Genomic DNA, 57,453 nt, shown 5'->3' with positions numbered 1-57,453 from the left:
AGAGTGAGCGGGTTACGGCTGTTGCCCGGTAGGGCGTTTCCGGGTGCTCGGCTTTCCGGGTGCTCGGCTTTCCGGGTGCTCGGCGTTGGGGCTAGGGCGGGGCGTTGTGCGGCCCGGCGTTGCGGGGTGCCGCTGCGCCCACCCTCCCCCAAGCTCTCGGCTTCGCTCGAGCAGGGGGGACCCCCATCGCCCCAGCGGCACGACTGCCCGCAGCTTGGGCGGCACGACTGCCCGCGGCTTGGGCGGCACGACTGCCCGCGGCTTGGGCGGCACGACTGCTCTCGGCTTGGGCGGCGCGACTGCCCGCAGCTATGTAGCGTCACCCGTTCGGTTCATCACCGCCCCTCCCCCGCCCCCCATTCACGCCACAGTCGTAGGAGAAGTGCGCGCGGCGCGTCCTACGTGAGGTGGCTGGAGGGGTCCTGTCTTGGCCGGCACCAGTGGTGGGTCCTTCCGGAGGCCGGGGGCAGGCGCGGGTGCCTCGGCCAGCGGGCGGGGGCTGGTGCGGCGGCGCCGGCGGCGGTGGGTGCGGTGGACGGCGTTCGGGGTCGCCACCCTCGTCGTGGCGGCCGGGGGCGCCGGGTGGGTGATGTACGCGAAGCTCAGTGGGAACATCACGCCCGACGAGGCGGCCGCGGCCGAGCTGGCGCGGTACGACAAGGAGCGGCCCACCTCGCTGGTCAAGGACGCCCGGAACATCCTGCTGATCGGGTCGGACTCACGCGAGGGCGGCGACAACGCCCGCTACGGGCGTGACTCCGGGACCGAGCGGTCGGACACCACGATCCTGCTGCACCTGTCCGCCGGCCGGCGCAGCGCCACCGCCGTCTCCCTGCCCCGGGACCTGATGGTCAACCTGCCGGGCTGCCGCCGCCCCGACGGGTCGCGCAGCGCCCCGAGGTTCGCCATGTTCAACCAGGCCTTCCAGCTGGGCGGTTCGGCCTGCACCATCCGGACCGTCGAGAAGCTCACCGACATCCGCGTCGACCACCACGTCGTCGTCGACTTCCACGGCTTCAAGGAGATGGTCGACGCGGTCGACGGCGTCGAGGTGTGCCTGAAGGAGCCGATCGACGACCGGGCGGCGAAGCTGAGACTGCCGGCCGGGCGGGTGAGACTCGACGGCGAGCAGGCACTGGGCTACGTCCGCGCCCGCAAGTCGCTCGGCGACGGCAGCGACACGGAAAGAATGGAGCGTCAGCAGCGCTTCCTCGGGGCACTCACCAACAAGGTGCGCAGCAATGGCGTACTGCTGAATCCGGTGAAGCTGTATCCGGTGCTGGACGCCGCCACATCTTCGCTCACAACCGACCCGGATCTGGCGAGCCTTCGCGGTTTGTACGAACTCGTGCGGGGCCTGCGCGACATCCCCATGGAACAAGTGCAATTCCTGACCGTGCCTCGGCAGTCGTACGCGTACGACGCCAATCGCGACCAACTCGTGGAGCCCCAGGCGGAGAGGCTGTTCGAGCGGCTGCGTACGGACACGCCGGTGGTCGTGGCGGGGAACACGCCGCACGGCTCGGGCTCGCGGAGGTCCGCCGATTCGCGGGACGGGGCGCACGGGGATTCGTATGCGGTGCCATTCGCGGGACCCGCCGTCACCGTTTCTCCTCCACCGACGTTCCGCGGGAACACGGCAGCCGAGGACACCTGCGGGTAAAGCGGACGCCAAGGAACTCCAGGGTAATGAACTCTTCACCTGAGAAATGGGCGAATTGCCCGGGTGTAGGGACGTGCGTTGTGTCACCGTCGTCGCTCGACGCTGAACTGGGCGGTTAGTGTGAGCGATCCGGTGCGCCCGGCTCTGAGGACGGTCCTGAGGTCGCGCACTGTGTGACCGAGACCCGGGCGCCTTGGAGGGGGTAGGCGCCGCGCCCCGACGGAGGAAACAGACGACCGTGGACGCGCAAGGCCGTGGGCGGGCGGACGACATCGATCCCGCCGACCAGTGGGTACTCAATCCGGCTACCGGTGAATACGAACTGCGATCGCCCGGTTCCCCACTGCAGTCAGGTGTTCCCAGCCCCCGCAGGCCGCCCTCCTCAGGCACGGGCACACCGCCGCGCGGCCGTACGGAGACACCCGGCCGCGCGGCACCACCGCCGGGCAGGCGCCGCCGGGCGCCGGAGGAGCCACTGCCCGGGCGGCGCGGGCGCCGGCCGGCCAAGAAGGCCGCCAAGGGGAAGAAGGTCCTGCTGTGGACCGGCGGCGCGATGGCGTTCGTGCTGGTCGCCGGGGCGGGTGCCGCGTACTTCTACATCGAGCACCTGAACAGCAACATCGCGTCCTTCTCCGACGACGGCGCCAGCACCGGTGGCTTCGAGAAGGACAAGGCCATCAACATCCTGCTGATCGGCACCGACAAGCGCACCGGAGCGGGCAACGAGAACTACGGCGACGCGGGCAGCGTCGGGCACGCGGACACCACGATCCTGCTGCACGTCTCCAAGGACCGCTCGAACGCGACGGCCCTGAGCATCCCCCGTGACCTGGTCGTCGACATCCCCGACTGCCCGACCACGCAGGGGGACGGGTCGCAGAAGGTCATCCCGGGCACTCCGCAGGCCCGCTTCAACACCAGCCTCGGCCAGGACGGCCGTACGCCCAGCTGCACCATGCGGACCGTGACCGAGCTGACCGGGGTCAAGCCGGACAACTTCATGGTCGCCGACTTCAACGCGGTCAAGACGCTGTCCAGCGCGGTCGGCGGGGTCGAGGTCTGCCTCGGGAAGGACATCGACGACCCGGACTCGCACCTCAAGCTGTCCAAGGGCACACACACCATCGAGGGCGAGCAGGCGCTGGCGTTCGTGCGCACCCGGCACTCGGTGGGCTTCGGCGGCGACCTGAGCCGGATCGGGCTCCAGCAGCAGTTCCTGAGCGCGCTGATGCGCAAGCTGAAGTCCAACGACACGCTCACCAGCCCCTCGAAGATGCTGGACCTGGCCGAGGCGGGCACCAAGGCGCTGACCGTCGACTCGCAGCTGGACAGCATCAGCAAGCTGAAGGACCTCGGTCTGGAGCTGGGCAAGCTCAACACCAAGAACCTGACGTTCACCACGGTCCCGGTGATCGACAACCCGGCGGAGAAGGTCAAGACCACGGTCGTCCTCAACGAGTCGACGGCCCCGCAGGTCTTTCAGATGATCAGGGACGACGTCTCCTTCACGGCCGTCAAGCAGCAGAAGAAGAAGGAGGCGGCCGCGGTGGCCGCCCGGCTGAAGGGCGCCAAGGCCCCGGCCTCCGAGGTCCGGGTGCGGATCCTCAACGGCGGTGCCGTCGCGGGCAGCGCCCAGGAGACGCTCAGCTGGCTGCAGAACGAGGAGGGCGTGACCAAGTCGGAGAACGGCGGCAACGCCCCCTCCGAACTGGCGAAGACCACGCTCGAGTACGCCCCCGACCAGGCCGACCAGGCCCGTCGCCTCGCCGGCATCATGGGCCTGCCCGGGTCGGCCATGAAGCCGGGCGAGAGCGTGGAGAACGGCCAGGGACTGCCCGCGATGACCCTCACCCTCGGCAAGGACTTCGAGGGCGCGGGGGTTTCCCTCACCGCTCCGGCGAAGGCGCCGGCGGGCGTCGACAAGTCCACGGCGGACAAGGTCGAGTGCGCCGAGTGACCTGAGGGGCCTGCCGTACGTCTCACAAGGCGTACGTCTCACCAGGCGTACGACAGGCCTTGTCCGGTGACATGGGGTGGGGGAAGCAGATGGGGCAGAGCAGCAGGGTCCACGGGGAGGGGACGGAACCGGGTGCCGTGCCGGGGGTGCCGGGCCCGGGCGGCCCCTCCGAGCCGGGCGGCGCGGACGGCCGGGAAGGGCAGGAAGGCCGGAGACCCGGCCGCGGGCGCCGCACCCTGCGCTGGTCGGCGACGACCCTCTCCGTGCTGATCCTGGGGACGGCCGGCGCCGGCTACCTCTACTACGAGCACCTGAACGGCAACATCCACAAGGGCGCGCGCAGCAGCGGCGACTCCAAGGCCCGGAAGGCCGCCCCGAACGCGGCCGGGCAGACGCCCCTGAACATCCTGCTGATCGGCTCCGACAGCCGTAACTCCGACGAGAACGTGGAGCTGGGCGGCGCCCGTAAGGACCGCGGCACCCCGCCGCGGGGTGACGTGCAGATGCTCATCCACCTCGCCGCGGACCGCAAGAGCGCCTCCGTGGTGAGCATTCCGCGCGACACCCGGGTCGACATACCCCGGTGCACCGACCCGGAGACCGGGAGGACGTACCCTCCGGTCAACACGATCATCAACGCCTCGCTGGCCCGTGGCGGAGCGGGCTGCACGCTGGCGACCTGGCAGAACCTCACCGGCGTCTACATCGACCACTGGATGACGATCGACTTCGCGGGCGTGGTGAAGATGGCGGACGCCATCGGCGGGGTCGAGGTGTGCGTCGAGCAGAACGTGTGGGACCGCCCGCTGCCCGGCGTGCCGGGCGGCTCGGGCCTGAAGATGAGGGCCGGCCACCACAAGGTCCAGGGGGTGCAGGCGCTCCAGTGGCTGCGCACCCGCCACGCCTGGGGCAGCGACCCGCTGCGGGCCAGGGCGCAGCACATGTACATGAACTCGATGATCCGCACCCTCAAGGCGCAGAACGTCTTCACCGACACCGGCCGTCTGACGGACCTGGCGGAGGCGGCCACCAGATCGCTGCACGTGTCCGAGGAGATCGGCACGGTGAAGAAGCTGTACGACCTGGGCACACAGCTGAAGACGGTGCCGACGGACCGCATCACCATGACGACCCTGCCCACGGTCGCGGATCCGGAGGATCCCAACCATCTGATCGCGGCGGGCGCCGACGCCGACCGGGTGTGGGACATGCTCCGCGACGACGTGCCCTTCGACGGCAAGGGCGGGAAGCCGGGCGCCGGGAAGCCGTCCGAGGCCGCGGGCAAGGCGTCCGGTGATCCCGCCGCGGCGGACGGCGCGATCGGCGTCCTGGTGCGCAACGCCACGCGCTCCAGCACGCTCGGGCCGGTCGGCGGGCGCGCGGCCGCCCTCGCACGGCACCTCGTGGACGAGGGGTTCACCAAGGCCGCCGCGGACACCTCCCCCGCGACGTCCGAGGAGCGGACCGTGGTGCGCTATCCGAGCGCCGAACTGGCGGGCGACGCACAGCGCGTCGCCAAGTCGCTGGGCATTCCCGCGGGTTCGGTGAAGCGGTCGGCCGATGTCTCCGGCGTGACGGTCGTCGTGGGCGCCGACTGGCGTACGGGCACGGCCTATCCGAAGCAGCCGTCGCCGAAGGCCGGGGACCTGCCCGGCGACGCGGACGCGCTCAACGGTTCCGACGCCGGAAAATGCATGGACGTGTACGCGCCATACCGCTGGTAGAGATTCACAGCGTGGATTGGGCCGGATTGCCCGAATGTGTGGATGTTGAATTTGTCAATCAGCGCACACCAACGTTCAACTGGGCGGATAGTGTGAGCGATCCAGTGCTTCTGTGATGACCAAGTACCCGTGCGCCTTCCGGGGGGAGAAGGCGCCGCGTGCCCCGACGGAGGAAACAAGACCGTGGACGCGCAACGCCGTGGGCGGGGGGATCAGATCGACCCCGCGGACCAGTGGGTACTCAATCCGAACACCGGTGAATACGAACTGCGACTGGCCCCATCCGCAGCGCAGTCGCCGGACTCCGGGGGAGGCCCGGCCACAGGCGGTCGCCGTACGGCGACCCGCACCGATGTCCCGCCGCAGCGCAGGCGGCGCGGCGCTCCCGAGGAGCCGCCGCCGGGGCGGCGCGCCGGGCGGCGGCCGGTGCAGCAGAAGCCGAAGAAGGCGAAAAAGGCGCTGGTGTGGACCGGCGGCACGATGGCCTTCGTGCTGGTCGGGGTCGGCGCGGCCGGCTACTTCTACCTCCGGCACCTGGAGGGCAACGTCAGCACCACCGACGTCGGCAGCGCGGGTGCGAGCAACTTCAGCAAGTCCGAGGCCTTCAACATCCTCATCATCGGCACGGACAAGCGCACCGGCGAGGGCAACGGGGGTTACGGCGACAAGGGCAGCTCCGGGCACGCCGACACCACGATCCTGCTGCACGTCGCCGAGGACCGCTCCAACGCGACCGCGCTCAGCATCCCCCGGGACCTGATCGTGAACATCCCCGACTGCCCGACGAAGCTGGAGGACGGCTCGGAGAAGATCGTCCCGGGCCAGCAGGGCGTCCGCTTCAACCGGAGCCTCGGCGAGAGCGGCCGGGACCCCGGCTGCACGATGCGCACGGTGAAGGAGAACACCGGCATCCAGGTCGACCACTTCATGATGGCCGACTTCAACGCGGTGAAGACGCTGACCACGGCGGTGGACGGGGTCGAGGTGTGCGTGGAGAAGCCGGTGAACGACAAGCAGTCCAAACTCGTCCTGCCCGCGGGCGAGTCGACGGTCGAGGGCGAGCAGGCCCTGGCGTTCGTCCGCACCCGCAAGAGCTTCGGCAACAGCGGCGACCTCGACCGGATCAAGGTGCAGCAGCAGTTCCTGGGCTCACTCATGCGCAAGATGTCCTCCAGCGACACCCTCACCAGCCCCTCCAAGCTGCTGAAGCTGGCCGAGGCCGCCACCAAGGCGCTCACCGTCGACGAGGCCATCGGCAGCGTCGGCACGCTCAAGGACGTCGCGCTGGAGCTGAAGAAGGTGCCGACGAAGAACATCAGCTTCACGACGGTGCCGGTGGTGGACAACCCGGCGGAGCGGGTGAAGGCGACGGTCGTCCTCGACGAGTCGAAGGCCCCGCAGGTGTTCGACATGATCGCGAACGACGTCTCGTTCACCAAGGTCAAGGACCGGAAGAAGAAGGAGAAGGACGCCGAGGCCGCGCGGCTGAAGGGCCCCAAGGCCCCGGCCTCCGAGGTCCGGGTGCGGATCCTCAACGGCGGTGCCGTTGCCGGCAGCGCGCAGAAGACGCTCCAGTACCTCCAGGTCGAGGAGGGTGTGACCAAGTCCGACAACGCCGGCAACGCACCCTCCGAACTGGCCAGGACCACGCTCGAGTACGCCCCCGACCAGGCAGACCAGGCCCGCCGCCTCGCCGACATCATGGGCCTGCCCGGGTCGGCGCTGAAGCCCGGCGAGAGCGTGATCAACTCGCAGGGTGTGCCGGCCATGACCCTCACCCTCGGCAAGGACTACAAGGGCGCCGGTGTGAAGATCAACGCCCCGGTCGACGCGTCGGACGTGGAGAAGTCCACGGCCGACAAGGTGAAGTGCGCGAGTTGACCCACTGAGGGCAACTGACAGGCCCGTCGTGCGTCTAACAGGAGGCAGGGCGGGCCTGTTGCATGCGCCGTCGGCGGGAAGGACCGGAAAGTGACGCAGATCGGTGTGCGGGAGAACGAAACGCGGCAGGGCGTCCGCCATGAACCGGGCCCGGAGGAGACGGAGTCGGCGAGCCAGTCGCCTGACGGTGAGAGCGGGTCGCCGGGGACCGCGCAGGCCGACGCGCCGGCTCCGGACGCCGAGAAGCCCGGGTCCGCCGCCGTCCAGGAGAAGGCCGCCGGGCCGGCCGACCCGGCGAGCGCACAACCCCCCGGCGGCGGCGACGGCGACGTCGACGGCCGGCGCGGTACCGACCGGCCCCGGCGCCCGCGACGGCTGCTGAGATGGTCCGCAGCCGTGCTCGCCCTGCTCATACTCGGGACGGCCGGAGCCGGATACGTCTACTACCGGCACCTCAACGGCAACATCAAGAAGGACGCCCTGAACCTCGGCGACCACAAGGTCGCAGCTCCCACGCCGAACGCGTTCGGTCAGACCCCGCTGAACATCCTGCTCATCGGCTCCGACGCACGGGACACCAAGGAGAACCAGAAACTCGGCGGCGCCCGCGAGACGTTCGGCGCCACCCCCCTCGCGGACGTCCAGATGCTGCTGCACGTGTCCGCCGACCGCACCAACATGTCGGTCATCAGCATGCCCCGCGACACCCTGGTGAAGATCCCCAAGTGCACCGACCCGGACGACGGGAAGGTGTACGCGGCGACCCAGGGCCGGACGATGACCAACCAGAGCCTCGGCCACGGCGGCCCGGGCTGCACCGTGGCCACCTGGCAGGAGCTCACCGGCATCCACATCGACCACTTCATCATGGTCGACTTCGCCGGCGTGGTGTCGATGGCCGACGCCGTCGGCGGTGTCCCGGTGTGCGTCGACGCCAACATCCACTCCCGCACCTCCGACGGCAAGGGCTCGGGCCTGAAACTGGAGAAGGGCACCTCGTACATCCAGGGCGAGCAGGCCCTGCAGTGGCTGCGCACCCGCTACGGCTTCGAGGACGGCAGCGACCTCGCCCGCTCCAAGGCCCAGCACATGTACATGAACGCGATGGTCCGCCAACTGCGCGACAACGCCACCCTGAGCAGCCCGAACAAGCTGCGCAGGCTGGCCGAGGAGGCCACCCGGGCCCTGACGGTCGACCCCGGCCTCGACACCGTCAAGAAGCTCTACGACCTCAGCGGCGAGCTGCGCGAGGTGGAGCCGAAGCGCATCACCATGACCACCATGCCCAACCGGTACGTCGGCGCCCGGGTGGAACCCACCGAGGACGCCGAGCAACTGTTCCGGCTGGTGCGGGAGGACATCGCCCTGGACGGCAAGGACAAGGCGAAGAAGGCCACCGGGGAGAAGCCCTCCGACGACCCGGCCGCGGCCGACGACGAGATCCCCGTCCAGGTCCGCAACGGCACCCGCACCGACACCCTGGCCGCGGCACCCGGACGCACGAGCACGGTGACCGGCCTGCTGACGGAGAAGGGCTTCGCCCAGGCCGTCGCCGACACCGACGGTTCGTGGAGCGAGGACCGCACCGTCGTCCGCTACCCGAGCGCCGACCTGGAGGGCGACGCCCAGCGGGTCGCCGAGGCCCTGGGGATCCCCTTCAGCTCGGTCAAGCGGTCGACGGACGTCTCCGGCGTCACACTCGTCGTGGGCGCCGACTGGCGTACGGGCTCGGACTACCAAGCGCCGAAGCGGGACGACAAGACCCCGAAGTCGGCCAACGCTCTCAACGGCGCGGACGACAAGGCCTGCATGAAGGTGAACCCGGCGTTCACCTGGTGACGCGAACGGGCCCCACCCACAGGGCGGGGCCCGGAGACGAGACCTTTCGGTTTCTCAGTCTCAGCGACACGCCGTGGAAGCGGTACGCCGCTGAGACTGGCGAGCCACTCGGCGGGCCCGCCAGGAGGGCGGGGCCCAAGGACGAGTGCGGGCGTCAGCCGGTGGTGGCGTCCGCGCGGACCGCCGGGCGCCGGGACGCGATGACCTTCCTCGCCAGCGACCGCGGGCTGGTCAGGAAGCCCCAGCCCCACGACATGTGCATCGTGGCCAGCGCCACGGGAATCCGCAGCCGTGCCTTCAGCGGCAGCCCCTTGCCCGCCGGCACCGAGCCGAGGGCGATCGCCGCGAGATAGCCGCCTGGCACCACGAAGCCCCACGGCGTCAGCAGCGCGCCCACCAGGGTCCCGGCCGCGATCGCGCACACAGCCGTCGGCGGGGCGAGGTAGCGCAGGTTGATCGAGCCCTCGTGGTAGCGGGCGACGACGTGCCGCCAGCGGCCGTAGTCCTTGTACTGCTTGGCGAGCGCCTTCACGCTCGGCCTCGGCCGGTACGACACCCTGAGCTCGGGCGAGAACCAGATCAGACCGCCGGCCTCACGGATACGGAAGTTCAGCTCCCAGTCCTGGGCGCGGATGAACTCCACGTTGTAGCCGCCCTGCTGCTCCAGCGCCTCGCGCCGGAACACCCCCAGATAGACCGTCTCGGCCGGGCCCGCCTGTCCACCGGTGTGGAAGGCGGCGTTGCCGACACCTATCTTCGAGGTCATCGCGGCGGCGACGGCGTGCTCCCAGTCGGTCTCGCCCTCGGCGTGCATGATGCCGCCGACGTTCTGCGCGCCGGTCTCCTCCAGGAGCCTCACGGCGGTGGCGATGTAGTTCGGGGAGAGCATGCCGTGCCCGTCGACGCGGACGACGATCGGGTGGCGTGAGGCGTTGATCGCCGCGTTCAGGGCGGCGGGCGTACGGCCGGTCGGGTTCGGCACGGTGTGCACGCGCGGGTCTTCTGCCACGAGTTCGGCGGCGATCTCGTCCGTGCGGTCCGTGGACGGACCGAGGGCGATCACGACCTCCATCTCGCCGGCGTACTCCTGCGCGAGGATCGCTTGGACTGCTCCCCGCAGGTGCCGCTCCTCGTTGAGGACGGGCATGATCACGGAAACGGCGGGGAGCCGCACGTCGGGATTGGCGTTCATAGGGGGCTCACGTTACCGCGAACGGGGGACACGGGTGCGCGCCGCCGGGGCGGTACCGCGGGCCGCAGATCCTATCGGCCTACGGTGTCACGGATCCCACGTACGGCCGCCGTCCGGAGGTATCCCCTTGCCCACGCCGCCGCGGTCCCCCCGGACCACCGCCGCCCCGCAGCGCCGCCCGCAGCCCTCCCCCGGCCGCGCCCCGCGCAGGGCCGTGCCACCGGTGCGGCGCCGGAAACCGCGCTGGGGCCTGCGGGTGGTCACCACCCTGTCCGTGGTGGTCCTGGCGTCCGCCGGCATCGGGCACGCGGTGATGAGCAGCCTGGAGGCGGACATCGTCCGGGTCGACGCCTTCAAGGACATGAAGAACCGGCCCCGGGCGGGCCACGGCATGAACGTCCTGCTGGTCGGTACCGACGGCCGCGAGAAGATCAGCCCCCAGGAGCGGCGGAAGTACCGGCTCGGCGGCGCGCCCTGCCACTGCACCGACACGATCATGATCGTGCACATCTCGGAGGACCGGGAGCGGGCGAGCGTGGTGAGCCTGCCGCGCGACTCGTACGCGGTGACGCCCGCGCACGTCGACCGTACGACCGGCAGGCGGCACGGGGGGCACCCGGTCAAGCTGAACGCGGCGTACGCGGAGGGCGGGCCGCAGCTGACCGTGCGGACGGTCGAGAGCATGACCAAGGTGAAGATCGACCACTATCTGGAGGTCGACTTCACCAGCTTCATGAGGACCGTGGACGTGGTCGGGGGCGTGCGGATCTGCACCGCCGCTCCCCTGAAGGACACCTACACCGGCCTGGACCTGCCGGCCGGGCGGCACACGCTGGCGGGCGGGCAGGCGCTGCAGTACGTACGCGCCCGGCACGTCGACGGGGCCTCCGACCTGGGCCGGATGCAACGCCAGCAGCGCTTCATGGCGGCGCTCGTGGACCGGGTCACCTCCTCCGGGATCCTCCTCAACCCGATGAAGTTCCGGGACGTGACCCGGGCGGTGCTCGGCTCGGTGCGCGCCGACAAGGGCTTCGGCACGGACCAGATGCTGGACCTGGGCCGGGCCATGCGCAACTTCTCCCCCTCCTCCTCGGAGTTCACGACCGTCCCGATCGGGCGGATGGGGTTCGCCGTGCAGGGGGTCGGCTCGACGCTGAAGTGGGATCCCGTGAAGGCGGAGCGCCTCTTCCGCTCCCTGCGCGAGGACCAGCCGCTGTCCGTGCCCCGCCCGCACAACACGGCCCGGATCGTCCCGGTCGCCCCGCAGCAGATCCGCGTCCAGGTGGAGAACGGCACGAGCACGCCCGGCCTCGGCCGCCGGGTGGACGCGGCGCTCGCGTCGACGGGCTTCCGCACGACCCGCACCCCGGTGAACTCCGCGAAGAAGGACGTGAAACGCACCGTGGTCGCCTTCGACCCCCGCTGGGACCGCTCGGCCAAGTCCCTGGCGGCGGCCCTGCCGGGCAGCGAACTCCGGCCGGTCAAGGGCCTGGGGGCGACCCTGAAGGTGATCGCGGGCTCGGACTTCGAGCGGGTGCAGCGGGTGCGGGCCGAGGGCCCGGGGCAGGGCGGGTACGGGGTGGTGCGGGGGGACGAGGTGGGGTGCGGGTAGTGGGCCCACACACTTGCGGGTAGCGGGAGCACACATGCGGATTGGTTTCTTCCGCCCCATGGCGGACCGGGCCCGACAGGCGTAGGACGGAAGACACGGAGGCCGGTCCCCGGCCCTCCTCGTCTCCCCCGGGAGGAAGTCATGACCCAGCAGCCCGCCACCACCGCCCCGCTCAGCAAGGAGATGCAGGACTGCGTCCGGGCCTGCATGACCTGCCACAGCGTGTGCGAGGAGACCATGAGCTCCTGCCTGCAGATGGGCGGCCCGGCCCAGATGCAGATCATGCGCGCCGTCATGGACTGCGCCGAGATGACGCGGATGTGCGCCGACATGATGATGCGCCGCTCGCCGCTGTCGGCCGAGATGTGCGCGATGTGCGCCCGGGCCTGTGACATGTGCGCCGAGGCGTGTATGTCCATGCCGGACGACGCCCAGATGATGCGCTGCGCCGAGGCGTGTCGCAGCTGTTCGCAGACGTGCCGCTCGATGTCGGCCGCCATGATGTGAGGACCGCCACCTCACAGGTGCGGGGCACCCTTGTGGGTGCCCCGCCGCGCGCCCGGGCTCACTTGCTCACTTGCTCACTTGCCCGAGACGGTGACCTTGTCGTCGTTCTTCAACTCGTTCACCAGGGTCTTCACCTTCGCGGTGTCCCACTGGAGGTTGCCGTTCGCGGAGTTGCCCGCGATCGGCATGTTCATGGACTTGCCCTCGCCGCCGCTGACGCCCTTCATCGCCCAGAACATGTCGGCCAGGTCGAACAGGCCCATGTCCTTGTCGACCACGAGGGAGTCGAGTCCCGCGCCCATGGTCGGGTAGAGCTTGAACGGGTTGAGGATCGTGCCCGGGGTGGCGACCTGGTTGGCGAGCGCCGACAGGAACTTCTGCTGGTTCTTCGTCCGGTCCAGGTCGGAGCCGGCGAGCGCGTAGCGGGTGCGGACGAAGGCGAGGGCCTGCTCGCCGTTCAGCGTCTGCTTGCCCTTCTTCAGGTCGGCGCCCGACTTGGTGTCCTTGATGTCCTGCGGGATGTCCATCTCGACCCCGCCGACCGCGTCCACGATGTTCGCGAAGCCGCCGAAGCCGATCTCCACGTAATGGTCGATGTGCAGGCCCGTGTTGGCCTCGACGGTACGGACCAGCAGTTCCGGGCCGTCCTCCGCGTACGCCGCGTTCAGTTTCGTCTGGCGGCCCCTGGCCGGGTAGAGCTTGCCGGAGTCGGAGCCCTTGTAGGAGGGGATCGTGACGTTCGAGTCACGGGGCAGCGAGATCAGCGTCGGGCCGTTGCCGCCGGTGTGCAGGATCATCATCGAGTCCGTGCGCTTGCCCTTGGCGGAGCCGGTGCGCAGCCTCTTCTTGTCCTCGGCCGTCATGCCCTCGCGGCTGTCGGAGCCGACGATCAGGTAGTTGGTGCCCTCGCCCGCCTCGGGTCTGTCGATCACCTTCGACAGGTCGACGTCCCGGTTGAGCTTGGAGTCGGCCCAGAAGTATGTACCGACGCTCGTCACGACCAGCAGCGTCACGAGCGTGAGAGTCGTCACCTTGAAACGGCGGCGCCAGTTCGGGGCCGGGCGCGGGTCGTACATTCCGTCGCCCGGTCCGCCCGGGCCTCTGCCCCCGGCGGAGCCGTAGACCTGGCCGGTGTTGTAGCCGCTGTCGTAGCCGCCGGGCGGCTCCGCGTAACCACCGTCGACGTACGAAGGCTGCTGCGGTACCCCGCCGGCGTACTGCGGAGCACCGCCGTACTGCGGAGCACCGCCGTAGGCGCCCTGCCCGGGCGACGGCGCCGGGCCGCGGCGGACCTGCCGCATGACACGGGCGCTTTCGGGCTGTGCGCTCCCGCTTCCGCGTCCGTAGCGGCTGCCGCGGTTGTCGTCGGACCATCCCTCGGGCCAATTGTTCATGCGCCCCAGTGTGCCGGTCCCGGTAGTAGGCCATACAAGGGTCGTCGGAAAATCAGAGCACGGCTGTGGCGAAGCTGACACAAAACCCCCTCATACCGCCTCGGCATAAGGTAGGGGCCATGACAGACCAGGCCCCAGGCGCGGATTCCGGCACCCCGGATATCCCGGGCAAGCCGACCTCGGCCTCCCGGACCACCCTCAGCCACATCATGACCCACAACGACACGAACCTTCTGGGCACGGTGCACGGCGGGGTGATCATGAAGCTGGTCGACGACGCCGCGGGGGCCGTGGCCGGACGGCACTCGGGCGGGCCGGCCGTCACCGCGTCCATGGACGAGATGGCCTTCCTGGAGCCGGTCCGCGTCGGCGACCTGGTCCACGTCAAGGCCCAGGTCAACTGGACCGGCCGCACCTCCATGGAGGTCGGCGTCCGTGTCCTGGCCGAACGCTGGAACGAGTCCGCCCCGCCCACGCAGGTCGGCTCGGCCTACCTCGTCTTCGCGGCGGTCGACGCCGACGGCAAGCCGCGCCGGGTTCCCCCGGTCCTCCCCGAGACCGAACGCGACAAGCGCCGCTACCAGGAGGCCCAGATCCGGCGTACCCACCGCCTGGCCCGCCGCCGGGCGATCATGGAGCTCAGGGAGAAGCGGGCGGCGGAGGGGTACGAGGACTGATCCGCAGGGCTCTCGCCCCGGCCGCCGCGCCCGAACCGTAGCCACCCGGCGACCGTCTGCGACAATCGGCCGTCCTCGCAGGCCGATTGGCTATACCGTCGATCCACGACACGGATCCCGCACGGAGTCGTCCCCGACGACCCGGGAGCCGGCTCATCATGGCCGGCGGGTCCGGTGAACGGGGGGCACATGCGGAGGGGTGACAGGCGGCGCCGTGTCCTTGTGTGGGGCGGGGCAGGCGGGGGACTGGTCGCGGTCGGGAGCGCCGCGCTGCTGTGGGATCCGGGGCAGGCGCTGGCCTGGACGGCCGGTGTCGTGGCGGCTGCCGCGGCCGCCTACCTCGGCCAGCTGGCACCTCTGCATCTCCAGCAGGCCCTGGCCCGGCGCCGGGCCGGGCGGGAGCTGACGGAAGGTGAGCCGCTCGCCGTCAGCGTGGACATCCGGAACCAGGACTACGTCACGCTGGACTTCGGTGACCGCGTTGCCGACGTCCCCGCGGCCGGGCACACCGTACGGATCGTGGTGACCTCGACGGGGCCTTCCGCCGTGCTGCTCACCGGGATACGGGCGGAGGTGCTGTCCCGTGATGTGCTGCCCGGGGATCTCAGCCGGCACGCGGCCGAGGTGCCGGTGCGGCGGTTCGAGGCGCTCCTCGACGCCGACCCGCCCGAGGTGCGCGCCCTGGGGGAAAGCGACTTCCCCTACCGGATCGCCGCCGACGAGTCCGAGGTACTCGATCTCGTCGCCAGCACCGAGCACGGCCTCGTGCAATGGGTGCTGTGGCTGAACTGGATGTCCGCGGGCCGCCAGGGCAGCACCCGGATCGACCTTGCGGGCCGGCCTTTCCACACCGCCGCGCGCCGGCCGGGCGCCGCCTGATGGCCAGGCGGCGCGTCGGCGCGGCCACCTTGGGCGCGGCACTTCCAGCAGTGGCCGGCAGCGCCGTCCTCGCCGCCACGGACGTGCACACCTGGCCGCCTTACGTCGCGGTGGCCGCTGTGTCGGCTCTTTCCATACGCCTGGCGCTGGCGCGGCACGGACAGCGGCGGCCGGGCCCGGTACCGGGCCCGGCCCGGAACACGCAGACACCGGCGGAAGCCTTGGCCGCGACCGACCAGGGTTCCCCCGCTGCGACATCGGAGGAGAGCCGGGCCGACGGTGCGCCCGTCACGCGGGGGTTGTCCGTCTACGAGATGACGCGGCCCGTGCGCACCGTGCCCGTCCAGGGGTTGACGGACGATCCGCCGTTCACGGTGCGGGCAGCCGTGCACAGTCAGCTCACACTCATCGCCTCGCCCGGGCTGCTGGGCCTGCCCGAGGCGGTCCACATTCCGCTGACCGGGCACAACCTCCTTCTGTCCCTGACCGCGACGGGACAGGACGAGGTCGCCCTGCGGTCGCTCCGAGCGGAGGTGACGGACCGTCTGCCGCTGCGGGCGGACGGCGTCTCGCTGGCCCGGCCGCGGATGCCCGACATGGTGCTGAGCGCCGATCTGCTGGAGTCCGCCCAGCGCGCGGCCCGGGCCTACCGGCGTCTGCGCCATCCTGATGTCGCGGTCCTGTTGGACGCCTCGACCGCCCCCGTACTGGCGGAGCTCGGCGCGGATCCGCTCCTGCCGCTGACCGCCGCGCCGGGTACGAGCGCCAACCTCACCTGCGCACCCGTGACGGACGACGGGCGATGGGTGCGGTGGCGGCTGACGGCGGAGATCGTGTGTGCGGGGCGTGTCTGGCGGCCCTGGTGGGACCTCACGGTCACCGCGACCACGGGCTTCTCAGCGTACAGCGCCGATGCCGCACCGGAGCCCCAGCCCGTGCATGCGCCGTACCCCGACCATTACGACCCCAGGAACCCGGACGGACAGCGAACCACCGAATCCTTGGTGGAGCGGTCCTTCCACCTGGTGGGCCACACCTCGCAGGACGGCGGCGGATTCCTGCAGATGCCGTCCCGGCCCGAGCCCGACCCGGAGCCACCCGGCGCCGCGAGGGCCGTCCGGCGCGCCGCTGCCCTGGCCCGCGGCGGAGACCTCCCCGGCGCCGCCGAGGCCTACCGGGCAGCGGCGGAGGCGGGCAGTGGGCAGGCCGCCTACCGCTTGGGGAGGCTCGCGCAGAACCACGGAGACCCGGACGGCGCGGTGCGCTGGTACGAGATGGCCGCCGCCCGCCGCGTCCCCGCCGCGTACAACAACCTCGGAGCGCTGGCCGTGCTGCGCGGCGATCTGGACACGGCCGAACGCTGGTACCGCCAGGCACTGGACGTAGGCGACTGGGCGGCGGCCGTGGGCCTCGGTGTCGTACTGGAGCAGCGGGGGGACGAGGTACAGGCCGAGGAGTTGTGGCGCCTCGCCAGCGGGCAGGACGTTCCGAACGCGGATCAGAACCTGGCGGTCCTCTACCGGCGGCAGGGCAGGCTGCGGGAGGCCGACGAGCGGTTCACGCGGGCCGCCGAGGCGGGCGACGTCCAGGCCGCCGTGCACGTCGGCTTCCGCTGCCACGAAGCCGGCGACCAGGCCGGAGCGAAGCGCTGGTGGCGCGCGGCGGCCGACGCGGACAACGCGGAGGGCATCTTCTACCTCGGGTTGCTGCTCGTCCGTGAAGGGCGGACCGAGGAAGGGCAAAGGCTGTGGGAGCGCGCGGCCGAGCGCCTCGGCACACACAGGCAGGGGGTCACGAGAGCCCCGTCGGGGCCGGACGCGGGGACCATCCAGCGGGTCGGCGGCAGCGGGGCGGAGTCGGGCGAGGTGCAAGCCGCCTACTACCTCGGGATGCTCCACCTGGAGCGGGACGAGCACGAAGCCGCTCTCACCTGGTGGACCCGTGCTGCCGGGGCGGGCCACGCGGACGCCGTGTTCCGGTTGTGCGAGCTGCACCTGAACGTGCGCGGTGACCTCGCGGAGTGCCTGCGCTGGGCATTCGTCGCGGTGGAGCTCGAAGGGGCGGAGGCTGTGCGGCTGGAAGCTCTCGCCGCGGGGATGCGCTCGATCGCGGAGCACCTCGCCGAGGCCGCGGGCCCGTACGAGCCCGATCCCGGGAACGCGGCGGCGGCCTGCTTCGTGGCGGCGGAGTCCTACCGGCGTCTCACCGCCCACGACGATGCCCATCGTCCGGCATGGGAGGACAGCGTCCAGCGCCTCGCCGCCCTGGCCGAGTGGTCCGGATCGGCGCAAGCGCGGCAGTGGGCCGCGAGCGCCGGGGCACGGTTCCGGGCGGCGGGCTGAGCGAAGGCCCGTCAGTTTCCCGACGGGCCCTTGTGCGGAATCACGGCTAGGGGAGGTTCCTCGCCATGACGATGCGCTGCACCTGGTTCGTGCCCTCGTAGATCTGCGTGATCTTCGCGTCGCGCATCATCCGCTCCACCGGGTAGTCCCGCGTGTAGCCGTACCCGCCGAGCAACTGCACCGCGTCCGTGGTGACCTCCATCGCCACGTCCGAGGCGAAGCACTTGGCGGCGGCGCCCAGGTAGGTGAGGTCGGCGTCGACGCGCTGGGAGGCGGCGGCGGCCTGGTAGGTCAGGGCGCGGGCGGCCGAGATCTTCATGGCCATGTCGGCGAGCATGAACTGGATGCCCTGGAAGTCGGCGATCGGCTTGCCGAACTGCTTGCGCTCCTGGACGTAGCCCTTGGCGTAGTCGAGGGCGCCCTGGGCGATGCCGAGGGCCTGGGCGGCGATGGTGATACGGGTGTGGTCGAGGGTCTTCATCGCCGTGGCGAAGCCGGTGCCCTCCTCGCCGATCATGCGGTCGGCGGGGATGCGGACGTTGTCGAGGTAGACCTCGCGGGTCGGGGAGCCCTTGATGCCGAGCTTCTTCTCGGGGGCGCCGAAGGAGACGCCCTCGTCGGACTTCTCGACGACGAAGGCGGAGATGCCCTTGGAGCGCTTGGAGGGGTCGGTGACCGCCATCACCGTGTAGTACTCGGACTCGCCGGCGTTGGTGATCCAGCGCTTCACGCCGTTGAGGACGTAGTGGTCGCCGTCGCGGACGGCCTTGGTCTTCATGCCGGCGGCGTCGGAGCCGGCGTCCGGCTCGGAGAGGCAGTAGGAGAACATGCCCTCGCCCTTGGCGAGCGGGGTCATGTACTTCTTCTTCAGGTCCTCCGAGCCGGAGAGGATCACCGGGAGCGAACCCAGCTTGTTCACCGCGGGGATGAGGGAGGAGGAGGCGCAGACCCGGGCGACCTCCTCGATGACTATGACGGTCGCCAGCGCGTCCGCGCCCGCGCCGCCGTACTCCTCGGGTACGTGCACGGCGTGCAGGTCGTTCGCGACCAGCGCCTGGAGCGCCTCGTGCGGGAAGCGGGCCTCCTCGTCCACCGCGGCGGCGTGCGGCGCGATCTTCGCCTCGGCCAGCGAGCGGACGGCGTCACGGAGCATGTCGTGCTCCTCGGACGGGCGGTACAGGTCGAAGTCAGCCGATCCGGCCAAGGTCTCTCACGCTCCAAAACGCTGCGATGGTGACGCTAACTACCGTTAAGTAATCAAAAGTTTATGGGGTCGCCCCCGCCGAGTGATACGTGAGCTAGACGACAGCCGAGAAGTCGCCCGGTGAAGCGCGCTACCAAGCCCCGGCTATGCTCGGGCGCGCACCGCATGCCGTAGACCCCTGGAGCACCCATGGCCCTGAAGATCACCGTGATCGGCACCGGTTATCTCGGCGCGACACACGCGGCGGCCATGGCCGAACTGGGCTTCGAGGTGCTCGCTCTCGACGTGGTGCGCGAGAAGATCGAGAAGCTGGAGCGGGGCGAGGCCCCCATGTACGAGCCGGGTCTTGAGGAGCTGCTGCGCCGGCACGTCGCCGGCATCGAGGGCTCCAGCGGACGGCTTCGCTTCACGCAGGACTGGGCGGAGATCGGCGCGTTCGGCGATGTCCACTTCGTCTGTGTGAACACCCCGCAGCGGCACGGCGAGTACGCGTGTGACATGAGCTACGTCGACTCCGCGATCGCCTCCCTCGCGCCGCATCTGCACGGTCCGGCGCTGGTCGTGGGCAAGTCGACCGTGCCGGTGGGTTCCGCGGACCGCCTCGCGAACTACCTGGCCGCGCACGCGCCCGCCGGGGAGGACGCCGAACTGGCCTGGAACCCGGAGTTCCTGCGCGAGGGCTTCGCCGTCGACGACACGCTGCACCCGGACCGGCTGGTGGTGGGTGTGCGCAGTGAGCGGGCCGAGAAGCTGCTGCGGGAGGTGTACGCCACGCCGATCGCCGAGGGGTCGCCGTTCGTGGTGACGGACTTCCCGACGGCGGAGCTGGTGAAGACGTCCGCGAACTCCTTCCTCGCCACGAAGATCTCCTTCATCAACGCGATGGCGGAGGTGTGCGAGGCCGCGGGCGGTGACGTCGCGAAGCTGGCGGAGGCCATCGGTTACGACGACCGGATCGGAAGGAAGTTCCTGCGGGCCGGGATCGGCTTCGGCGGTGGCTGCCTGCCGAAGGACATCCGGGCGTTCATGGCGCGCGCCGGTGAGCTGGGCGCGGACCAGGCGCTGACCTTCCTGCGGGAGATCGACTCGATCAACATGCGCCAGCGCGGGCAGATGGTGGAGCTGGCCCGGGAGGCGCTGGGCGGCGGACCGTTCCTGGGCAAGCGGGTGGCGGTACTGGGCGCGACCTTCAAGCCGGACTCGGACGACGTGCGGGACTCGCCCGCGCTGAACGTCGCCGGGCAGATCCACCTCCAGGGCGGCCAGGTCACGGTCTACGACCCGAAGGGCATGGAGAACGCCCGCAGCGTCTTCCCGACGCTCGGCTACGCCGACTCGGCGCTGGAGGCCGTGCGCGGCGCCGACATCGTGCTGCACCTGACGGAGTGGCGGGAGTTCCGGGAGCTGGACGAGGAGGCTCTCGGCGAGGTCGCGGCGGCCCGTGTCATCCTCGACGGCCGCAACGCCCTCGACCCGGAGCGCTGGCGCAAGGCCGGCTGGACGTACCGGGCGATGGGCCGCCCCAGGGCCTGAGCGTCCGGCCGGTCGGACAGGTGACGCCGGTTCGGCCGAGGCTCAGTCGGCCGAACCGGCGTCGTGTTGCATTCTGCCTCACCGGACCGGCCTGCGGGGCGGTCACGCCCCTTTCGCCCGGTAACGGCGCATCTTCGCCCGGGCTCCGCAGACCCGCATCGAGCACCAGCGGCCGCGGCCTGCCGGGCTGCGGTCGTAGTAGGCCCAATGGCAGTCCGGGGCCTCGCAGGCCTTGAGGCGGATCCAGGTGCCGGCGACCAGCGCCTCGGCCACGGCGGCGGCCACACGCGCGTGGAGGCCGCGGGCGTCGGTGGGGGTGAGGGCGGCCGAGCCGTCCGCCGGGTCGACCGTGACGACGAGGGGAGCGGCGGCCAGGAGGTCGCCGAGCGGGGGAACCTCGCGGTGGGGCGGGTGCCCGGCGTGGGCGAGGAGGGTCGCCCGGAGCGACTCGCGCAGGGCCCGGACCCGGTCCGTCTCGTCCGCTGCGATGCCGAAGCGCGCCCGGCCCTCCGCCGTGTCCAGCGAGTCGGCGCCCGACTCGATGTCCAGCGTGTTCACCAGGGCCTGGACCAGGGCCAGGCCGCCGGGCGCGGGCGATCTCTCCGTCATGGCTGGACCGTACCTCTCGCGAACTCCCTTGCGAGGTTACCCCCTATGGGGGAGCATGGAGTAACGGTTACCGGTTGACCGCCCATGAAGGTAACAGTGGTTTCGAGGAGGAAGTCATGGCTCTCGCCAAGCTGGGTGTCGTCGTCCTGGACTGTCCCGACCCGCAGGCACTGGCCGCGTTCTACGCCGAGGTGCTCGGCGGCACGCCGACGGTGGAGAGCGACGGCGAGGACCGGTGGATCGACCTGAGGGTGCCGGGCGGACCGGCGCTGGCGTTCCAGGCCGCCCCCGGGTACGTGCCGCCGCGGTGGCCGTCGCCCGAGCACTCGCAGCAGTTCCATCTCGACCTGGACGTGGAGGACCTGGACGCGGCCGAGAAGGGTGTGCTGGCGCTGGGCGCGACGGTGCTGGACGCCGAGGACCGGGAGCGGAGCTTCCGGGTTTACGCCGACCCGGCCGGGCACCCGTTCTGCCTCTGCGCCAGCTGACAACCGGAGGCCCCATGTCCGCCGTGGCACGTTTCCGTTCCGTGGTCCTCGACTGCCCCGACCCGCGCGAGCTGGCCCGCTTCTACGCGCAGGTCGGGGGCGGTACGCCGGAGGACGACGACCCCGACTGGGTGGTGCTGCGTGTCCCGGACGGGCCGCGGGTCGCTTTCCAGCGCTCCCCGGGGTACACCCCGCCGGAGTGGCCGCGGGCCGACCGGAACGCCCAGCAGTGCCACCTGGACTTCGACGGCGGGTCGACCTGGGAGGAGATCGACGCGGCCGAGGAGCGGGTGCTGGCGCTGGGGGCACGGGTGCTGGACAAGGAGGACTACGAGAAGAAGGACTTCCGGGTGTACGCGGATCCGGCGGGGCATCCGTTCTGCCTGTGCCGGATCGAACACGGCTGACCGGCGGGGCCCGTCCGGGGGCCCCTGCCGGGGCGGGCCCGTTACGCGTCCAGCTCGGAGATCGTCGCCGTGGAGGGCTCGCGCCGCTGCTGGACCGCTCGTGCGGTGAAGTCGGCCCCGCGCAGCACACGCTGCATGTTGCCCCACGTCAGGAGCGCCACGTCGGACTCCTCCCAGCCGCGCCGCAGCAGCTCGGCGATCAGCCGCGGATAGCAGGAGGCGTCCACAAGCTCCTGCGGGTGGGCCGAGCCGGAGTCGTAGGTGCCGGACAGGCCGACGCACTGCGCTCCGGCCACGGCGCGGACGTGGTCGAGGTGGTCGGCGACGTCGCGGACGCTCGGGCCGGTCTGCTCGGCGCTCAGCGGCACCAGGCACAGTCCCTTGGCCGCGCCCAGCTCCGCGAGCAGGTCGTCGGAGAGGTTGACTGGGTGGGGCCGGAGGGCGCGGGCGGCGGAGCGGCCGCACAGCACGGGTGCCCGGGAGAGGCTCAGCACGCGGCGCAGGGTCTGCTCGGACGCACCCGAGAGGTCCGCGATCACACCGAGCCGGTTCATCTCGCGCACCACCTCCTCGCCGAACCGGGTCAGCCCCGCGTCGCTCGCCCAGGAGACGCCGGTCAGGGTCAGCGCGCGCAGGCCGAGGAGGTGCAGCTGGCGCAGGATGCCCAGCGAGTCGCCGAGGGCCGGGGCTCCGGCGGGTCCGAGGAGTACGGCGACCCGGCCCCGGTTGCGCGCGTCCGCGACCTGCCCGGCCGTGACGGTGAGCCGCAGACCCTCGTCGCAGGTCCGGGCGATGTTCACGGCCCGGTCCAGCTGCTCCAGGGTGGCGCCGACGGCCCGGTCGCCGTCGAACCCCTCGGGCAGGTGCAGGGACCAGAACAGCGCGCCCACGTGCCCGCCACGCAGGCGGGGCACGTCGGTTTCGACGGTCCTCTCGCCGAGCTCCAGGTCGTAACAGGACAGCCGCCTCAGCGCCCAGGGCAGTCCGTTGTAGCCGTCGGCGACGGGGTGGGCGGCGAGGATGGCGTGGGCCCGGGTCAGCGGTGCGTCGTCCGGGTCGGGGACGGGCTCGTAGGACGGTGCCGCGGTGACACGCTCGTCGGGGTACGGCTCCGCCAGGTCGTCGAGATCGTCGATCGCGGCGATGGGGCGCAGGTCGTGCTGGAGGTCTGCCATGGCGGCTCCGTACGGTCCTCGTGCAGTACGGTCACCGTCGCACACGGCAGCGGTGCCGTTCCTGGTGAGCGGGGCGTTCGGAGTACGGCCTCCCTCATGCGGACGGGCCCTCAGGGCAGCCGGGCTGCCTCGATCACTTCGTCCAGCGTGTCTCTGGTGCGGACGAGGTCGGCGATCATCCGGTCGATGCGGGCACGCTCGGCGGTGAGGTCGGCCACCAGGTTGGGCGTGGCACGGGCCGAAGGGCCGCCGTCGGTGTCCCGCATGCACGGCAGCAGCTGGACGATCTTCTCGCTGCACAGTCCCGCCGCGAACAGTTCCTGGATCCTGATCACGCGGTCCACGGCGGCCTCGGGGTATTCCCGGTGCCCGCCGGGTGTCCGCCGGGCCGCGAGCATCCCCTGCTTCTCGTAGTAGCGCAGCGACCGCTCGCTCACATTGGTGCGCCGGGCCAGTTCACCGATCCGCACGTCCCGCTCCCGGACTTGAATCTGACATTGGTGTCAAGTTCTAGCGTACGGGCATGACGCAGCACACGACAGCTCTCTTCGAACCGGCTCGCCTGCCGGGCCTTGACCTGCCCAACCGTCTGGTGATGGCGCCCCTGACGCGCAACCGGGCCGAGGCTGACGGCACTCCGACCCCGCTCATGGCCACCTACTACGCCCAGCGTGCCTCGGCCGGGCTGATCATCGCCGAGGCCGCGACGCCGAACGCGGTCGGGCAGACGTATCCGAACATCACCGCCATCCACAGCCCGGCGCATGTGGCCGGCTGGCGGCAGGTCACGGACGCGGTGCGGGACGCGGGTGGCCGGATGTTCCTCCAGCTCCAGCACGGCGGCCGGGTCGGCCATCCCTCGACCAGCGGTCTGACCCCGGTCGCGCCCTCGCCCGTCCCGCTCCCCGAGACGATCTTCACGCCGCAGGGGCACCAGCCGGCCCCGGTGCCGAGGGAGATGACCGCCGAGGACATCCGCACGACCGTCGCCGATTTCGCGAAGGCCGCCCGGAACGCGGTCGGCGCCGGGTTCGAGGGGGTGGAGGTGCACTCCGCCAACGGTCATCTGCTGCACCAGTTCCTCGCCCGGAACACCAACCTCCGCACCGACGGGTACGGCGGTTCGGTCACCGCCCGGATCCGGTTCGCGGCCGAGGTGACCGAAGCCGTGGCCGCCGGGATCGGCGCCGGGCGGGTGGGGCTGAGGGTCTCCCCCGGCAACACCGTGAACGGCATCACGGAGGGCGAGACGGAAGAGCTCTACCCGGCGCTCGCCGAGCGGCTCGACGGGCTGGGCCTGGCCTATCTGCACGTGGGGTACGCCGACCCGGACACGCCGGTGTTCCGGAAGCTGCGCACCGGATGGTCCGGGGTGATCGTCGCCAACCCGGTGCTGAAGAAGATCTCCACGGAGGGTGTGCACCGGGCGTCGGAGGCGCTGCTGGCCGCCGGGGCCGATCTGATCGCCCTCGGCCGGCCCTTCCTCGCCAACCCGGACCTGGTGACGCGGCTGCGGCTCGGGGCGCCGCTCAACGAGATGCGCGACCGGTACTTCATGTACGTGGGCGGGGCGACCGGCTACACGGACTACCCCGCCCTCGACGCTCAGCCCGCCGGTGCGTCGAGTGACTCGATGGTGGCGTTGGACGGCGGGCGCGTGGCCTGAAGCCCGCGCGCCACGTCCTCGGCCGCGTCCAGCACCCGCACCGCGTTCTTCCAGGTCAGCTTGGCCAGGTCGGCCTTCGACCAGCCGCGGTCGAGGAGCTCGGCGACCAGGTTCGGGTAGCCGGAGACGTCGTCCAGGCCGTCGGGGGTGAAGGCCGTGCCGTCGTAGTCGCCGCCGATGCCGAGGTGGTCGACGCCTGCGGCCTCCCGCATGTGGTCCAGGTGGTCGGCGACCGTCGACACGGTGGCGACCGGGCGGGGGTGGCGCTCCTCGAAGGCGCGGTGGACCTTCATGGCCTCCGGGGTGGTGTCGAGGTGGTGGAAGCCGTGGGCGCGCATGTTCTCGTCGGCCGCGGCCGTCCAGTCCACGGCCGCCTGGAGCACGAACTTCGGTACGAAGGTGACCATCGCGATGCCGCCGTTGGCGGGCAGGCGCTCCAGGACGTCGTCCGGGACGTTGCGCGGGTGGTCGCACACGGCTCGCGCGGAGGAGTGCGAGAAGATCACCGGGGCGGTGCTCGTGTCGAGCGCGTCGCGCATGGTCGTCGCCGCCACGTGGGAGAGGTCGACGAGCATGCCGAGCCGGTTCATCTCCCGTACGACCTCACGGCCGAACGCGGTGAGGCCGCCGGCCCTGGGCTGGTCGGTCGCGGAGTCCGCCCAGTCCACGTTGTCGTTGTGGGTGAGCGTGAGGTAGCGCACACCGAGCCCGTACAGGCCGCGCAGGGTGCCCAGCGAGTTGGCGATGGAGTGGCCGCCCTCCGCGCCCATGAGGGAGGCGATCCGCCCCTCCCGGCGCGCGGCCTCCAGGTCGGCGGCGGTCAGCGCGGGCCGCAGGTGCTCCGGGTACCGGGCCAGCAACTGCCGTACGCAGTCGACCTGTTCGAGGGTGGCCGCGACCGGGTCGGGCGAGTCCGTGCGGACGTACACCGACCAGTACTGCGCGCCGACGCCGCCCGCGCGCAGCCGCGGGATGTCGGTGTGCAGGTGGGCGCTCTGGTCGGTGGCGACGTCACGGGCGTCGAGGTCGTAGCGGACCTGTTCGCGCAGTGCCCAGGGCAGGTCGTTGTGCCCGTCGGCGACCGGGAACTCGCGCAGGAGTTCCCGGGCTGCCTCCAGGGAGGTCATCGCCGTCACTTCCCCGCGCCGAAACCGAAGCCGCCGGTGCCCTCCACCTTGGAGCGCAGGCGCTTGCCCTTCTCGGTGGCCTGGTCGTTGAGCTCCTGCTGGAACTCGCGCATCCGGCCGCGCAGTTCCTCGTCGTGGGAGGCGAGCATGCGGGCCGCGAGCAGACCGGCGTTGCGGGCGCCGGCGACGGAGACCGTGGCGACCGGGACACCGGCCGGCATCTGCACGATCGACAGGAGGCTGTCCATGCCGTCGAGGTACTTCAGCGGCACGGGCACGCCGATCACCGGCAGCGGGGTCACGGAGGCGAGCATGCCGGGCAGGTGGGCGGCGCCGCCCGCCCCGGCGATGATCACCTTGAGCCCGCGGGCGTCGGCCTGCTCGCCGTAGGCGATCATCTCGCGCGGCATCCGGTGCGCCGAGACGACGTCCACCTCGTAGGGGATCTCGAACTCGTCGAGGGCCTTGGCGGCGGCCTCCATGACGGGCCAGTCGGAGTCCGACCCCATGACGATGCCAACAACGGGGCTCATTCGGTGATGGTGCCTCTCAGGTAGCCGGCTGCGTGACGGGCGCGCTCCAGCACGTCGTCCAGGTCGTCGCCGTAGGTGTTGACGTGGCCCACCTTGCGGCCGGGCTTCACGTCCTTGCCATACATGTGGATCTTGAGCTGGGGGTCGCGGGCCATGCAGTGCAGGTACGCGGAGTACATGTCCGGGAAGTCGCCGCCGAGGACGTTGACCATGACCGTCCACTTCGCGCGCGGGCGCGGGTCGCCGAGAGGCAGGTCGAGGACGGCCCGGACGTGGTTGGCGAACTGGCTGGTGACGGCGCCGTCCATCGACCAGTGGCCCGAGTTGTGCGGGCGCATCGCGAGCTCGTTGACGAGGACCTCCGAGGTCCCGTCGGCCTTGCGGACCTGGAACAGCTCGACGGCGAGGTGGCCGACGACGCCGAGTTCCTTGGCGATGTTCAGCGCCATCTGCTCGGCCCTGAGGGCGAGGTCCTCGTCGAGGTCGGGGGCCGGGGCGATCACCGTGTCGCACACGCCGCCCACCTGGCGGGACTCCACGACCGGGTAGGCGACCGCCTGGCCGTGCGGGGACCGTACGACGTTGGCGGCGAGCTCGCGGACGAAGTCGACCTTCTCCTCGGCGAGCACGGGGACACCGGCCTTGAACGGGTCGGCGGCCTCCTCGGCGGAGTCGACGACCCACACGCCCTTGCCGTCGTAGCCGCCGCGGACCGTCTTGAGGACGACGGGGAAACCGTCGCCCTCGGCCGCGAAGGCGGCCACGTCCTCGGGATCGGACACGATCCTGTGTCTGGGGCAGGGCACGCCGATCGCGTCGAGCTTCGCCCGCATCACACCCTTGTCCTGGGCGTGCACCAGCGCGTCGGGGCCGGGGCGCACGGGGATGCCGTCCGCCTCCAGGGCCCGGAGGTGCTCGGTGGGTACGTGTTCGTGATCGAAGGTGATCACATCGCACCCGCGGGCGAACTCGCGCAGCGTGTCGAGGTCGCGATAGTCGCCGACGACGACATCGCTCACGACCTGCGCAGCGGAGTCCTGCGGGGTGTCACTGAGGAGCTTGAACCTGATGCCCAGCGGGATACCAGCCTCGTGTGTCATACGAGCGAGCTGGCCACCGCCGACCATGCCGACTACCGGGAACGTCACCCCCCCAGAGTATCGGCCGCGCCGAGGTGGCCGGTTTCCCGCCCCTCCCCCGCCGGGCCCGGACCATCTGCGGCTGTCGACCGCCATCCACAGGAAGATCGCGCAGGAGGGTGGTTAGCATGACTGAGTTGACGCCGACGCAAGGGACGGGGGCCTGCACGACCATGGGACATGGTGCCTCGCGGCTCCGACGGTTCGCTCACGAAGTCGCCAAGTTCGGCGCGGTGGGCGGTGCCGGGGTGCTGGTCAACCTCCTCGTGTTCAACCTGGTGCGGCACGTCACCGATCTGCAGGTGGTCCGCGCGAGCGTCATCGCGACCGTCGTGGCGACCGTCTTCAACTACATCGGCTACCGCTACTTCACGTACCGCGACCGCGACAAGACCGGCCGTACGCGTGAGATGACCCTGTTCCTGCTGTTCAGCGCGGTGGGCCTGGTCATCGAGAACGGCGTCCTGTACGTGGCGACCTACGGCTTCGACTGGAACACGCCGCTGCAGAACAACATCTTCAAGTTCCTCGGCATCGGCGCCGCCACACTGCTCCGCTTCTGGTCCTACCGCACCTGGGTGTTCCGCGCCCTTCCGTCCCGTGAGGCGGTGGCGGACGCGGAAGCGGAAGCGGTCCTGGAGCGGGAGGGGGCCGGGCAGCGGGTGCCGTAGGGCCGGTCGTGAGCCGCGTCAGCGGATCATCGGCTCGTCCTCGCCGCCGAGGGACTTCCGCACCGGCGTGCGGGACAGGAACAGGCCGAACACCGGGGGCTTGGTCTGGAGCATCTCCAGCCGGCCGCCGTCGGCTTCCGCCAGGTCACGGGCCACGGCCAGGCCGATGCCCGTGGAGTTGCGGCCGCTGATCGCCCGCTCGAAGATGCGTGCCCCGAGGTCGGCCGGGACGCCGGGGCCCTCGTCCGTGACCTCGATGACGGCCTGGTTGCCGGTGACGCGGGTACGCAGCGCGACCGTGCCGCCGCCGTGCATCAGGGAGTTCTCGATCAGCGCCGCCAGGACCTGCGCGACCGCCCCGGGTGTGCCGACCGCCTGGAGGTGGCGTTTGCCGGAGCTGACGATCGCCCGGCCCGCGCTGCGGTAGGCGGGGCGCCACTCGGCGAGCTGCTGCTGGATGACCTCGTCGAGGTCGAAGGTGACGGCGGAGCCGGTGCGCGGATCACGGGAGTTGGTGAGGAGCCGCTCCACGACGTCCGTGAGGCGCTCGACCTGCGTCAGCGCGATCGTCGCCTCCTCCTTCACCGTGTCCAGGTCGCCGGTGAGGGTGATCTCCTCCAGCCGCATCGACAGGGCCGTCAGCGGGGTCCGCAGCTGGTGGGAGGCGTCCGCGGCGAGGCGGCGCTCCGCGGTCAGCATGCGCGCGATGCGCTCGGCGGAGCCGTCCAGCACGTCCGCCACCCGGTCCAGCTCGGGCACGCCGTACCGCTTGTGCCTCGGGCGCGGATCGCCCGAGCCGAGCCGCTCGGCCGTTTCCGCCAGGTCGGTCAGCGGCGACGCCAGCCGGTTCGCCTGGCGGACCGCCAGCAGCACGGCGGCCACCACCGCCAGCAGCGCCACCAGGGCGATGATCAGCAGCGTACGGCCGACCTCGCGGGTCACGGAGGAGCGCGGCTCCTGGACCGTGACCGTCTCGCCCTCCTCGCCGGACTCGGTCGCGGTGATGACGTCACCGTCCGGCTTGGTGCCCACCTCGATGGGTGCCTCGCCCGGGAGACGGATCACCGCGTAGTAGCGGTCCTGCGTGACCTGGTCGCGCAGCATCTCCGCGTCGACCTGCTGCTCCCCGAAGAGCCGGCTGTCGACGATGCTGGCCAGCCGGACCGCCTCGGACTCCACCCGCTCCTGGGCGCTGTGGCTGATCGTCCTGGTCTCGACGATGACCAGGGAGACGCCGAAGACGGCGATCACGACGAGCACCACGGAGAGCGTGGACTGGATCAGACGGCGGCGCATGTCCTGTTACCCGGTTGTCCGTACCTGCCCCGCCGCTCAGCTCTTCTCGAAGCGGAAGCCCACACCGCGCACGGTGGCGATGTAGCGGGGGTTGGCCGCGTCGTCGCCCAGCTTCTTGCGCAGCCAGGAGATGTGCATGTCGAGGGTCTTGGTCGACGACCACCAGGTGGTGTCCCAGACCTCGCGCATCAGCTGGTCGCGGGTGACGACCCGGCCCGCGTCGCGCACCAGGACGCGCAGCAGGTCGAACTCCTTGGCGGTGAGCTGCAGCTCCTCCTCGCCCATCCAGGCGCGGTGCGACTCGACGTCGATGCGCACGCCGTGCGTGGCGGGCGGCTGCTGGGGCTCGGCGGCACCGCGCCGCAGCAGGGCCCGGACCCGCGCCAGCAGCTCGGCGAGGCGGAAGGGCTTGGTGACGTAGTCGTCGGCGCCCGCGTCGAGCCCGACGACGGTGTCCACCTCGTCGGCGCGCGCGGTCAGGATGAGGATCGGGATGCTGTGGCCTTCGCCGCGCAGCCGGCGGGCCACCTCCAGGCCGTCCATGCCGGGCAGACCCAGGTCGAGCACGACCAGGTCGACGCCGCCCTGCATTCCGGCGTCGAGAGCGGCGGGGCCGTCCTCACGCACCTCGACCTCGTAGCCCTCCCGGCGCAGAGCACGGGCCAGCGGCTCCGAGATGGACGCGTCGTCCTCGGCGAGCAGTACACGGGTCATGCCAGTGATGGTAGACCTGCACGGCCCTGAGCTGGGGTGTGACCGGAAGCCTTGATTCTTACCAGCGGCATACCCGCTTCTCACCTCCGGCGGGAAGGCGAACTGACCTCTGCCTTTGCGATGCCAGTCCGGTAAGGACCATGGAAAGGGGGCGTATGGTTCCCCGGTGACCTGTGATTCGTGTCTCAGGTCGTTTCATATCCGTCCGTGTCCTGCCGTATGGTGAATCAACGCCTGTTAGCACCACGGCGACCTTCGGAGGCTCTTTGCCCCGAGGGTCTCTTTTGTGTGCGGGCTGGTTTCCCCGCCAGCCGCGACCCAAAACGACCTGTGACCGGGCCTCATCGCGCGGCGACGCGCGTAGAGGAATCCCGGTGGCGACCGCCCACCGCTCCGTGCCCCGGAGCGGACCCCGTAGGCGTCGGGCGGACGGCCGCACGCACCGGAGCCGGCCCCCCACCGGGCGCCTCACCGCTGTCGCGGTGGCGCGTCCCGACCAGCAAGGAACGACCATGGCGTCCAGCCTGACGAAGGACTCGGCCCGCCCGGGCACCCCCGGGTCCGAGAAGACCTTCTTCGGCCACCCCCGAGGACTGGCCACTCTGTTCATGACCGAGATGTGGGAGCGGTTCTCCTACTACGGCATGAGGGCCCTGCTTCCGCTGTACCTGGTGGCCCCGGGTGGCATGAACCTGAGCGCGGGCACGGCGACGGCGATCTACTCCGTGTACCTGTCGCTCGTGTACCTGCTCACCCTGCCCGGCGGCTGGTTCGCCGACCGCGTGCTCGGCCCCCGCAAGACGGTCGCCGTCGCGGGCCTGGTCATCATGCTCGGCCACCTGTGCCTCGCGCTGCCCGCCGCCGCGAGCTTCTACACCGGCCTGGGACTCGTCGCGATCGGCTCCGGCCTGCTGAAGGCCAACATCTCCACGATGGTCGGCCACCTCTACGACGGTCCCGAGGACCCGCGCCGGGACGGCGGCTTCACGGTCTTCTACATCGGCATCAACCTGGGTGCCTTCGTCGCGCCGCTGGTCATCGGCACCGTCGGCGAGAACGTCGACTGGCACTTCGGCTTCGCGCTGGCCGCGCTCGGCATGGCGCTCGGTCTGGTGCAGTTCCTCCTCGGCGGCCGGCACCTGAGTGCGCGGAGCAGCGAGGTCCCCACTCCCCTGTCGCCCGCCGAGAAGGCGTCCACCCTGCGCAAGGGCCTCATCTGGCTGGCCGTGGCCGTGGTGTTCTACGGCGTCGTCGGCGGCACCGGCCACTACACCCTGAACTGGGTGCTGATCCCGCTCACGCTCCTCGGGCTGATCGTGCCGATCCTGGTCATCTCCCGGATCATGCGGGACAAGGACCTGGACTCCGGCGAGCGGTCGAAGGTGTCCGCGTACATCTGGTTCTTCGTCGCCGCCGCCGTCTTCTGGATGATCTACGACCAGGGCGGCTCGACCCTGTCGCTGTTCGCCGAGAAGAGCGCCGACAACTCGATCCTCGGCTGGGAGTTCCCGGTCTCCTGGTACCAGTCGGTCAACCCGGTCATGATCATGGCCCTGGCGCCGGTCTTCGCCTGGCTGTGGCTGTGGCTGAACCGGCGGGGCAAGGAGCCGAGCACGATCGTGAAGTTCGCCTCCGGTCTGGTGCTCGTGGGTGCGTCCTTCTTCCTCTTCCTCGCTCCGCTGTCGATCGCGGAGGGCGGTCACAAGGCCGCGGCGATGTGGCTGGTCGCGATCTACTTCGCGCAGACCGTCGGTGAGCTGACGCTGTCGCCGGTGGGTCTGTCCGTGACGACGAAGATGGCGCCGGTGAAGTACGCCTCGCAGATGATGGGCGTCTGGTTCCTCGCGGTCACTGCGGGCGACTCCGTCACCGCGCTGCTGTCCAACCCGGCCGTCGGCGGGATCAACCTGGACCGGATGGGCTTCGTGGCGATCGAGGCGGCGCTGGCCGTGGTCGCCGGTTTCGCGGTGTTCATGTACCGCAAGAAGGTCAGGGCGATGATGGGCGACGTCCGCTGACCGTCCTCACCGGACCCTGAGGAACGGGCCGTCGCACTCCCGTGGTGCGGCGGCCCTTTCTCATGTCCTCCTCGGTCCGGGCGGGCCGGCGTCGGAGGGGATCCAGGGCGCGGAGGGGGCGGAGGACCCGGGTGAGGCCGGTGGCCTGCGCGGGGCGGCGGGCCGTCGCGGGCGGCGGGGCCGGCGGGCCGCGTGACCGGGGTGGCGAGGCCGTACGTGATCCACGACGGCCAGGCCGGCGCGGAACAGCGCCGCCGGTACGACCAGCAGCACGAGGCCCCAGAACAGGGTCACGCCCCAGGGGCGGCCCACGCCCCACGGATGCTCGGCGAGCACCTTGCCGCCGTACTTCAGGGACACGGTGTAGTCGCCGTGCGCCCCGCCCGCGAGCTCCACGGGAAGCTCGATCCGCGCCTTCGCGCCGGGCCGGATCGTGCCGCGCCACCGCTGGTCCTGCCACTGCGGGGCGAACACCCCGTGGGAGGCTCCGACCTGGAAGACGGGGTCCTTCACGGGGGACGTCCCGACGTTGCCGACGGTGACCACGAGGGTCCTGGTGGGCGGTGAACCGAACCAGGTCAGCAGCCCGTCCGCGCCGCGCAGCCGGGTGTCCTCCAGCAGGGACAGCCGACCGCCCGCCCGGTCCGCGGGCAGCGGCTCCACCGCGTGCCCGGCGACCTGGAAGGCCGTGTCGGCTTCGACCTCGGCGCCCGTCACCGTCTCCACGTGCACCACGCAGGGGCACGGCACGGGCGGTTCCACGACGGGCAGTTCGCGGCGAAAGCGCCCCTCGGCGTCGGCGGTCACGGCCCGGCCGTCGGCGTTGGCGCAGGAGTTGGTGCCGCCGGTCACGCCCCGGGACGGTTCGGCCTGTCCGCAGACCAGCAGCGTCAGCAGGGTTCGCGGCCGCCAGCCGCTGCCGGTGACGGTGACCGAACCGCCCGTCCCTGCCTGCGCCTTGGACACCTCCACGACGGGCCGGTCCGTGCCCTGGGCGGCCCAGGCTCTGGCCCCGGCCCCGGCGAGACCCAGCAGAACCGCCAGCAGGATCGGCAGCGACAGGTGGGACACACGGGCTGCGCAGGGCATCGGCTGCTCCAGCGGTCGGGGCGAACGTGCGGATCGCGCCTGCGAATCGCGTCTGCGGGCCGGGCGCCCTCCGGGCAGCGGGCGAACGACGTCAGCGGGTTCGCGGGGCACGGGTCACGGGTTCGCGGGTCTATGGGTCAGCGGGTCTGTGCGTCAACAGGTCTGCGGGTCAGCGGTCGTCGGGGCGCCCATGGCGAGCGCTCGGCGCGGCCGCTCGCGCCTACCGCACCGGCCGCCCCGGCCGGCGGTTCGAACCCCAGCGGCACGAGTGACCCACCGGGAGCGCCCATGACATCAGCGACTCCGGCAGTCGCCCTCGGGGCGGGCGTATCGCCGGACGGCTTCGGCATTCGCCGGTGGCCGCTCCCGGACCGGACTCAGGGGGTGTCCCCCGCGCCCCGTTGACGCCGTGTCAGCCACAGCACGCCCGCCGCGCCCGCGAGCAGGACCGTGCCGCCGAGTGTGCCGAGGGCGACGGCCGAGTCGCCGGGGCCGGTTCGCGGGAGTTCGGCGCCGCCGCCGGAGCCGGAACCCGGGGCCGGTTCGCCGCCCTGGGTGGAGCCGGTGGTGCCGCCGCCGCTCGCGGCCGTGACGTCCAGGGTCAGGGAGGGGCCCGGGTCGTTCGTGGGGGTGCAGGTGGTCGTCGTACCGAGGGCCTTGATGGTGAGCACGCCGGCCGTGAAGGTCACCTTTCCGCTCTTCTTCGGCGTGTACGTCCCGCTCAGGTCGTTGACCTTGATCGGGGTGTTGGCGGGGATGGCGGCGTCGTTGGCGGGACCGGTCACCGTCAGGGTCCCGCTGTCGGCGCCTCCCAGGGCGACGGTGGCGCTCGGTGTCATCGCGCCCTTGCCCAGTTCGACCGGGCTGGAGGAGACGCCCTTCTGCCAGGACATGGTGATCCGGTAGCCGTCGCCGCTCCTGACGCTCCTGATGTCGATGGGCGAGACGGCGCTCTTGTCGCCGATCGGGGTCTTGCACTGGTAGTTGACGTCGACGACCTCGGCCCGGGCCACGGGGGCGGCCATCAACACCGCCGAGCCGGCCAGGGCCGCGGCGGACGCGAGCGCGGCGGTTCGATTCCGGTACGACACGGTGCCGCTCCCCTTCCTGTTCCTGACGGAGCATCAGATCGGGCCGTCAAGGTACGCCGGGGGCCTCGAGGAAGGAAGACATGGCGCGGGCCGGATCCGCGGCGATCCGGGGGTGCGGGGCGGGTGGCGCACGGGGGACGTGCGGCGCAGGTTCCGGGGGCCGTCACCCGAACGGCCGAAAGGAGGCCGCCGGAGACGCCTGAGGAGGCGGATCGGCCGAACAGGCAGTCAGTGGACCGGGCACGCCACAGTCCAGGCCGGCCACCGAGAGAGCCCGGAGGGACTCTGGCCGGCCACCGAGAGAGCCGAAGGCATGCGCCTGCGCAGCGGCCATCGAGCGAACCCACAGGCATGGACCCGGGCAGCGACTGCCGAGAGAACCCACAGGCACGAGCCAGGGCAGCGACCGCCGAGAGAACCCACAGGCATGAACCAGGGCAGCGACCGCCGAGAGAACCCACAGGAGTGAGCCAGGGCAGCGACCGCCAGGACAGCCCGCAGGCATGGACCCAGGCCAGTGGCCGTCGAGAGGCCCCGGGGGGGGCATGGCTCGGGCGGGATCGTCGGGAGGGCCCGGGGGCGTGGGCCTGGGCGGCGGTCGAGTGCACCACCGTCCATCCGCCGGGCCGGACGTGGCGGTGGGCACGGAGTGCGTCACCCGGACGGACGCCGGGAGGAAAATCACACGGCGCCGGATCCGGTCAGGCGGGCGTGCCCAGTTCCGCCCACACCGTCTTGCCGGACATGCCCGGCGTGCGGACGACGCCCCAGTCCAGGCACAGCCGCTGGACGATGAACATGCCGTGCCCGCCCGGCCGGCCCGCGCGGTGCGGCGTGCGGGGAGCCGGCTGGCCCGTGCCGCGGTCGGCGACCTCGATGCGGATCACCTTGTTGTCGCAGGTGATCTGCAACTGGTCCGGCCCCTCGGCATGCAGGCAGGCATTGGTGACCAGCTCGGAGACGACGAGCAGTACGTCCTCGGCGGCGGCCCGCCGGTCCGCGGAGGCGGCCGGCAGCCAGCCCCACGCGTACAGCGCCTGGCGGGTGAAGTCGCGGGCGAGCGGAACGACACCGCTCTCCTCCCCGAAGCTCAGCCGGCGCACCTGCCGGCCCCCCGGCGGTGCCGCGGCTCCGGACGGCGCCGCCACTCCCTCGCCGGACGCTCCGGCCGCCGGTACGCCACCCTCGGACGCCCCCGAAGCGCCGCTGGGCTCCGGCCCGCGGTCGCCCGGCGAGTAGGGCCGGGTGGTGCTCATCAGCGCTTCACCTCACCGATTCACCAGTTCACGATGGAAAAAAGTCAGTACACAGTCAGTCACGCAGTGCGCGGCACGTCGGTTTCGCGGCGCTCCCGCCACCCTGGCGGCCGACAGGTTCAGGATGTCTCCTGCCCGGGCGGACCGGCGGAACACCCGTGCATTCCGCACGGAGGGTGGGAGGGGAGTGGGACACGGGTCACAGAGGGACCGGTGACGCAGGGATGGCCGAGGCTCGGCGCGCCGACGCACCGCCGGTCAGCCCGACTCGTCGGCCAGTGCCGCCTCAAGCGTGTCATGGACACTGAAGACCGCGTCCGCGCCCGTGATCTCGAACACGCGCGCCACTACGGGCTGCATTCCGGCGAGCGTCACACCTCCACCGGCGGCCTCGGCCTTCAGCCGCGCCCCGAGGAGCACGTTGAGCCCCGTCGAGTCGCAGAACTCCAGGCGCGCGCAGTCGATCACCAGGCGCTTGAATCCCTTGGCGAGGCAGTCCTCGAGTGGCTCACGCAACAGATCGGCGGTGTGGTGATCCAACTCACCCGCCGGGGTCACGACGGCACTAGAGCCCTCTTCCCGCACCTCCACCAGAAGCCGGCCAGACTGTGCGCTGCCGACCGTCCCGCGGTCCATGCCGTCTCTCTCTCCCGACGTCGAGGCTGTTGCTGACGCAGTCGAACACTACGCCTTCCTGACACGCTCCGACACCCGAACAACCACACACAAACGGACATATGCACACAGAACGCACTTGCGGTGGGCTCCGGAAAGCGGGTAGGCCTAGTAAGGACACGTACCCGACACGGCCGGCTTTGGAGGCGCCGCACACCGCAGTGCACGTACTGGCCCCGGCAGCCTTATGCCGAGAACGATGGAGGACATCATGTCACCCCGGCTCGACGGATCGCGTACCCACAAAGCGACGTCGACACCCCTTCCGGAACATCTGGATCCCATCGAGCAGGACGAGATGCTCGTCACACAGGACGCGCTTCTCGCCGGACTTCCGGACATTCCCCCGTACGAGCAGGTCGACGCGGTCGACGCACGGGCTCTGTCCAAGACCCTCTTCGAGCGCCTGGAAGCGCTGGAGGAAGGCACGCACGAGTACTCGTACGTCCGCAACACGCTCGTCGAACTGAACCTCGCGCTAGTCAAGTTCGCCGCCTCCCGGTTCCGCTCCCGCAGTGAGCCGATGGAGGACATCATCCAGGTCGGCACCATCGGCCTGATCAAGGCGATCGACCGCTTCGAACTCTCCCGGGGTGTCGAGTTCCCCACGTTCGCCATGCCGACCATCGTCGGTGAGATCAAGCGCTTCTTCCGTGACACCTCGTGGTCCGTGCGCGTTCCGCGGCGGCTGCAGGAGCTCCGGCTCGACCTGGCCAAGGCCGGTGACGAGCTGGCCCAGAGGCTGGACCGGGCCCCGACGGTGGCCGAACTGGCCGAGCGCCTGGGCATCTCCAACGACGAGGTCGTCGAGGGCATGGCCGCGTCGAACGCCTACACCGCCTCCTCGCTGGACGCCCAGCCGGAGGAGGACGACTCCGAGGGCGCGCTCGCGGACCGCATCGGCTACGAGGACCACGGGCTCGAAGGCATCGAGTACATCGAGTCGTTGAAGCCGCTGATCGCGGAACTCCCGCCGCGCGACCGGAAGATCCTTTCGCTGCGCTTCGTCGCGGGCATGACCCAGTCGGAGATCGGCGAGGAACTGGGCATCTCCCAGATGCACGTGTCGCGTCTGCTGTCGCGGACGCTGGTGCGGCTGCGCAAGGGGCTGACCGTCGAGGAGTGATCCTCACCGGGTGATCGAGCCCTTCGGGGGCGGGCCTCAGGGCCCGCCCCGGGCGCGTGTGTGGTGGAGGTCTCTCAGGAACTGAGGAACAGCGCGGCCGACGGAACGAGCGGGGCCGTCAGGCTCAGCAGCCAGTACGTGCGCGGAGCGAGTGAGGTCCGGCGCCGGAGCGGCGAGTTGGCGAGCCACCAGATCAGGCCGTACAGCGTGACGACGGGGACGACGATGACGAGCCAGAGGGCCATGCCGTCGTTCTCGGTCGGTTCCCGCACGGTCCAGCCCAGCTCGGCGAGCGGCCAGTTCACCGCGAGGTACCACAGCAGCCAGTAAGGCACCACGCCCGGAACCCCGAGCAACAGGTTCACCAGGAGCGGTGCCGACCAGTGCCTGACCATCCGTCCCCCCCTTCCGGTGGCGCCGGCCGTCCCGGCACGACACCGCATTGTCGCCGAGTCCATGCTCACACGACGCGCTCTCCGCGCCGCCACACCCCGCTGACGAGCGGAACGCCGGGCCGGTAGGCCAGGTGCACATGGCTCGGGGCGTCGAGGAGCGTCAGGTCGGCGTACGCGCCCGGAGTCAGGCGGCCGATGTCGTCGCGCCGGAGCGCGGCCGCCCCGCCCGCGGTGGCCGCCCACACCGCCTCGTCCGGGGTCATGCCCATGTCCCGTACGGCGAGGGCGATGCAGAAGGGCACCGAAGAGGTGAAGGACGACCCGGGGTTGCAGTCGGTGGAGAGCGCCACGGTGACGCCCGCGTCCAGGAGGCGGCGGGCGTCCGGCCACTCGGCGCGGGTGGAGAACTCCGCGCCGGGGAGGAGCGTGGCGACCGTGCGGCTGTTCGCCAGGGCGTCCACGTCCGCGTCGGTCAGGTGGGTGCAGTGGTCGGCGCTGGCCGCGTCGAGTTCGACGGCGAGCCGCACTCCGGGGCCGTACGAGAGCTGGTTGGCGTGGACCCGGGGGTGCAGGCCCCGCGCCTTGCCGGCGGTGAGGATCGCGCGGGCCTGGTCGCCGTCGAAGGCGCCCTTCTCACAGAAGACGTCGATCCAGCGGGCGTGCGGCGCGCAGGCGTCGAGCATCCCACCGGTGACCAGGGCGACGTAGCCGGCCGGGTCCTCGGCGAACTCGGGGGCCACGATGTGGGCGCCCAGGAAGGTGACCTCGTCGGTGTGGCGGGCGGCGATGCGCAGGGCACGGGACTCGTCGTGGGCGGTGAGGCCGTAGCCGGACTTCGTCTCGAAGGTGGTGGTGCCCTGGCGGAGGGCTTCGGCGAGGTAACGGGTGACGTTGGCTTCGAGTTCCTCGTCGCTCGCCGCCCGGGTGGCCGCGACCGTGGTGCGGATGCCGCCCGCGCTGTACGGCCGGCCCGACATGCGGGCGTTGAACTCCTGCGTCCGGTCCCCGGCGAAGACGAGGTGGGAGTGGCTGTCGACGAAGCCGGGGAGGACCGCCCGGCCGCCCGCGTCGACCCGGTTGTCAGTGGCGGGTGCTTTGCTTTGGTCACCGGTCCACGCGATGCGGTCGCCCTCGATGACGACGGCCGCGTCCTGGACCAGTCCGAGGGGGGACGTGTCACCCAGGGAGGGGTCGTTGGTGACCAGGGTCGCGATGTTGGTGATGAGCGTGCTTGCGGTGCTCGCGGAGTGGGCGGGGCTGACGGTCGTCGCGTTGCTCATGGCGTCCTTGGTGGCCTGGTCGGCGGTCGGGGCGGGTTCGGGGGCGGAGGCGGGCCGGGCGGACCGCCCGGCCGGGGTCAGCCGCGCAGGGCTGCGACGGCGTCCGCGAGGGCCCGGGGCACATCCGGTACGAGGGAGTGCGCCCCGTCCCGTACGACGTGCCGGCCTCCCACGACCGTGTGCGACACGTCCGCTGCCGACGCGGCGAATACGGCCGTCTCTGCCCCGAGCCGCGGAAGCGGGCCGGCCGTTCTGACCGAGTCGAGCACGATCGTCGTGAAGTCGGCGAGCGCGCCGGGCTCCAGCGCGCCGGCGTCCGCCCAGCCGAGTGCGGCGTGCCCGTCGGCCGAGGCCGCCCGCAGCAGGGCCGCCGCCGTCCAGTGACCTCGGGTACGGGTGCGCAGGCGCTCGTTCAGCTCCATGGCCCGGGCCTCTTCGAGCAGGTCGATCACGGCGTGGCTGTCGGAGCCGAGGGAGAGCGGGGAGCCCTCGTTCTGGAGGGCGACGGCCGGTCCGATGCCGTCCGCCAGGTCCCGCTCGGTGGTCGGGCACATGCAGGTGCCGGTGCCGCTGCCGCCGATGAGGGAGATGTCCTCGGTGGTGAGGTGGGTGTTGTGGACGCCGGTGGTGCGTGGCCCGAGCACCCCGTGCAGGGCGAGGAGCTGCGTGGGGGTGCAGCCGTGGATCTCCAGGCAGGCCTCGTTCTCGGCGGTCTGCTCGGACAGGTGCACATGGAGCGGGGCCCGCCGCTCCTCGGCCCATCGCGCCACGGTCGCCAGCTGGTCGGCGGGCACGGCCCGTACGGAGTGGACGGCCGCTCCGATCCGCGCGTGATCCCGTTCCTTGAGAACTGAACAGCGTTCGGCCCAGGCGTCCGCCGTGCCGTCGGAGAAGCGGAGCTGGTGGGTGGTGGGCGGCTGCCCGAAGCCGGAGGAGAGGTAGGCGGTGTCGAGGAGGGTGATGCGGATCCCGGCTTCGGCGGCGGCCGCGATGAGGGCCTCGCCCATCGCGTTGGGGTCGGCGTAGGGAGTACCGCCGGGGGCGTGGTGGACGTAGTGGAACTCGCCGACCGCCGTGACGCCGGCCAGGGCCATCTCGGCGTACACGGCGCGCGCCAGGGCGTGATAGGTGTCCGGGGTGAGCCGGGCGGCCGTGGCGTACATGACCTCGCGCCAGGTCCAGAAGGTTCCGGAGCCGGCCTGGACGGCGCCGCGCAGGGCGCGGTGGAAGGCGTGGGAGTGGGCGTTGGCGAGCCCGGGGAGGGTGAGCCCGCGCAGGACCTCGACGCCGGGAGGTGGGGCGGGGGTGCCCAGGCGGACGGCGGTGATGCGGCCGTCGTGGATGTCGAGGGTGACGCCCGGCTCGACGTGGGTGCCGAGCCAGGCGTGTTCCAGCCAGTAGGTCTTCGGTGTCACCGGCAGGCCAGTCCTTCCAGTACGTCGGCGAGGGCGGCGACCCCTGCGACGCAGTCGTCCTCGGTCGCGGACTCGGCCGGGGAGTGGGAGACGCCGGTGGGGTTGCGCACGAACAGCATGGCGGTCGGGATGCTTCCGGACAGGATCCCGGCGTCGTGTCCGGCGCCGGTGCCGAGGACGGGGACGGTGAGGCCGGTGTCCTTGCCGAGGATGCGGACCAGTTCGTCGCGCAGGGCGTGGTCGAACTCGACGACGGGCGTGAACGACTCGCGGACGACGTCGAGGCCGACGCCGTGGGCGGCGGCGTACTCCCCGGCGGCCTTCTCGATGCCGGCGACCACGGCGTCCAGTCTGTCCTGGTCCTCGGCGCGGGAGTCGAGCCAGCCGCGCACCAGGGAGGGGATCGCGTTGACGCCGTTGGGCTCGACGGCGATCTTGCCGAAGGTGGCGACCGCTCCGGCGAGTTCGGCCTCGCGGCGGGCGGCGAGGACGGTCTCGGCGTAGGACAGCATGGGGTCGCGACGGTCGGCGAGGCGGGTGGTGCCGGCGTGGTTGGCCTCGCCCCGGAAGTCGAACCGCCACCGGCCGTGCGGCCAGATGGCGCTGGCGATGCCGACCCGGTCGCCGGACAGGTCCAGGGCCCGGCCCTGCTCGACGTGCAGTTCCACGAAGGCGCCGATGCGGGCGAGGCGCTCGGGGTCGGGGCCGATGGTGTCGGGGTCGTGTCCGGCGGCCTCCATGGCACGCGGCAGTGTCACGCCCTCGCCGTCGGTGAGCCGGTGCGCCTGCTCGCGGGTGAGCTGCCCGGCAGTGAGCCGGGAGCCGACGCAGGCGAGACCGAAGCGGGCGCCCTCCTCGTCACCGAAGTTGACGATGGCGAGCGGCTTGGTGAAGTCCGCGCCCCTCGCGCGCAGTTCGTCGAGCGCGGCGAAGGAGGACACGACACCGAGAGGTCCGTCGAAGGCGCCCCCGTCGGGTACGGAGTCCAGGTGCGAGCCGGTGACGACGGCGTCCCCGGCGGCGGGGTCGCCGAGCCAGGCCCACTGGTTGCCGTTGCGGTCGGTCTCGTAGGCCAGTCCGCGGGTCTGCGCCTGCTCCTGGAACCAGGCCCGGCAGTCGCGGTCGGCCCCGGTCCAGGCGAAGCGGCGGTAGCCGCCGGAGGCGGAGCTGCGGCCGATCGGCAGCAGCTCCGCCCACATGCTGTGGAAGGTCACGCGTCGTCACCTTCACGCATCGGGACCCGGACACCGCGCTCGTCGGCGACCGACTCCGCGATGTCGTAGCCCGCGTCCACGTGCCGGATGACGCCCATGCCGGGGTCGTTGGTGAGCACCCGGCGGATCTTCTCCCCGCCGAGCTTCGTACCGTCGGCCACCGTCACCTGCCCGGCGTGGATGGACCGCCCCATGCCCACGCCGCCGCCGTGGTGGATCGACACCCAGGAGGCGCCCGAGGCCACGTTCACCATGGCGTTCAGCAGCGGCCAGTCGGCGATCGCGTCGGACCCGTCGAGCATGGCCTCGGTCTCGCGGTAGGGGGAGGCGACGGAACCGCAGTCGAGGTGGTCGCGGCCGATGGCCAGGGGCGCGGCGAGCTCGCCGCTCGCGACCATGTCGTTGAAGCGCTCGCCCGCCTTGTCCCGCTCGCCGTAGCCGAGCCAGCAGATGCGGGCGGGCAGTCCCTGGAAGTGCACGCGTTCGCCCGCCATCCTGATCCATCGGGCGAGGGACTCGTTCTGCGGGAAGAGGTCGAGGATCGCCTTGTCGGTCTTGGCGATGTCGGCCGGATCGCCGGAGAGGGCCGCCCACCGGAAGGGACCCTTGCCTTCGCAGAACAGCGGGCGGATGTAGGCGGGGACGAAGCCGGGGAAGGCGAAGGCCCGCTCGTATCCGGCGAGTTGCGCCTCGCCGCGGATGGAGTTGCCGTAGTCGAAGACCTCGGCGCCGGCGTCCATGAAGCCGACCATGGCCTCGACGTGCCGGGCCATGGACTCCCGGGCCCGGGTGGTGAAACCGGCCGGATCCTTGGCCGCGGCGTCGGCCATGTCCTCGAAGGCGGTGCCGAGCGGCAGGTAGGCCAGCGGGTCGTGGGCGGAGGTCTGGTCGGTGACGATGTCGACCGGGGCGCCCATGGCGAGCAGCCGCGGCAGCAGCTCGGCGGCGTTGCCGAGGACACCGATCGACAGCGGGCGGCGGGCGTCACGCGCCTCCACGGCCAGCCGCAGGGCGTGGTCGAGGGAGTCGGCCCGCACGTCCAGGTACCGGTGCTCGATGCGCCGCTCGATGGCGCGCGGGTCGCAGTCGATACAGATCGCCACGCCGTCGTTCATGGTGACGGCGAGCGGCTGGGCGCCGCCCATGCCGCCGAGACCGGCGGTGAGGGTGATCGTCCCGGCGAGGGAGCCGCCGAACCGCTTGGCCGCGACTGCGGCGAAGGTCTCGTAGGTGCCCTGGAGGATGCCCTGGGTGCCGATGTAGATCCACGAACCGGCGGTCATCTGCCCGTACATGGTCAGGCCCAGCTGTTCGAGCCGGCGGAACTCCTCCCAGTTCGCCCAGTCGCCGACCAGGTTGGAGTTGGCGATGAGGACGCGCGGGGCCCACTCGTGGGTCTGCATGACGCCGACGGGGCGCCCGGACTGGACGAGCATGGTCTCGTCCTGCTTGAGGGTCCTGAGCGTCCGCACCATCGCGTCGAAGGAGCGCCAGTCGCGCGCCGCCTTGCCGGTGCCGCCGTAGACGACCAGCTGGTCGGGGTGCTCGGCGACCTCCGGGTCGAGGTTGTTCTGCAGCATCCGCAGGGCGGCTTCCTGCTGCCATCCCAGGGCACTCGGTTCCGTGCCGCGCGGTGCCCGGACGGGACGTGGTCCTGACATGGTCTGCCTCCTGGTGGGTGGGTGCTCCCGGCGGATTGTTGCTGCGGTTATTCACATCCTGAACCTCTGAATAGGGCTAGTCAATACGTCCGGGGCTCCGCGTGGCCGTGCCGTGGATGTTTGGCTGGACGCATGGATGACGACATTCAGGCAGGTGCCTCGGGTGCCGGGCGGGCGGCCCGGCGGGACGATGCGGTGCGGGCCGCCGTGGAGCAGGGCCTGCTCGGGCCCGGCAGTCCGATCGTCGGGCTGCTCGACGTCACCGGGATCCGGGAGTCGGCGGCGGAGCTGCGGGCGGCGTTCGACGCGGTGGTGGCGCCGGGCACGCCCGTGCTGCACGCCTTCGCGGTGAAGGCGACCCCGCTGGTGCCGGTGCTGCGGCTGCTGCGCGACGAGGGCGTCGGCGCGGAGGTGGCGAGCCCGGGTGAACTGGCGCTGGCCCGGGCCGCGGGCGTGCCGCCGGCCATGACGGTGCTCGACTCGCCCGCGAAGACCCCGTCCGAGCTGCGCGAGGCGCTGGCGCTGGGCATCGCCGTCAACGCGGACAACCCGCAGGAGCTGGAGCGCATCGACGGCCTGGTGGGGTCCGCCGCGAGCCGCTCCCCGCTCGGGATCCGGGTGAACCCGCAGATCGGCGGGGGCTCCATCGAGGCGACGTCCACGGCCACGGCGACGTCGAAGTTCGGGGTGGCGCTGCGCGACGAGGGCGCGCGGGAGTGGGTCGTACAGGCCTGCCTGGACCGGCCGTGGCTGACCAGGCTGCACGCGCACACCGGGTCCCAGGGCATCCCGCTGTCCCTGATGGCGCGGGGCGTGGCCGAGACGTACGCGCTGGCGGAGGAGATCAACCGGCGGGCCGGACGGCGGCAGATCGACACGCTCGACATCGGCGGCGGACTGCCGGTGAACTTCGCCTCGGACGCGACGACTCCGACGTACGCGCAGTACGCGCGCGTGCTGGCCGAGGAGGTGCCGGGGCTGTTCGACGAGCGGTACGGGCTCGTCACCGAGTTCGGGCGGTCACTGCTCGCCAAGCACGGGACGGTCGTGGCGCGGGTCGAGTACACCAAGAGGGCGGGCGGCCGGCCGGTCGGGGTCACGCACGCGGGCGTGCAGGTGGCGACGCGGACGGTCTACGCGCCGGAGCTCTGGCCGCTGAGGATCGCCGCGTACGACTCCAAGGGGCGCCCGAAGGAGGGGCCGGCCGTGGTGCAGGACGTGGCGGGACCGGCGTGCTTCTCGGGAGACCTCTTGGCCGAGGGGTGCGCGCTGCCGCTGCTGGAGCAGGGGGACTACGCGGCGGCGCTGGACACGGGGGCGTATTACTTCGCGCACCACTACGGGTACAACTCGCTGGTCCGGCCAGCGGTTTACGGGTTCTGGCCGGAGGGGCGTTTCGCGGTGGTACGGGAGGCCCAGACCGTGCAGGAGGTTGTCGCGGAGTCCGGTGGGGCGCAGGTGGATGCGCTGACGGAATCGCCGTAGGAGGTTCCGTGGTTGGCGGGCCGCGGGCGCGTTGGGGCTGGTCGCGCCCACGCGGCGGAGCCGCACTGCGACGCAGCCCCGCGCCCCTCAAGGGGGCGCTCACACCAGCGCCGGTGTCTTCCTCCGGGCCCCGCCCGGGGCCGCGTCGCCCGCCGCGATGCCGGTGCTGCGGTAGCCCCTGACCGGCTTGCCCGCCGGGCTGCCCGCACCCCCGCGCAGCCAGTCCACCCGCACCCACAGCAGCACCTCGTCGGCGTGCTCCCGGCGGCCCAGCCAGGCCGCCTTCAGCCACAGGCCCGCACCGCAGCCGCACAGGAGCATGCCGGGCGCGGCGGGGACGGCGAAGGCGCCGGCCAGGGCCGCGAGGAAGGCGAGCAGGAGCCACCAGCGGTGGCGGCGGCGCCAGTTGCGTACGGTCACCGCGCGGTCCTGCAGGACGTCGTGCCTGCCGGCGCGGGACGCCGAGGCGGCCAGGGCGGCGTACCGCCTGCGGCGTCCCCAGGCCACGGCGGCCGTCACCAGGACGAACAGCGCCGCCCCGGCCAGGACGCCGATGCGGCGGCCGGTCAGTCCCGGCGGCAGCAGGCCGATGCCCGCCGCGCACACACCCAGCCACCACAGCGGGGCCGCTCCCGCCCGTACGACGACGGCCACCCGAGCCAGCCCCTGTCCTCCGCGTGTCACGTTCAGCCTCCGTCCAGCTCTGTGAAGTGTCTGAAGAGCGTTGCAGGAGAGGCACATTAGCCACACAACGTGAGACGAATCTGAGAAAGCGCGCGCGTCGCGTCAGTCGACGAACAGGCCCCGCGCCGCCGCCTTCGCGTCGAACTCCTCCAGGCGCGACTGGGCCTCGGGCAGGTCGTCGCACATCGCCTCCAGCAGGACCCGGCCGAGCAGCATCGGGGAGCAGGCCGTGTCGAAGGCGAGGCCGGTGCCGACGGCGGCGGGCAGCAGCAGGTCCGACACCTTGGCGACCGGGGCGAACGCGGAGTCGGCGACCGTGACGACGGTGAGGCCCGCCCGGCGGGCGTAGTCGAGGGTGTCGACGACCTCGCGGGGGTGCCGGGGCAGCGCGAAGCACAGCAGCGCGGTCGCCCCGGCCCGGACGGCGGCGTCGATGCGGTCCTGGAGCATCGTGCCGCCCTCCCCCAGGAACCGCACGTCGGGGTGGACCTTGGCCGCGAAGTAGACAAAACCCTGCGCCTGGGCCGCCGCCGCCCGCAGTCCGAGGACGGGAAGCGGGCGGGAGGCCGCCAGCAGGCCCCCCGCGCGCCGCACCGGCCGCGGGTCGGCCAGGGCCTCCGCCAGGTGCCGCAGGTTCGCGATCTCGGCCTCGACGGCCTGCTGGTACTCGTTGGAGGACCCGGCCTCCGCCACGGGTTCGGCGGGGGCGACCTCACGCAGGTGCCGCCGCAGGGCGGGGTAGCCGTCGAAGCCGAGGGCGACGGCGAAGCGGGTCACGGACGGCTGGCTGACCCCGGCCAGCTCGGCGAGCTCCACGCTCGACAGGAACGGCACGTCGGCGGCGCGCCGCACCATGCTGTGCGCGATACGCCGCTGGGTCGGTGTCAGCCGGTGGCCCTCGAAGAGCGCCTGCAGCCGCGCGGCAGGGCTGTCGGCCACGCTCATGACGTGCCTCCTCCCCCTCGCCTATTCAGTGACTGAGGATTCTGCATGAGCATATGCAGACCGGCAACCGGGGGCCGGTCAGCCGGGTTGCGGCCGAGTGGATGGCTCACGGCGTCTCGCGCGCGTGTGATCTTGCTTGGGCCCGGCCTGCCGAAGGTCTTGACGGGAGTGCCGCTCAGGCGGCGCGGTCCACGTGGTCCCGCGCCTCGCCGCGTTCGGGCGGGCCGGGTTCGTCGGGGAAGAGCCGGTGCAGCGGGCGCACGAACAGGCAGGCCAGTCGCCATGCGACGGGCAGGGCGGCGACGGGCAGGACCATGCGCAGCAGACCGGTGGTGGCACACGGCGGCGCGCACACGGCCAGCAGGAGGACGCCCCCGACACTCAGGAACCAGGCCACGGCCGTCAGCACGGTGACGGCCACCGCCACGGGTACGCCACCCATGCCCCAGGCACGGAGGTTCGCGTCCGCGTCGAAGGCGCCGGCCGAGACGAAACCCGCGGCGACGAGGAGCCAGAAGCACAGCAGCACGACGAGAGCGGTGGTCAGGAGGATCGTGGGCGGGCCGGTGACGACCGACAGCAACGTCCGCATGCCGTGATCCCCTGTCTCGTCCGCACTGACCGTCAACCGCGCCGGCGGAGCACCGCTCACTCAGGGTGCGGTGCCGGACACCTACCTGCCGGTGTCCGGCACCGCATTCCCCGGTAGTGCTCCCCGCAGCCCATGCTGCACCCCGGGCACACGCCCGCGCATTGCCGGTTCCCGGCAGTGTTGTCTAGGGTCTGGATGCCGGTCAGCCGCTGAGGAACCGTCAGCGGCGCGTCGAGAACTCGGGGGAAGCATGGCGGAATTGCAGATTCCAGAGCAGTACCTGGAGGGCTACGCCCGGATACTGACCGAGGTCGCGGCCACGGGCCGGCGCCTCACCCGGGATGAACTCGCCTTCCGGCGGGCACTCGGAGAGCAGGCGGCTGAGGCCGGCCACGGACTGCGGGCCCTGGTCAGCGCCCACCTGACCGCCGCACGCGCCGCATGGCCGGCCGGCCCCGCGTCCGCCGACAGCGTCCTGGCCGCCGTGCACCAGGCGACAGACGCCTTCGCCGAGGGGTTCGAGCGCGCCCAGCGCCAGGCCGTACGGCAGGAGGAGGCCGCACGCCGCGAGTTCATCGACGATCTCCTCTACGGCCGCAGCGACCTCGGACGCCTCGCCGAACGTGCCGAACGGTTCGGGCTGCGCCTCTCCCACGCCCACGCCGTCGCCGTCGCCGAGGGCCCGACCGCCTACGAGGAGGGCGATCCCGTGCCCCGTCAGGTGGAACGCGCCCTCATCGCACGCTTCGGCGACCGCAGCATCCTGCTCACCACCAAGGACGGCCGGCTGCTGTGCATCGCCCCCGGCCCCCAGGAGGAAGTTCTCGCCCACTTCGCGAAGCAGGCCCATACCGCCACCGACGGCGGCCGGGTCGCCATCGGCCGCCCCCAGCCCGGCCCCGGCGGCGTCGTCCACTCCTACGAGGAGGCACTCAACGCCCTGGAACTCGCCGAGCGCCTGGAACTGGAGGACCCGGTCCTGCGCGCCGCCGACCTGCTCGTCTACCCCGTCCTCACCCGCGACCGGCAGGCCATGGCCGAACTCGTCCTGGCCACCCTCGGCCCGCTCACCACAGCCCGCGGCGGCGCCCAGCCCCTCCTTGACACCCTCACCGCCTACTTCGACTCCGGCTGCGTGGCCGCCGAGGCGGCCCGCCGCCTCACCCTCAGCGTGCGGGCCCTGACCTACCGGCTGGAACGCATTCACAAACTCACCGGCGCCAACCCGGCCGACCCCGCCCACCGCTACATGCTGCAGACCGCGGTGATCGGAGCACGACTGCTGGACTGGCCCGCCGAGGAGCTCTGACGGGCTGACGGCGGACGAGGTCAGGGTTCTCGATAGATGCCCGGTGAACGGATCTCGGGTTCCGCATAACGGTCCGATATCGCTCGCTGGCATTTTCGACCGTAACTGCCAGTCATGTGATCCACGTCACTAAAGACTTGGCAAAGGTCGTGGTACAACTGCGCAACTCCGCAGGTGGAACCGCACATCACCACAACGCGGAGCGGTCGGCATGCACCGGCAACACCACCAGGGTGATCACGATCCGCATCCGCGGAGCGCCCGCCCAGTGTCGCCGATCGGACAACGGCGTTCGTTCAGAGACCGCACATCAACCGGCGGCACTTCCCCGTGTCCCGGGCTCGCACCATCGAGGTAGCCACTGTGTCACTCGACTCCGTCACCCAAAACGTAGACGAAGCCGTCAGCGATTTCTTCGAACCCATAGCCAAGTGGCTCGGGGACATCGTCTTCTACTCGGTTCCCGTCGGCGGGACCGATCTCCCCCTCATCGTCGCCTGGCTCGTCGTCGCCGGTCTGGTCTTCACCGGCTGGTTCGGCTTGGTGCAGGTCCGCAAGTTCAGACTCGCGCTCGACGTGGTGCGCGGGAAGTACGACGAGAAGGGGTCGACGGGCGAGGTCAACCACTTCCAGGCCCTGACCGCCGCGGTCTCCGGCACGGTCGGCCTCGGAAACATCGCGGGTGTGGCCGTGGCCGTCTCCATCGGCGGCCCCGGTGCCACGTTCTGGATGATCCTGTGCGGCCTGCTCGGCATGGCCTCCAAGTTCGTCGAGGTCACCCTCGGCGTGAAGTACCGCGAGGTGCACGCCGACGGCACTGTCTCCGGCGGCCCGATGCACTACCTGCCCAAGGGCCTCAAGGACCGCTTCGGCAACGGCGGCGCCAAGCTCGGCAAGGTGCTCGCCGTCCTCGCCTCGATCATGGTCCTGTTCTTCGGCCTGTTCGGCGGCAACCTGTTCCAGACCAACCAGAGCTACGCGCAAATCTCCTCGACCTTCGGCGGCGAGGACGGCTTCCTGGCCTCCTCCGCCGGTGCCGTCCTCTTCGGCCTGGTCGTCTCCGCGCTGGTCGGACTGGTGCTGCTCGGCGGCATCCGCTCCATCGCCTCGGTCACCAGCCGGCTGGTTCCCGCGATGGCCGCCATCTACATCGTGGCCTGCCTGGTCGTCATCATGGTCAACGTGACCGCCGTGCCGGACGCCTTCCAGACCATCCTGCAGGGCGCCTTCGAGGCCGACGGCGTCGCCGGCGGTGTGCTCGGTGCCCTGATCATCGGTTTCCAGCGCGCCGCGTTCTCCAACGAGGCCGGTCTCGGCTCCGCCCCGATCGCCCACTCCGCGGTCAAGACCAACCACCCCGCGAGCGAGGGTCTGGTCGCCCTGCTGGAGCCGTTCATCGACACGGTCGTCATCTGCACCATGACCGCGCTGACCATCGTCATCGCCAACCCGGCCAGCTGGGCAGAGGCCCGCGCCGGCGAGAGCATCGGCGGCGTCACCATCACCTCCGACGCCTTCGCGACCGTACTGCCCTGGTTCCCGGCCGTGCTCACCGTCGCGGTGCTGCTGTTCGCCTTCTCCACGATCCTGACCTGGGGCTACTACGGCCTCAAGGCCTGGTCGTACCTGTTCGGCAAGAGCGAGGTCAGCGAGACCGTCTTCAAGGTCGTCTGGAGCCTGTTCGTGATCCTGGGCGCCCTGATGTCCCTGGACTCGCTGATCAGCCTGGCCGACTCCGCGCTCTTCCTGCTGTCGGTCTTCAACATCATCGGCCTGTACCTGCTCGCCCCGGTCGTCAAGCGCGAGCTCAACTCGTTCCTGGAGTTCGTCCGCGCCCGCAACGCCGGTGAGGTCACCGACGACGAGGACCAGGAGTCGGCGAAGACCACCGTCTGACCGCCCCCCGGCGGCCCGGCTCCTGTACGGGCCCGTACCCACCTCCGCGCCTTGGTGGGTACGGGCCCGTACGTCTGCCGCCACGACCGGCGGCCTGCGAACAGCCGCCTACGACCGGCCGCCGGGCTCTGCCCCGCCGCGTCGCCGGTCCAGGTAGCCGATGGCCGGGGTCGCCATGACGCCGTGCAGCACCACCGAGATCACCACGGTGAGGGCCACCACGGCCCACAGCTCCCGCTCCAAGCCGCCGAAGGAGTCCTGCCCCAGCGCGTAGGACAGGTAGAACAGCGAGCCGATGCCCCGGATCCCGAACAGGGCGACCACGGCCCGCTCCTTCTTCCCCATGGCGGTCCGTGCCTGCGCCAGCCACCCGGTCAGCGGCCGCACGACCAGCAGCACCAGGGCACCGACGACCGCGCCCGCCCACGTCAGGGCGGACAGGGCGCCGTCCACCAGGAATCCGCCGAGCAGGAACAGCAGCACGGCAGTAAGCAGCCGTTCGATCTGCTCGGTGAACTCGTGCAGCACCTTGTGATAGCCGTGGCTGCGCTCGGCGGCCCGGATGACGCAGGCCGTCACGAACACGGACAGGAAGCCGTAGCCGTGGAGCACCTCGGCGATGCCGTACGACACGAAGGTGGCTCCCAGCGCCACGAAGCCCTCCATGTGCTCGGACAGTCGCAGCGCCGACGTACGCACCCGGAAGAACATCCACCCCAGCAGCCGGCCGACGCCGCCCCCGACGGCCAGCCCCACGGCGCACTTGCCCAGCAGGTCGGTCAGCGCCCACGAACCGATCCAGTCCGCCGACCACCCCGTCCCCGCTGCCGCGGCGAGGGCGAGGGCCGCGTAGACGAACGGAAAGGCGAGTCCGTCGTTCAGTCCCGCCTCGCTGGTCAGGGAGAACCGCACCTCGTCCTCGTCGCGCTCGGTGCCGAGCGGCTCGCCCACGCGCACCTCACCGGCCAGTACGGGATCCGTGGGCGCGAGCACGGCGCCCAGCAGCAGGGCGGCGGCGGGCGGCCAGTCGAGCAGCCCCCAGGCCAGCAGGGCGACGACCGCCACGGTCAGCGGCATCGTGATGCCCAGCAACCGCCACGTCGTGGACCACCGGCGCCACGAGAAGGGCCGGTCGATGGCGAGGCCGGCGCCCATCAGCGACACGATCACGCACACCTCGGTGGTGTGCTCGACCCACAGCCGATCACGTACGGGGTCCACGGCCGGCACGCCCACCGGCAGGAGCTCGATGAGAACCCCCGCGGCGAGGAAGACCATGGGCAGGGACAGCGGCCGCTTGGAGACCACCCGGGGCAGCACGGCCGCACCCAGGGCTCCCAGGCCCAGACAGACGTAGACCACGTCCGAAAGCGTCACTGCGACCCTCCTGCCCGACGCGGTCTTCCCCCCAGGCCAGGTGTGTACCCCGTTACCCCCCGACGCCTCGCCCGAGTGCGTCAGCCGGCTCACCGCCTGCCCGTTCGCGGTGGACGACGTGGGGGGTGGGCGGATGGACCCGCTCCGGTTAGGGTGTGCGGAATGCGTCGAGGAGACGCGGGGTGTGCCGGGAAGTCTGGTCGGCGTCCGTAGGGCCGTGTGCCCGTTTCCCCGACCCCCGGAGGTTCGCCGCCTTGGCCGTCAGCCCGCCCCGCAACTCGTTCCTCGGTCTTCTCCCCTGGCCCGAACGACAGGCAGTGGCCCGGGCCCTGCGCACCGAGACGGTGGGCGGCCTCGTCCTGCTGGCCGCGGCGGTGGTGGCTCTGGTGTGGGCGAACACCCCGTTCAGCAGCGCTTACACCACCATCCGCGACTTCCACTTCGGGATACCCGCACTGGGCCTGGACCTCTCGGTCGGTCACTGGACGTCCGACGGGCTGCTGACGGTCTTCTTCCTGGTCGCCGGGATCGAGCTGAAGCGTGAGCTGGTCGTCGGCTCGCTGCGCACCCCGGCGACGGCCGCGTTGCCGGTCATCGCCGCCGTGTGCGGCATGGCCGTACCCGCCGCCCTCTACGCCGCCACGGTCGCGGCCGGCGAGGGCAGCATGGACGGCTGGGCGGTGCCGATGGCCACCGACATCGCCTTCGCCCTGGCGGTCCTGGCGGTGATCTCCACCCACCTGCCGACCGCCCTGAGGGCCTTCCTGCTGACCCTCGCGGTCGTCGACGACCTCGGCGCGATCCTGATCATCGCCGTCTTCTTCACCTCGGACCTGAACTACTGGGCCCTGGCGGGTGCATCCGCCGGGCTCGTCGTCTTCCACCTCCTGCAGCGGCGACGAGTGCGGGGCTGGTGGTGGTACGTACCGCTCGGAGTGGTGGTCTGGGCGCTGCTGTACAACGGCGGCATCCACGCCACCGTCGCTGGAGTCGCCATGGGCCTGCTCCTGCGCACCGTTCGCGACCAGGACGAGGACGAGTCACCCGCGGAACGCACCGGACATCTGCTGCACCCGCTCTCCGCCGGCCTGTGCGTGCCGCTGTTCGCGCTGTTCGCCGCCGGGGTCGGTGTCTCCGGTGACGCACTGGGCAAGGTGTTCACCACACCCGAACCCCTCGGCGTGATCGTCGGGCTGGTCGCGGGCAAGCTCCTCGGCATCTTCGCCGGCACCTACCTGGCCGCCCGCTTCACCCGGGCCCGGCTCAACCCCGAACTGGCCTGGGCCGACGTCCTCGCCCTGGCGACCCTGGCCGGAATCGGCTTCACTGTCGCCCTGCTCATCGGCGAGCTGGCCTTCCCCGGCACTGCTGTCGGCGAGCACGTCAAGGCCGCCGTCCTGATCGCCTCCCTCACCGCCGCCCTGCTGGCCACCGTCCTCCTGCGCCGCAGGAACGCCGTGTACCGGCGCCTGTACGAGGAGGAGAACCTCGACGAGGACGCCGACGGCATCCCCGACGTCTACCAGCGCGCGGGCTCCAGCGGCACATGATGGGCCGATCCGCCGAGCGGTGAGCGGTGAGCGGCCAATGGGGCTGGTCAGCCGTGGCGAGGCTCGGCATCAAAACCGCGTAAAGATTGCCGGAACCAGGCAATGCTCCCGTCGACGTCCGCGTGTGACGATCCGTAGGACAACGGGAAGGGCATGGAGAGGCGGTGTGCGCGGGTGGCCTGGTTTCTCGGGCTCGGCATTGCGGGGGTCGTCCTCCTTGCCCTCTCGTTCGTCCTCGACGGCGTGATCGAGGGGCTGCTCGACGGGGTCTCCGTGCTGGACGGCATCGTCGACGGGCTGCTGTCGCTGCCCGTGATCGCCGGGTTCGTGTCCATGCTCGGCTTCTCCGGGGCGATCGTCCTGGAGACCACCGGGCTGGGCGCGGTCGGGGCCACGCTGATCGGGGTGCCGGCCGGTGTCCTCACCGGCTGGTTCGCCTACCGCCTGAGCCGGGCGCTGATGGACGGGTCCTCCGGTGCCGCTCCGCGTGACGACGACCTGATCGGCGCGTCCGGCCCGGTGGTGACCGCGATCCCCGCCGGTGGCTACGGCGAGGTTCTGGTGCACCGGGCCGGTCAGCCGGTGAAGCTCTCGGCGAAGAGTCCGGTCCCCGTGGCGCGGGGAGCCGAGGTCTGGATCGAGCGGACACTGTCGCAATCCGCCGTGGTCGTCCGTCCGGTCGAACCCTGACCCGGTAACGCCGTTCACCCCTTCCGGCTGCGACCGGCCGTGCGTCGCGCCGTTCACCCACACACACTCTTACCGAACGCCGTCCTCACGGGAGGGCTGAGGGGACAACACCATGAGTTCTGTCGTCATCGCGGTGGGCGGAGTCGTCGTACTCCTCGTGCTGATCGCGCTGGTCGTCGTCAGCCGGTACAAGGTCGCCGGTCCGAGTGAGGCGTTCATCGTCACCGGGCGGCGCGGCAAGAAGTCCACCGATCCGGAGACCGGCCGGGTCTTCACGGACAACAGCGGTCAGAAGGTCGTCGTCGGCGGCGGGGTCTTCGTCGTGCCGTTCGTGCAGCAGAAGTTCACCCTCGACCTGTCCTCCCGGCACATTCCCGTCGCCGTGCGCGGCGCGGTCACGCTGCGCGGGGTGAAGGCCAACCTGGAGGGCGTCGCCATCGTCAAGGTCGGCGGCAGCGAGGACGCCATCCGGGCCGCCGCCCAGCGGTTCCTGATGCAGCAGGACGGCATCGTCGGCTTCACCCAGGAGGTGCTCTCCGGCGCGCTGCGCGCGATCGTCGGCCGGATGTCGGTGGAGGACATCATCCGCGACCGGGCCGCCTTCGCCGGGCAGGTCGCCGAGGAGGCCGAGGCCAGCCTGTCCGGGCAGGGCCTGGTGCTGGACGCCTTCCAGATCCAGGACATCACCACCGAGGGCTCCTACCTGGAGGACCTCGGCCGGCCCGAGGCCGCACGCGCCAAGCAGGAGGCCGACATCGCCGAGGCCGTGGCCCGGCGCGCTGCCGAGCAGGCCCGGCTGAAGGCCGAAGAGGAGATCGCGATCGCCCAGCGGACCTTCTCCCTCAAGCAGGCCGAGATCAAGGCCGAGACCGACGAGGCCGCCGCCCGCGCGGCCGCCGCCGGCCCGCTCGCCGAGGCGGCCCGGCAGCAGGAGATCCTCACTCAGCAGGAGAAGGTCGCCGAACGGCAGGCCGCCCTGACCGACCGGCAGCTCGACACCCAGGTCCGCAAGCCCGCCGACGCCCAGCGCTACGCCGCCGAACAGGAGGCCGAGGCGAAGCGGGTGGCCAGGGTCAAGCAGGCCGAGGCGGAGCGCCTGGCCGGGATCGCCGCGGCGCAGGCGGAGGCCGAGCGGGCCCGGCTGACCGGTGAGGGCGAGAAGCAGCGCCGCAGTGCGCTGGCCGACGCCCAGGCCATCGAAGGGCTCAAGCAGGGCGAGGCCGAGAAGGCCCGGCGCGCGGCCATCGCGGAAGCGGTCCGGCTGGAGGGCGAGGCCGAGGCGGCGGCGATCGGCGCCAAGGGCGCGGCCGAGGCCGAGGCGATGCAGAAGAAGGCCGACGCCTTCGAGCGCTATGGCGACGCCGCCGTACTGCAGATGCTGGTGGAGGTGCTGCCGCAGGTGGTCGCCAAGGCCTCCGAGCCGCTGAGCGCCGTGGACAAGATGACCGTCATCTCAACCGACGGCGCGAGCCGGCTCTCGCGCACGGTCGCCGACAACGTGGCACAGGGCGTCGAACTCCTCAGCTCCACCACGGGAGTCGACCTCGCCGAGCTGCTGAAGGGCCTCACACAGGGCCGTGGCGAAGCGCAGCCCACGACCGGGCCGGCCGCTGAGGCGAACGGGAAGATCCAGATCGGCTGAGCCCAGGAGGACCGGTTCAGGAGCCTGCGGCATCGAGCCGTCGGGCTCCTGAGCCATCACAGGACGGGGCCCGTATGGGATCCGGTGAGCCGGACACCCGCGCCGTTCCTTCTTCGTCCTTGGGTCGATGCGTACGGGACGCACCCACCCTGCCGCGCGCGCAACGCGGAGTGATCCCTCCACAGGGCGGTGTTGTTCCCACCTCGGGTGGACGGGGAGTTGGGGCGGATAGTGCTTGAGTCGGACAACCGCGACCGGCTCTGTGCCGTCTACCTCGAGAGGCGCGCTGAGACGATGCGCGGCGCCGAGCGAGTCCTGGGCATCCGAGCGGTGAACCCGGGCTTCGGCGGCGGCCCTCAGTCCCGACAGGGGGGCTAGCCCCAGTGCGGCCCGCGTCACCGCTTTCTACCGTGGGCGCATGACCGGATTGGACGCGCGGGACACCGACCTGAAGAAGGAACTCGACGCCACCCTGCAGACGCGCAGGGAGCTGGGCGAGGAGTACGAGTCGGCGCTGGTCGACTCGTTCCTGGAGAAGGTCGACCAGCGGATCGACGGCACGGTGGAGCGCCGGGTGCGCCGTCAGCTCGCCGAGCAGCAGATGCAGACCGCCCGGGACTCCCGGGCACCGAAGGCCACGGACTCCTGGGGCGAGCGCTTCGGGTTCGGGATCGTCTCCCTCGTTCTCGCGGTGCCGCTGTCCGCGATCGGCGGGGGTCTCGGGGGCACCCCGGGGCTGATCGTCGCCTGGGTCGGCATCGTCGGTGTGAACGTCGCCCAGGCCGCCCGCGCCAACCCCGGCCTGTTCGGCCGCCGCAAGTCCTGCGAGGACAGCGACTGGGAGGACTGAGCGCGGGGACCGCCGCACCCCCGTGAACGGGGGGCGGGACGACGGCGGTCCCCGCGAGGGACGCGGGCCCGGTCAGGGCCGGGCTTACGCGTCCGTGGCGTCCGTGGAGGTCCGGGAGCCGCTCCGGGTGTCCTTGGCGCCTGCGACGCCGGCCGGGGCGGGGAGCCGCTCCCGCCCTGCCGACACCCCCTAATGTGCAGGACCGTTGTTAAGGGGGTGCTGCGCGAACGTGACACGCGCGTACCGCTTCCGAGAAGTCCGCGAAGCTCGCGGACGCCGCAAGTCCACCCGGTTCAGGGGCGGCTCACCGGACGTCCACCGTCACTTCCCGGACTTGGCCAGGAAAGACAGCAGGTCCTGCCTGCTGACCACACCGGTCGGCTTGCCCTCGACGAGGACGATCGCCGCGTCGGCCTTGCCGAGGACGGCCATCAGGTCCGCGACCGGTTCGCCGGAGCCCACCTGGGGCAGCGGCGCGGACATGTGCTTCTCCAGCGGGTCCTCCAGCGAGGCGCTCTTGCTGAACAGCGCGTCCAGCAGCTCCCGTTCCACCACCGAGCCGACGACCTCGGCGGCCATCACGTCGGGGTGCCCGGCGCCCGGCTTGACGACCGGCATCTGCGAGACGCCGTACTCGCGCAGCACCTCGATGGCCTGACCGACCGTCTCCTCCGGGTGCATGTGGACGAGGGAGGGCATGCGGTCGCCCTCCTTGTCGTTGAGGACGTCGCCGACGCGGGCACTGGGGCCGGTGTCCTCCAGGAAGCCGTAGTCGGCCATCCACTCGTCGTTGAAGATCTTGCTGAGGTAGCCGCGTCCGCTGTCCGGCAGCAGCACCACCACGACGTCGTCCGGGCCGAGCCGCTCGGCGACCTCCAGCGCGGCCACGACCGCCATGCCGCAGGAGCCGCCGACCAGGAGGCCCTCCTCCTTGGCGAGGCGGCGGGTCATCTGGAAGGAGTCCTTGTCGGACACGGCGACGAT

50 protein-coding genes (2 of these 50 running past the window's edge) are annotated in these 57,453 nt (G+C 71.4%); 25 read left to right on the top strand and 25 right to left on the bottom strand.

Going from position 1 to position 57,453, the window contains the following annotated elements; translation table 11 throughout:
- The 6 genes from IE212_RS16660 to IE212_RS16635 all read left to right on the top strand — a co-directional run.
- Window positions 1–32, top strand: partial view of a TIGR03089 family protein gene (locus IE212_RS16660; protein ID WP_190198617.1) — the 3' portion only. It extends 724 nt beyond the left edge of the window; the window shows 32 of its 756 coding nt (coding positions 725–756); its start codon lies off the left edge, out of view; it ends in the stop codon at window positions 30–32.
- 395 nt (window positions 33–427) lie between these two features.
- Complete coding sequence (locus IE212_RS16655) at window positions 428–1,663, top strand: LCP family protein (protein WP_190198616.1); 1,236 nt, start codon at window positions 428–430, stop codon at window positions 1,661–1,663.
- A 238-nt stretch (window positions 1,664–1,901) separates the two neighbouring features.
- Complete coding sequence (locus tag IE212_RS16650; protein WP_190198615.1) at window positions 1,902–3,620, top strand: LCP family protein; 1,719 nt, start codon at window positions 1,902–1,904, stop codon at window positions 3,618–3,620.
- Window positions 3,621–3,709: 89 nt separating this feature from the next.
- Entirely contained in the window at window positions 3,710–5,344 is a 1,635-nt protein-coding gene (locus tag IE212_RS16645; protein ID WP_190198614.1) for an LCP family protein, read from the top strand.
- Between the two features lie 183 nt (window positions 5,345–5,527).
- Window positions 5,528–7,225, top strand: coding sequence for an LCP family protein (locus tag IE212_RS16640; RefSeq protein ID WP_190198613.1), 1,698 nt, complete (start codon window positions 5,528–5,530; stop codon window positions 7,223–7,225).
- Between the two features lie 90 nt (window positions 7,226–7,315).
- Window positions 7,316–9,064: an LCP family protein gene (locus tag IE212_RS16635; protein WP_190198612.1), complete on the top strand. Its 1,749-nt coding sequence runs from the start codon at window positions 7,316–7,318 to the stop codon at window positions 9,062–9,064.
- Between the two features lie 154 nt (window positions 9,065–9,218).
- On the opposite strand, the gene IE212_RS16630 is transcribed toward IE212_RS16635, so the two are convergent.
- A complete protein-coding gene (locus tag IE212_RS16630) occupies window positions 9,219–10,256 on the bottom strand; it encodes a glycosyltransferase family 2 protein (RefSeq protein WP_190198611.1) in 1,038 nt (345 codons plus the stop codon).
- Between the two features lie 127 nt (window positions 10,257–10,383).
- Between IE212_RS16630 and IE212_RS16625 the strand changes: the two genes are divergently transcribed.
- Together IE212_RS16625 and IE212_RS16620 are read left to right on the top strand one after the other, a co-directional pair.
- A complete protein-coding gene (locus IE212_RS16625; RefSeq protein WP_190198610.1) occupies window positions 10,384–11,868 on the top strand; it encodes an LCP family protein in 1,485 nt (494 codons plus the stop codon).
- Between the two features lie 141 nt (window positions 11,869–12,009).
- Window positions 12,010–12,375, top strand: coding sequence for a four-helix bundle copper-binding protein (locus IE212_RS16620; RefSeq protein WP_190198609.1), 366 nt, complete (start codon window positions 12,010–12,012; stop codon window positions 12,373–12,375).
- A 74-nt stretch (window positions 12,376–12,449) separates the two neighbouring features.
- Here the strand turns inward: IE212_RS16620 and IE212_RS16615 are convergent, their stop codons facing one another.
- Entirely contained in the window at window positions 12,450–13,769 is a 1,320-nt protein-coding gene (locus IE212_RS16615; RefSeq protein ID WP_190198608.1) for an LCP family protein, read from the bottom strand.
- A gap of 119 nt (window positions 13,770–13,888) precedes the next feature.
- On the opposite strand from IE212_RS16615, the gene IE212_RS16610 reads away from it, so the two are divergent.
- The 3 genes from IE212_RS16610 (at window position 13,889) to IE212_RS16600 (ending at window position 17,667) form a co-directional block, all read left to right on the top strand.
- Entirely contained in the window at window positions 13,889–14,446 is a 558-nt protein-coding gene (locus tag IE212_RS16610; RefSeq protein WP_190198607.1) for an acyl-CoA thioesterase, read from the top strand.
- 189 nt (window positions 14,447–14,635) lie between these two features.
- The gene (locus IE212_RS16605) at window positions 14,636–15,325 is read left to right on the top strand and encodes a hypothetical protein (protein ID WP_190198606.1); all 690 of its coding nucleotides are present in this window, start codon (window positions 14,636–14,638) and stop codon (window positions 15,323–15,325) included.
- Window positions 15,326–15,375: 50 nt separating this feature from the next.
- Window positions 15,376–17,667 (top strand): tetratricopeptide repeat protein, encoded by a 2,292-nt coding sequence (locus IE212_RS16600; RefSeq protein WP_190198605.1) that lies wholly within the window; start codon window positions 15,376–15,378, stop codon window positions 17,665–17,667.
- 46 nt (window positions 17,668–17,713) lie between these two features.
- On the opposite strand, the gene IE212_RS16595 is transcribed toward IE212_RS16600, so the two are convergent.
- Entirely contained in the window at window positions 17,714–18,871 is a 1,158-nt protein-coding gene (locus IE212_RS16595; RefSeq protein ID WP_190198604.1) for an acyl-CoA dehydrogenase, read from the bottom strand.
- A gap of 189 nt (window positions 18,872–19,060) precedes the next feature.
- Between IE212_RS16595 and IE212_RS16590 the strand changes: the two genes are divergently transcribed.
- Window positions 19,061–20,404: a UDP-glucose dehydrogenase family protein gene (locus IE212_RS16590; RefSeq protein ID WP_190198603.1), complete on the top strand. Its 1,344-nt coding sequence runs from the start codon at window positions 19,061–19,063 to the stop codon at window positions 20,402–20,404.
- A gap of 102 nt (window positions 20,405–20,506) precedes the next feature.
- Here IE212_RS16590 and IE212_RS16585 read toward each other — a convergent pair whose 3' ends face one another.
- Window positions 20,507–21,013, bottom strand: coding sequence for a CGNR zinc finger domain-containing protein (locus IE212_RS16585; RefSeq protein ID WP_190198602.1), 507 nt, complete (start codon window positions 21,011–21,013; stop codon window positions 20,507–20,509).
- A 116-nt stretch (window positions 21,014–21,129) separates the two neighbouring features.
- Between IE212_RS16585 and IE212_RS16580 the strand changes: the two genes are divergently transcribed.
- Together IE212_RS16580 and IE212_RS16575 are read left to right on the top strand one after the other, a co-directional pair.
- Window positions 21,130–21,501 carry a VOC family protein gene (locus tag IE212_RS16580; protein ID WP_190198601.1) on the top strand — a complete coding sequence of 124 codons (372 nt, stop codon included), beginning with the start codon at window positions 21,130–21,132 and terminating at the stop codon, window positions 21,499–21,501.
- A gap of 14 nt (window positions 21,502–21,515) precedes the next feature.
- Window positions 21,516–21,908, top strand: coding sequence for a VOC family protein (locus tag IE212_RS16575; protein WP_190198600.1), 393 nt, complete (start codon window positions 21,516–21,518; stop codon window positions 21,906–21,908).
- Between the two features lie 41 nt (window positions 21,909–21,949).
- Here the strand turns inward: IE212_RS16575 and IE212_RS16570 are convergent, their stop codons facing one another.
- Window positions 21,950–23,083: a dipeptidase gene (locus IE212_RS16570; protein WP_190198599.1), complete on the bottom strand. Its 1,134-nt coding sequence runs from the start codon at window positions 23,081–23,083 to the stop codon at window positions 21,950–21,952.
- 110 nt (window positions 23,084–23,193) lie between these two features.
- Window positions 23,194–23,553, bottom strand: a complete 360-nt coding sequence (locus IE212_RS16565; RefSeq protein WP_190198598.1) for a MerR family transcriptional regulator — start codon at window positions 23,551–23,553, stop codon at window positions 23,194–23,196.
- 53 nt (window positions 23,554–23,606) lie between these two features.
- Between IE212_RS16565 and IE212_RS16560 the strand changes: the two genes are divergently transcribed.
- On the top strand, window positions 23,607–24,749 hold the full coding sequence (locus IE212_RS16560) for an alkene reductase (protein ID WP_190198597.1): 1,143 nt from the start codon (window positions 23,607–23,609) through the stop codon (window positions 24,747–24,749).
- On the opposite strand, the gene IE212_RS16555 is transcribed toward IE212_RS16560, so the two are convergent.
- The 3 genes from IE212_RS16555 to IE212_RS16545 are packed head-to-tail and all read right to left on the bottom strand — an operon-like array spanning window position 24,689 to window position 27,557.
- Window positions 24,689–25,885, bottom strand: a complete 1,197-nt coding sequence (locus IE212_RS16555; protein WP_190198596.1) for a dipeptidase — start codon at window positions 25,883–25,885, stop codon at window positions 24,689–24,691. The two genes, IE212_RS16560 and IE212_RS16555, sit on opposite strands and share 61 nt — an antisense overlap.
- Window positions 25,882–26,409, bottom strand: coding sequence for a 5-(carboxyamino)imidazole ribonucleotide mutase (purE, locus tag IE212_RS16550; protein WP_229864364.1), 528 nt, complete (start codon window positions 26,407–26,409; stop codon window positions 25,882–25,884). The genes IE212_RS16555 and purE overlap by 4 nt, the downstream gene beginning before the upstream one ends.
- On the bottom strand, window positions 26,406–27,557 hold the full coding sequence (locus IE212_RS16545; protein ID WP_190198595.1) for a 5-(carboxyamino)imidazole ribonucleotide synthase: 1,152 nt from the start codon (window positions 27,555–27,557) through the stop codon (window positions 26,406–26,408). Before IE212_RS16545 ends, purE begins: the two co-directional genes overlap by 4 nt.
- A gap of 164 nt (window positions 27,558–27,721) precedes the next feature.
- Here IE212_RS16545 and IE212_RS16540 point away from each other — a divergent pair, with 164 nt between their 5' ends.
- The gene (locus tag IE212_RS16540) at window positions 27,722–28,219 is read left to right on the top strand and encodes a GtrA family protein (RefSeq protein WP_190198660.1); all 498 of its coding nucleotides are present in this window, start codon (window positions 27,722–27,724) and stop codon (window positions 28,217–28,219) included.
- Between the two features lie 18 nt (window positions 28,220–28,237).
- Here the strand turns inward: IE212_RS16540 and IE212_RS16535 are convergent, their stop codons facing one another.
- Together IE212_RS16535 and IE212_RS16530 are read right to left on the bottom strand one after the other, a co-directional pair.
- The gene (locus IE212_RS16535) at window positions 28,238–29,515 is read right to left on the bottom strand and encodes a sensor histidine kinase (RefSeq protein ID WP_190198594.1); all 1,278 of its coding nucleotides are present in this window, start codon (window positions 29,513–29,515) and stop codon (window positions 28,238–28,240) included.
- Window positions 29,516–29,551: 36 nt separating this feature from the next.
- A complete protein-coding gene (locus IE212_RS16530; RefSeq protein ID WP_030250389.1) occupies window positions 29,552–30,229 on the bottom strand; it encodes a response regulator transcription factor in 678 nt (225 codons plus the stop codon).
- A gap of 512 nt (window positions 30,230–30,741) precedes the next feature.
- Here IE212_RS16530 and IE212_RS16525 point away from each other — a divergent pair.
- On the top strand, window positions 30,742–32,247 hold the full coding sequence (locus IE212_RS16525) for an oligopeptide:H+ symporter (protein WP_190198593.1): 1,506 nt from the start codon (window positions 30,742–30,744) through the stop codon (window positions 32,245–32,247).
- Between the two features lie 60 nt (window positions 32,248–32,307).
- Here the strand turns inward: IE212_RS16525 and IE212_RS16520 are convergent, their stop codons facing one another.
- The 4 genes from IE212_RS16520 to IE212_RS16505 form a co-directional block, all read right to left on the bottom strand.
- Window positions 32,308–33,336, bottom strand: coding sequence for a hypothetical protein (locus IE212_RS16520; RefSeq protein ID WP_190198592.1), 1,029 nt, complete (start codon window positions 33,334–33,336; stop codon window positions 32,308–32,310).
- Between the two features lie 377 nt (window positions 33,337–33,713).
- Window positions 33,714–34,427, bottom strand: coding sequence for an LPXTG cell wall anchor domain-containing protein (locus IE212_RS16515; protein WP_190198591.1), 714 nt, complete (start codon window positions 34,425–34,427; stop codon window positions 33,714–33,716).
- Window positions 34,428–35,128: 701 nt separating this feature from the next.
- Window positions 35,129–35,683 (bottom strand): ATP-binding protein, encoded by a 555-nt coding sequence (locus IE212_RS16510; RefSeq protein ID WP_190198590.1) that lies wholly within the window; start codon window positions 35,681–35,683, stop codon window positions 35,129–35,131.
- A 258-nt stretch (window positions 35,684–35,941) separates the two neighbouring features.
- Entirely contained in the window at window positions 35,942–36,319 is a 378-nt protein-coding gene (locus IE212_RS16505) for an STAS domain-containing protein (RefSeq protein WP_030242586.1), read from the bottom strand.
- Window positions 36,320–36,557: 238 nt separating this feature from the next.
- Between IE212_RS16505 and IE212_RS16500 the strand changes: the two genes are divergently transcribed.
- Window positions 36,558–37,484 (top strand): RNA polymerase sigma factor SigF, encoded by a 927-nt coding sequence (locus tag IE212_RS16500; protein WP_190198589.1) that lies wholly within the window; start codon window positions 36,558–36,560, stop codon window positions 37,482–37,484.
- A gap of 74 nt (window positions 37,485–37,558) precedes the next feature.
- On the opposite strand, the gene IE212_RS16495 is transcribed toward IE212_RS16500, so the two are convergent.
- The 5 genes from IE212_RS16495 to hutU all read right to left on the bottom strand — a co-directional run bounded on the left by IE212_RS16495 (window position 37,559) and on the right by hutU (window position 43,449).
- Window positions 37,559–37,879, bottom strand: a complete 321-nt coding sequence (locus IE212_RS16495; RefSeq protein ID WP_190198588.1) for a hypothetical protein — start codon at window positions 37,877–37,879, stop codon at window positions 37,559–37,561.
- Between the two features lie 65 nt (window positions 37,880–37,944).
- Window positions 37,945–39,240 carry an imidazolonepropionase gene (gene hutI, locus IE212_RS16490; RefSeq protein WP_190198658.1) on the bottom strand — a complete coding sequence of 432 codons (1,296 nt, stop codon included), beginning with the start codon at window positions 39,238–39,240 and terminating at the stop codon, window positions 37,945–37,947.
- Window positions 39,237–40,580, bottom strand: a complete 1,344-nt coding sequence (locus tag IE212_RS16485) for a formimidoylglutamate deiminase (protein ID WP_190198659.1) — start codon at window positions 40,578–40,580, stop codon at window positions 39,237–39,239. The genes hutI and IE212_RS16485 overlap by 4 nt, the downstream gene beginning before the upstream one ends.
- Complete coding sequence (locus IE212_RS16480; RefSeq protein ID WP_190198587.1) at window positions 40,571–41,788, bottom strand: allantoate amidohydrolase; 1,218 nt, start codon at window positions 41,786–41,788, stop codon at window positions 40,571–40,573. The genes IE212_RS16485 and IE212_RS16480 overlap by 10 nt, the downstream gene beginning before the upstream one ends.
- On the bottom strand, window positions 41,785–43,449 hold the full coding sequence (gene hutU, locus IE212_RS16475) for a urocanate hydratase (protein ID WP_190198586.1): 1,665 nt from the start codon (window positions 43,447–43,449) through the stop codon (window positions 41,785–41,787). The genes IE212_RS16480 and hutU overlap by 4 nt, the downstream gene beginning before the upstream one ends.
- A 132-nt stretch (window positions 43,450–43,581) precedes the next feature.
- On the opposite strand from hutU, the gene IE212_RS16470 reads away from it, so the two are divergent.
- A complete protein-coding gene (locus IE212_RS16470) occupies window positions 43,582–44,934 on the top strand; it encodes a type III PLP-dependent enzyme domain-containing protein (protein ID WP_190198585.1) in 1,353 nt (450 codons plus the stop codon).
- Window positions 44,935–45,033: 99 nt separating this feature from the next.
- On the opposite strand, the gene IE212_RS16465 is transcribed toward IE212_RS16470, so the two are convergent.
- The 3 genes from IE212_RS16465 to IE212_RS16455 form a co-directional block, all read right to left on the bottom strand.
- Window positions 45,034–45,618, bottom strand: coding sequence for a hypothetical protein (locus tag IE212_RS16465; RefSeq protein ID WP_190198584.1), 585 nt, complete (start codon window positions 45,616–45,618; stop codon window positions 45,034–45,036).
- A gap of 102 nt (window positions 45,619–45,720) precedes the next feature.
- Window positions 45,721–46,563, bottom strand: a complete 843-nt coding sequence (locus tag IE212_RS16460; protein ID WP_190198583.1) for a MurR/RpiR family transcriptional regulator — start codon at window positions 46,561–46,563, stop codon at window positions 45,721–45,723.
- 175 nt (window positions 46,564–46,738) lie between these two features.
- Complete coding sequence (locus tag IE212_RS16455) at window positions 46,739–47,155, bottom strand: hypothetical protein (protein ID WP_190198582.1); 417 nt, start codon at window positions 47,153–47,155, stop codon at window positions 46,739–46,741.
- Between the two features lie 250 nt (window positions 47,156–47,405).
- Between IE212_RS16455 and IE212_RS16450 the strand changes: the two genes are divergently transcribed.
- Both IE212_RS16450 and IE212_RS16445 read left to right on the top strand, forming a co-directional pair.
- Window positions 47,406–48,464, top strand: coding sequence for a PucR family transcriptional regulator (locus IE212_RS16450; protein ID WP_190198581.1), 1,059 nt, complete (start codon window positions 47,406–47,408; stop codon window positions 48,462–48,464).
- A 363-nt stretch (window positions 48,465–48,827) separates the two neighbouring features.
- Complete coding sequence (locus IE212_RS16445) at window positions 48,828–50,360, top strand: alanine/glycine:cation symporter family protein (protein WP_190198580.1); 1,533 nt, start codon at window positions 48,828–48,830, stop codon at window positions 50,358–50,360.
- Window positions 50,361–50,468: 108 nt separating this feature from the next.
- On the opposite strand, the gene IE212_RS16440 is transcribed toward IE212_RS16445, so the two are convergent.
- A complete protein-coding gene (locus IE212_RS16440; protein WP_190198579.1) occupies window positions 50,469–51,737 on the bottom strand; it encodes a cation:proton antiporter in 1,269 nt (422 codons plus the stop codon).
- A gap of 254 nt (window positions 51,738–51,991) precedes the next feature.
- Between IE212_RS16440 and nhaA the strand changes: the two genes are divergently transcribed.
- The 4 genes from nhaA (at window position 51,992) to IE212_RS16420 (ending at window position 56,469) form a co-directional block, all read left to right on the top strand.
- Window positions 51,992–53,287, top strand: coding sequence for a Na+/H+ antiporter NhaA (gene nhaA / locus IE212_RS16435; protein WP_190198578.1), 1,296 nt, complete (start codon window positions 51,992–51,994; stop codon window positions 53,285–53,287).
- A gap of 174 nt (window positions 53,288–53,461) precedes the next feature.
- The gene (locus IE212_RS16430) at window positions 53,462–53,977 is read left to right on the top strand and encodes an NfeD C-terminal domain-containing protein (protein ID WP_190198577.1); all 516 of its coding nucleotides are present in this window, start codon (window positions 53,462–53,464) and stop codon (window positions 53,975–53,977) included.
- 112 nt (window positions 53,978–54,089) lie between these two features.
- Window positions 54,090–55,619 (top strand): flotillin family protein, encoded by a 1,530-nt coding sequence (locus tag IE212_RS16425; RefSeq protein ID WP_190198576.1) that lies wholly within the window; start codon window positions 54,090–54,092, stop codon window positions 55,617–55,619.
- Window positions 55,620–56,037: 418 nt separating this feature from the next.
- Window positions 56,038–56,469: a hypothetical protein gene (locus IE212_RS16420; protein ID WP_190198575.1), complete on the top strand. Its 432-nt coding sequence runs from the start codon at window positions 56,038–56,040 to the stop codon at window positions 56,467–56,469.
- Window positions 56,470–56,790: 321 nt separating this feature from the next.
- Here IE212_RS16420 and IE212_RS16415 read toward each other — a convergent pair whose 3' ends face one another.
- Window positions 56,791–57,453, bottom strand: the 3' portion of a protein-coding gene (locus IE212_RS16415) for a cystathionine beta-synthase (RefSeq protein WP_190198574.1). The gene runs 726 nt beyond the window's last position; only the last 663 of its 1,389 coding nucleotides appear in the window; the start codon falls outside the window, past its right edge; it ends in the stop codon at window positions 56,791–56,793.

The organism is Streptomyces djakartensis, from assembly GCF_014651075.1.
Taxonomy (GTDB): domain Bacteria; phylum Actinomycetota; class Actinomycetes; order Streptomycetales; family Streptomycetaceae; genus Streptomyces; species Streptomyces djakartensis.
Note: the sequence above shows the minus strand (reverse complement) of the source record. Positions and strands in the feature narration are given on the sequence as shown.

Excerpts from the sequence above, each read along its gene's own strand:
- IE212_RS16645 (WP_190198614.1), top strand. The coding sequence starts at position 3,710 with ATGGGGCAGAGCAGCAGGGTCCACGGGGAGGGGACGGAACCGGGTGCC.
- IE212_RS16630 (WP_190198611.1), bottom strand. The coding sequence starts at position 10,256 with ATGAACGCCAATCCCGACGTGCGGCTCCCCGCCGTTTCCGTGATCATG.
- IE212_RS16620 (WP_190198609.1), top strand. The coding sequence starts at position 12,010 with ATGACCCAGCAGCCCGCCACCACCGCCCCGCTCAGCAAGGAGATGCAG.
- IE212_RS16615 (WP_190198608.1), bottom strand. The coding sequence starts at position 13,769 with ATGAACAATTGGCCCGAGGGATGGTCCGACGACAACCGCGGCAGCCGC.
- IE212_RS16610 (WP_190198607.1), top strand. The coding sequence starts at position 13,889 with ATGACAGACCAGGCCCCAGGCGCGGATTCCGGCACCCCGGATATCCCG.
- IE212_RS16605 (WP_190198606.1), top strand. The coding sequence starts at position 14,636 with ATGCGGAGGGGTGACAGGCGGCGCCGTGTCCTTGTGTGGGGCGGGGCA.
- IE212_RS16590 (WP_190198603.1), top strand. The coding sequence starts at position 19,061 with ATGGCCCTGAAGATCACCGTGATCGGCACCGGTTATCTCGGCGCGACA.
- IE212_RS16585 (WP_190198602.1), bottom strand. The coding sequence starts at position 21,013 with ATGACGGAGAGATCGCCCGCGCCCGGCGGCCTGGCCCTGGTCCAGGCC.
- IE212_RS16580 (WP_190198601.1), top strand. The coding sequence starts at position 21,130 with ATGGCTCTCGCCAAGCTGGGTGTCGTCGTCCTGGACTGTCCCGACCCG.
- IE212_RS16575 (WP_190198600.1), top strand. The coding sequence starts at position 21,516 with ATGTCCGCCGTGGCACGTTTCCGTTCCGTGGTCCTCGACTGCCCCGAC.
- IE212_RS16570 (WP_190198599.1), bottom strand. The coding sequence starts at position 23,083 with ATGGCAGACCTCCAGCACGACCTGCGCCCCATCGCCGCGATCGACGAT.
- IE212_RS16560 (WP_190198597.1), top strand. The coding sequence starts at position 23,607 with ATGACGCAGCACACGACAGCTCTCTTCGAACCGGCTCGCCTGCCGGGC.
- purE (WP_229864364.1), bottom strand. The coding sequence starts at position 26,409 with ATGAGCCCCGTTGTTGGCATCGTCATGGGGTCGGACTCCGACTGGCCC.
- IE212_RS16540 (WP_190198660.1), top strand. The coding sequence starts at position 27,722 with ATGGGACATGGTGCCTCGCGGCTCCGACGGTTCGCTCACGAAGTCGCC.
- IE212_RS16535 (WP_190198594.1), bottom strand. The coding sequence starts at position 29,515 with ATGCGCCGCCGTCTGATCCAGTCCACGCTCTCCGTGGTGCTCGTCGTG.
- IE212_RS16530 (WP_030250389.1), bottom strand. The coding sequence starts at position 30,229 with ATGACCCGTGTACTGCTCGCCGAGGACGACGCGTCCATCTCGGAGCCG.
- IE212_RS16525 (WP_190198593.1), top strand. The coding sequence starts at position 30,742 with ATGGCGTCCAGCCTGACGAAGGACTCGGCCCGCCCGGGCACCCCCGGG.
- IE212_RS16520 (WP_190198592.1), bottom strand. The coding sequence starts at position 33,336 with ATGCCCTGCGCAGCCCGTGTGTCCCACCTGTCGCTGCCGATCCTGCTG.
- IE212_RS16510 (WP_190198590.1), bottom strand. The coding sequence starts at position 35,683 with ATGAGCACCACCCGGCCCTACTCGCCGGGCGACCGCGGGCCGGAGCCC.
- IE212_RS16505 (WP_030242586.1), bottom strand. The coding sequence starts at position 36,319 with ATGGACCGCGGGACGGTCGGCAGCGCACAGTCTGGCCGGCTTCTGGTG.
- IE212_RS16500 (WP_190198589.1), top strand. The coding sequence starts at position 36,558 with ATGGAGGACATCATGTCACCCCGGCTCGACGGATCGCGTACCCACAAA.
- IE212_RS16495 (WP_190198588.1), bottom strand. The coding sequence starts at position 37,879 with ATGGTCAGGCACTGGTCGGCACCGCTCCTGGTGAACCTGTTGCTCGGG.
- hutU (WP_190198586.1), bottom strand. The coding sequence starts at position 43,449 with ATGTCAGGACCACGTCCCGTCCGGGCACCGCGCGGCACGGAACCGAGT.
- IE212_RS16470 (WP_190198585.1), top strand. The coding sequence starts at position 43,582 with ATGGATGACGACATTCAGGCAGGTGCCTCGGGTGCCGGGCGGGCGGCC.
- IE212_RS16460 (WP_190198583.1), bottom strand. The coding sequence starts at position 46,563 with ATGAGCGTGGCCGACAGCCCTGCCGCGCGGCTGCAGGCGCTCTTCGAG.
- IE212_RS16455 (WP_190198582.1), bottom strand. The coding sequence starts at position 47,155 with ATGCGGACGTTGCTGTCGGTCGTCACCGGCCCGCCCACGATCCTCCTG.
- IE212_RS16450 (WP_190198581.1), top strand. The coding sequence starts at position 47,406 with ATGGCGGAATTGCAGATTCCAGAGCAGTACCTGGAGGGCTACGCCCGG.
- IE212_RS16425 (WP_190198576.1), top strand. The coding sequence starts at position 54,090 with ATGAGTTCTGTCGTCATCGCGGTGGGCGGAGTCGTCGTACTCCTCGTG.
- IE212_RS16420 (WP_190198575.1), top strand. The coding sequence starts at position 56,038 with ATGACCGGATTGGACGCGCGGGACACCGACCTGAAGAAGGAACTCGAC.